This is a genomic window from Candidatus Pelagibacter communis (assembly GCF_001180025.1).
Classification (GTDB): Bacteria; Pseudomonadota; Alphaproteobacteria; order Pelagibacterales; family Pelagibacteraceae; genus Pelagibacter; species Pelagibacter ubique_A.
The window spans coordinates 1-57671 of sequence record NZ_CVSK01000071.1 but is presented as its reverse complement, the minus strand read 5'-3'; the positions used below and the strand labels follow the sequence as shown (position 1 = coordinate 57671).

59 protein-coding genes and 3 tRNA genes (1 of these 62 running past the window's edge) are annotated in these 57671 nt (G+C 28.6%); 22 read left to right on the top strand and 40 right to left on the bottom strand.

The genetic code is table 11. The features are described 5' to 3' along the window. Positions 1-191, top strand: the end of a protein-coding gene (locus AMN83_RS04395) for an acetyl-CoA carboxylase carboxyltransferase subunit beta (protein ID WP_075504455.1). Its footprint begins 739 nt before the window's first position; 191 of the gene's 930 nt are visible here — the last part of the coding sequence; the start codon falls outside the window, past its left edge; the stop codon is at positions 189-191. After that, complete coding sequence (locus AMN83_RS04390; protein WP_075504454.1) at positions 145-1413, top strand: bifunctional folylpolyglutamate synthase/dihydrofolate synthase; 1269 nt, start codon at positions 145-147, stop codon at positions 1411-1413. The genes AMN83_RS04395 and AMN83_RS04390 overlap by 47 nt, the downstream gene beginning before the upstream one ends. On the opposite strand, the gene AMN83_RS04385 is transcribed toward AMN83_RS04390, so the two are convergent. Genes AMN83_RS04385 through AMN83_RS04370 form a run of 4 tightly spaced genes read right to left on the bottom strand, consistent with a single transcriptional unit; the run spans position 1410 to position 5289 of the window. Continuing rightward, positions 1410-1727 carry a thioredoxin family protein gene (locus AMN83_RS04385; RefSeq protein WP_075504453.1) on the bottom strand — a complete coding sequence of 106 codons (318 nt, stop codon included), beginning with the start codon at positions 1725-1727 and terminating at the stop codon, positions 1410-1412. The genes AMN83_RS04390 and AMN83_RS04385 overlap by 4 nt on opposite strands. A 34-nt stretch (positions 1728-1761) precedes the next feature. After that, positions 1762-3204 (bottom strand): hypothetical protein, encoded by a 1443-nt coding sequence (locus AMN83_RS04380; RefSeq protein WP_075504452.1) that lies wholly within the window; start codon positions 3202-3204, stop codon positions 1762-1764. 17 nt (positions 3205-3221) lie between these two features. Further along, a complete protein-coding gene (locus AMN83_RS04375) occupies positions 3222-3908 on the bottom strand; it encodes a hypothetical protein (RefSeq protein WP_075504516.1) in 687 nt (228 codons plus the stop codon). A 1-nt stretch (position 3909) separates the two neighbouring features. After that, positions 3910-5289 (bottom strand): hypothetical protein, encoded by a 1380-nt coding sequence (locus tag AMN83_RS04370; RefSeq protein WP_075504451.1) that lies wholly within the window; start codon positions 5287-5289, stop codon positions 3910-3912. An 89-nt stretch (positions 5290-5378) separates the two neighbouring features. On the opposite strand from AMN83_RS04370, the gene AMN83_RS04365 reads away from it, so the two are divergent. From AMN83_RS04365 to AMN83_RS04350, 4 genes are read left to right on the top strand one after another with little or no spacing between them, the layout of a single operon-like run. Continuing rightward, positions 5379-5648 carry a hypothetical protein gene (locus tag AMN83_RS04365; protein WP_075504450.1) on the top strand — a complete coding sequence of 90 codons (270 nt, stop codon included), beginning with the start codon at positions 5379-5381 and terminating at the stop codon, positions 5646-5648. Between the two features lie 3 nt (positions 5649-5651). Continuing rightward, positions 5652-5927 carry a hypothetical protein gene (locus AMN83_RS04360; protein WP_075504449.1) on the top strand — a complete coding sequence of 92 codons (276 nt, stop codon included), beginning with the start codon at positions 5652-5654 and terminating at the stop codon, positions 5925-5927. Between the two features lie 8 nt (positions 5928-5935). Beyond that, positions 5936-7165, top strand: a complete 1230-nt coding sequence (gene rmuC, locus AMN83_RS04355; RefSeq protein WP_075504448.1) for a DNA recombination protein RmuC — start codon at positions 5936-5938, stop codon at positions 7163-7165. Positions 7166-7169: 4 nt separating this feature from the next. Further along, positions 7170-8351: a hypothetical protein gene (locus tag AMN83_RS04350; protein ID WP_075504447.1), complete on the top strand. Its 1182-nt coding sequence runs from the start codon at positions 7170-7172 to the stop codon at positions 8349-8351. On the opposite strand, the gene AMN83_RS04345 is transcribed toward AMN83_RS04350, so the two are convergent. The 15 genes from AMN83_RS04345 to AMN83_RS04265 form a co-directional block, all read right to left on the bottom strand. Further along, a complete protein-coding gene (locus tag AMN83_RS04345) occupies positions 8344-9390 on the bottom strand; it encodes a DNA cytosine methyltransferase (RefSeq protein ID WP_075504446.1) in 1047 nt (348 codons plus the stop codon). The two genes, AMN83_RS04350 and AMN83_RS04345, sit on opposite strands and share 8 nt — an antisense overlap. Next, entirely contained in the window at positions 9374-10417 is a 1044-nt protein-coding gene (locus AMN83_RS04340) for a DNA cytosine methyltransferase (protein ID WP_075504445.1), read from the bottom strand. The genes AMN83_RS04345 and AMN83_RS04340 overlap by 17 nt, the downstream gene beginning before the upstream one ends. A 201-nt stretch (positions 10418-10618) precedes the next feature. Then, on the bottom strand, positions 10619-11311 hold the full coding sequence (gene hisG, locus AMN83_RS04330) for an ATP phosphoribosyltransferase (RefSeq protein WP_075504443.1): 693 nt from the start codon (positions 11309-11311) through the stop codon (positions 10619-10621). Next, positions 11311-12363 (bottom strand): ATP phosphoribosyltransferase regulatory subunit, encoded by a 1053-nt coding sequence (locus AMN83_RS04325; protein WP_075504442.1) that lies wholly within the window; start codon positions 12361-12363, stop codon positions 11311-11313. Before AMN83_RS04325 ends, hisG begins: the two co-directional genes overlap by 1 nt. After that, the gene (gene hisS, locus AMN83_RS04320; protein ID WP_075504441.1) at positions 12341-13735 is read right to left on the bottom strand and encodes a histidine--tRNA ligase; all 1395 of its coding nucleotides are present in this window, start codon (positions 13733-13735) and stop codon (positions 12341-12343) included. Before hisS ends, AMN83_RS04325 begins: the two co-directional genes overlap by 23 nt. Before the next feature lie 4 nt (positions 13736-13739). Next, positions 13740-13814 (bottom strand) — tRNA-His (locus AMN83_RS04315). Between the two features lie 231 nt (positions 13815-14045). After that, a complete protein-coding gene (locus AMN83_RS04310) occupies positions 14046-14258 on the bottom strand; it encodes a cold-shock protein (protein WP_023854396.1) in 213 nt (70 codons plus the stop codon). Between the two features lie 80 nt (positions 14259-14338). Next, positions 14339-14413: transfer RNA gene (locus AMN83_RS04305), tRNA-Phe, on the bottom strand. Positions 14414-14417: 4 nt separating this feature from the next. Continuing rightward, the gene (infA, locus tag AMN83_RS04300; protein ID WP_023854397.1) at positions 14418-14633 is read right to left on the bottom strand and encodes a translation initiation factor IF-1; all 216 of its coding nucleotides are present in this window, start codon (positions 14631-14633) and stop codon (positions 14418-14420) included. A gap of 2 nt (positions 14634-14635) precedes the next feature. Continuing rightward, positions 14636-15919: a histidinol dehydrogenase gene (gene hisD / locus AMN83_RS04295; protein WP_075504514.1), complete on the bottom strand. Its 1284-nt coding sequence runs from the start codon at positions 15917-15919 to the stop codon at positions 14636-14638. Between the two features lies 1 nt (position 15920). Further along, entirely contained in the window at positions 15921-16310 is a 390-nt protein-coding gene (locus tag AMN83_RS04290) for a DUF2948 family protein (protein WP_256998070.1), read from the bottom strand. After that, positions 16310-17569 (bottom strand): UDP-N-acetylglucosamine 1-carboxyvinyltransferase, encoded by a 1260-nt coding sequence (murA, locus tag AMN83_RS04285; RefSeq protein WP_075504440.1) that lies wholly within the window; start codon positions 17567-17569, stop codon positions 16310-16312. The genes AMN83_RS04290 and murA overlap by 1 nt, the downstream gene beginning before the upstream one ends. A 3-nt stretch (positions 17570-17572) precedes the next feature. Continuing rightward, positions 17573-18133 (bottom strand): dCTP deaminase, encoded by a 561-nt coding sequence (gene dcd / locus AMN83_RS04280; RefSeq protein ID WP_023854401.1) that lies wholly within the window; start codon positions 18131-18133, stop codon positions 17573-17575. 97 nt (positions 18134-18230) lie between these two features. Then, positions 18231-18431, bottom strand: coding sequence for a hypothetical protein (locus AMN83_RS04275; RefSeq protein ID WP_075504439.1), 201 nt, complete (start codon positions 18429-18431; stop codon positions 18231-18233). 174 nt (positions 18432-18605) lie between these two features. Further along, positions 18606-19328, bottom strand: a complete 723-nt coding sequence (locus AMN83_RS04265; protein ID WP_075504438.1) for a TVP38/TMEM64 family protein — start codon at positions 19326-19328, stop codon at positions 18606-18608. Positions 19329-19426: 98 nt separating this feature from the next. Between AMN83_RS04265 and rpmH the strand changes: the two genes are divergently transcribed. The 10 genes from rpmH to AMN83_RS04215 are packed head-to-tail and all read left to right on the top strand — an operon-like array spanning position 19427 to position 26806. Continuing rightward, positions 19427-19567 carry a 50S ribosomal protein L34 gene (rpmH, locus tag AMN83_RS04260; RefSeq protein ID WP_023854404.1) on the top strand — a complete coding sequence of 47 codons (141 nt, stop codon included), beginning with the start codon at positions 19427-19429 and terminating at the stop codon, positions 19565-19567. A 4-nt stretch (positions 19568-19571) separates the two neighbouring features. Further along, positions 19572-19913, top strand: coding sequence for a ribonuclease P protein component (gene rnpA, locus AMN83_RS04255; protein ID WP_075504437.1), 342 nt, complete (start codon positions 19572-19574; stop codon positions 19911-19913). Next, positions 19913-20164 carry a membrane protein insertion efficiency factor YidD gene (gene yidD, locus AMN83_RS04250; RefSeq protein ID WP_102133166.1) on the top strand — a complete coding sequence of 84 codons (252 nt, stop codon included), beginning with the start codon at positions 19913-19915 and terminating at the stop codon, positions 20162-20164. Before rnpA ends, yidD begins: the two co-directional genes overlap by 1 nt. Beyond that, positions 20151-21830: a membrane protein insertase YidC gene (gene yidC, locus AMN83_RS04245; protein ID WP_075504435.1), complete on the top strand. Its 1680-nt coding sequence runs from the start codon at positions 20151-20153 to the stop codon at positions 21828-21830. The genes yidD and yidC overlap by 14 nt, the downstream gene beginning before the upstream one ends. A gap of 16 nt (positions 21831-21846) precedes the next feature. Then, positions 21847-22695 carry an acetylglutamate kinase gene (gene argB / locus AMN83_RS04240; protein ID WP_075504434.1) on the top strand — a complete coding sequence of 283 codons (849 nt, stop codon included), beginning with the start codon at positions 21847-21849 and terminating at the stop codon, positions 22693-22695. Next, a complete protein-coding gene (locus AMN83_RS04235; RefSeq protein ID WP_075504433.1) occupies positions 22692-23363 on the top strand; it encodes a pyrimidine 5'-nucleotidase in 672 nt (223 codons plus the stop codon). The genes argB and AMN83_RS04235 overlap by 4 nt, the downstream gene beginning before the upstream one ends. A 4-nt stretch (positions 23364-23367) precedes the next feature. Continuing rightward, a complete protein-coding gene (gene dapD, locus AMN83_RS04230) occupies positions 23368-24195 on the top strand; it encodes a 2,3,4,5-tetrahydropyridine-2,6-dicarboxylate N-succinyltransferase (protein ID WP_075504432.1) in 828 nt (275 codons plus the stop codon). 2 nt (positions 24196-24197) lie between these two features. Beyond that, a complete protein-coding gene (dapE, locus tag AMN83_RS04225) occupies positions 24198-25355 on the top strand; it encodes a succinyl-diaminopimelate desuccinylase (protein WP_075504431.1) in 1158 nt (385 codons plus the stop codon). After that, positions 25352-26281 (top strand): histone deacetylase family protein, encoded by a 930-nt coding sequence (locus AMN83_RS04220; RefSeq protein WP_075504430.1) that lies wholly within the window; start codon positions 25352-25354, stop codon positions 26279-26281. Before dapE ends, AMN83_RS04220 begins: the two co-directional genes overlap by 4 nt. A 33-nt stretch (positions 26282-26314) precedes the next feature. Next, entirely contained in the window at positions 26315-26806 is a 492-nt protein-coding gene (locus AMN83_RS04215; protein WP_075504429.1) for an SET domain-containing protein, read from the top strand. On the opposite strand, the gene truA is transcribed toward AMN83_RS04215, so the two are convergent. The 5 genes from truA to AMN83_RS04190 are packed head-to-tail and all read right to left on the bottom strand — an operon-like array spanning position 26786 to position 30913. Next, positions 26786-27526 carry a tRNA pseudouridine(38-40) synthase TruA gene (gene truA / locus AMN83_RS04210; RefSeq protein WP_075504428.1) on the bottom strand — a complete coding sequence of 247 codons (741 nt, stop codon included), beginning with the start codon at positions 27524-27526 and terminating at the stop codon, positions 26786-26788. The two genes, AMN83_RS04215 and truA, sit on opposite strands and share 21 nt — an antisense overlap. Beyond that, entirely contained in the window at positions 27526-28449 is a 924-nt protein-coding gene (gene fmt, locus AMN83_RS04205; RefSeq protein ID WP_075504427.1) for a methionyl-tRNA formyltransferase, read from the bottom strand. Before fmt ends, truA begins: the two co-directional genes overlap by 1 nt. Positions 28450-28452: 3 nt before the next feature. Then, a complete protein-coding gene (gene def / locus AMN83_RS04200; protein WP_075504426.1) occupies positions 28453-28971 on the bottom strand; it encodes a peptide deformylase in 519 nt (172 codons plus the stop codon). A gap of 21 nt (positions 28972-28992) precedes the next feature. Continuing rightward, on the bottom strand, positions 28993-30756 hold the full coding sequence (locus AMN83_RS04195) for a hypothetical protein (RefSeq protein ID WP_075504425.1): 1764 nt from the start codon (positions 30754-30756) through the stop codon (positions 28993-28995). After that, positions 30731-30913 carry a hypothetical protein gene (locus AMN83_RS04190; protein WP_075504424.1) on the bottom strand — a complete coding sequence of 61 codons (183 nt, stop codon included), beginning with the start codon at positions 30911-30913 and terminating at the stop codon, positions 30731-30733. Before AMN83_RS04190 ends, AMN83_RS04195 begins: the two co-directional genes overlap by 26 nt. A 57-nt stretch (positions 30914-30970) precedes the next feature. Between AMN83_RS04190 and AMN83_RS04185 the strand changes: the two genes are divergently transcribed. Both AMN83_RS04185 and aroB read left to right on the top strand, forming a co-directional pair. Next, complete coding sequence (locus AMN83_RS04185) at positions 30971-31483, top strand: shikimate kinase (protein WP_075504423.1); 513 nt, start codon at positions 30971-30973, stop codon at positions 31481-31483. Then, positions 31470-32576 (top strand): 3-dehydroquinate synthase, encoded by a 1107-nt coding sequence (gene aroB / locus AMN83_RS04180; RefSeq protein WP_075504422.1) that lies wholly within the window; start codon positions 31470-31472, stop codon positions 32574-32576. Before AMN83_RS04185 ends, aroB begins: the two co-directional genes overlap by 14 nt. Here aroB and AMN83_RS04175 read toward each other — a convergent pair. Then, a complete protein-coding gene (locus AMN83_RS04175) occupies positions 32565-32825 on the bottom strand; it encodes a BolA/IbaG family iron-sulfur metabolism protein (RefSeq protein ID WP_075504421.1) in 261 nt (86 codons plus the stop codon). The two genes, aroB and AMN83_RS04175, sit on opposite strands and share 12 nt — an antisense overlap. 17 nt (positions 32826-32842) lie before the next feature. On the opposite strand from AMN83_RS04175, the gene AMN83_RS04170 reads away from it, so the two are divergent. From AMN83_RS04170 to AMN83_RS04160, 3 genes are read left to right on the top strand one after another with little or no spacing between them, the layout of a single operon-like run. Further along, a complete protein-coding gene (locus tag AMN83_RS04170; protein WP_075504420.1) occupies positions 32843-33376 on the top strand; it encodes a J domain-containing protein in 534 nt (177 codons plus the stop codon). Then, entirely contained in the window at positions 33360-34334 is a 975-nt protein-coding gene (gene cobS, locus AMN83_RS04165; RefSeq protein ID WP_075504419.1) for a cobaltochelatase subunit CobS, read from the top strand. Before AMN83_RS04170 ends, cobS begins: the two co-directional genes overlap by 17 nt. Further along, complete coding sequence (locus tag AMN83_RS04160) at positions 34334-36133, top strand: cobaltochelatase CobT-related protein (protein ID WP_075504418.1); 1800 nt, start codon at positions 34334-34336, stop codon at positions 36131-36133. The genes cobS and AMN83_RS04160 overlap by 1 nt, the downstream gene beginning before the upstream one ends. Here AMN83_RS04160 and AMN83_RS04155 read toward each other — a convergent pair. The 13 genes from AMN83_RS04155 to AMN83_RS04095 form a co-directional block, all read right to left on the bottom strand. Then, the gene (locus tag AMN83_RS04155) at positions 36130-37410 is read right to left on the bottom strand and encodes an ActS/PrrB/RegB family redox-sensitive histidine kinase (RefSeq protein ID WP_075504417.1); all 1281 of its coding nucleotides are present in this window, start codon (positions 37408-37410) and stop codon (positions 36130-36132) included. The genes AMN83_RS04160 and AMN83_RS04155 overlap by 4 nt on opposite strands. A 2-nt stretch (positions 37411-37412) precedes the next feature. Beyond that, positions 37413-39476 (bottom strand): DNA gyrase subunit B, encoded by a 2064-nt coding sequence (locus tag AMN83_RS04150; protein WP_075504416.1) that lies wholly within the window; start codon positions 39474-39476, stop codon positions 37413-37415. Positions 39477-39591: 115 nt separating this feature from the next. Beyond that, positions 39592-39681: transfer RNA gene (locus AMN83_RS04145), tRNA-Ser, on the bottom strand. Positions 39682-39693: 12 nt separating this feature from the next. Continuing rightward, complete coding sequence (locus tag AMN83_RS04140) at positions 39694-40974, bottom strand: hypothetical protein (RefSeq protein ID WP_075504415.1); 1281 nt, start codon at positions 40972-40974, stop codon at positions 39694-39696. Beyond that, the gene (locus AMN83_RS04135; RefSeq protein ID WP_075504414.1) at positions 40971-41756 is read right to left on the bottom strand and encodes a class I SAM-dependent methyltransferase; all 786 of its coding nucleotides are present in this window, start codon (positions 41754-41756) and stop codon (positions 40971-40973) included. Before AMN83_RS04135 ends, AMN83_RS04140 begins: the two co-directional genes overlap by 4 nt. Further along, entirely contained in the window at positions 41753-43561 is a 1809-nt protein-coding gene (gene lepA / locus AMN83_RS04130; protein ID WP_075504413.1) for a translation elongation factor 4, read from the bottom strand. The genes AMN83_RS04135 and lepA overlap by 4 nt, the downstream gene beginning before the upstream one ends. Positions 43562-43569: 8 nt before the next feature. After that, positions 43570-45978 carry a phenylalanine--tRNA ligase subunit beta gene (gene pheT / locus AMN83_RS04125; RefSeq protein ID WP_075504412.1) on the bottom strand — a complete coding sequence of 803 codons (2409 nt, stop codon included), beginning with the start codon at positions 45976-45978 and terminating at the stop codon, positions 43570-43572. Then, complete coding sequence (pheS, locus tag AMN83_RS04120; RefSeq protein WP_075504411.1) at positions 45975-47042, bottom strand: phenylalanine--tRNA ligase subunit alpha; 1068 nt, start codon at positions 47040-47042, stop codon at positions 45975-45977. The genes pheT and pheS overlap by 4 nt, the downstream gene beginning before the upstream one ends. 43 nt (positions 47043-47085) lie before the next feature. Beyond that, complete coding sequence (rplT, locus tag AMN83_RS04115) at positions 47086-47442, bottom strand: 50S ribosomal protein L20 (RefSeq protein ID WP_075504410.1); 357 nt, start codon at positions 47440-47442, stop codon at positions 47086-47088. 2 nt (positions 47443-47444) lie between these two features. Continuing rightward, complete coding sequence (rpmI, locus tag AMN83_RS04110; protein WP_023854436.1) at positions 47445-47651, bottom strand: 50S ribosomal protein L35; 207 nt, start codon at positions 47649-47651, stop codon at positions 47445-47447. A 53-nt stretch (positions 47652-47704) separates the two neighbouring features. Next, entirely contained in the window at positions 47705-48250 is a 546-nt protein-coding gene (gene infC, locus AMN83_RS04105; RefSeq protein WP_075504409.1) for a translation initiation factor IF-3, read from the bottom strand. Then, positions 48251-50167, bottom strand: coding sequence for a threonine--tRNA ligase (gene thrS / locus AMN83_RS04100; protein WP_075504408.1), 1917 nt, complete (start codon positions 50165-50167; stop codon positions 48251-48253). Next, the gene (locus AMN83_RS04095) at positions 50168-51322 is read right to left on the bottom strand and encodes a glycosyltransferase family 4 protein (RefSeq protein ID WP_075504407.1); all 1155 of its coding nucleotides are present in this window, start codon (positions 51320-51322) and stop codon (positions 50168-50170) included. Positions 51323-51364: 42 nt separating this feature from the next. Here AMN83_RS04095 and AMN83_RS04090 point away from each other — a divergent pair, with 42 nt between their 5' ends. Beyond that, positions 51365-52108: an alpha/beta hydrolase gene (locus AMN83_RS04090; protein WP_075504513.1), complete on the top strand. Its 744-nt coding sequence runs from the start codon at positions 51365-51367 to the stop codon at positions 52106-52108. On the opposite strand, the gene gltB is transcribed toward AMN83_RS04090, so the two are convergent. Further along, positions 52105-56610, bottom strand: coding sequence for a glutamate synthase large subunit (gene gltB, locus AMN83_RS04085; RefSeq protein WP_075504406.1), 4506 nt, complete (start codon positions 56608-56610; stop codon positions 52105-52107). The genes AMN83_RS04090 and gltB overlap by 4 nt on opposite strands. After that, a partial coding sequence (locus tag AMN83_RS04080) for an FAD-dependent oxidoreductase (protein ID WP_075504405.1) occupies positions 56610-57671 on the bottom strand: 1062 nt, incomplete at its 5' end. The genes AMN83_RS04080 and gltB, both read right to left, overlap by 1 nt.

The window sequence follows — 57671 nt, the reverse complement described above, 5'->3', positions numbered from 1 at the left end:
TTCCAGAAGGTTTCCAAAAAAGTGAATATGTTGAAAAAACTGGTTTTGTCGATTTAATTGTTGAGCGTAAAGATCTTGCATCTAAAATTGGAACCTTATTATCAATATTGTTAAAGAAAAATTCTGATATAAGTGCTGAACAAAATGAAACTTCAGAAGATAGTCAGTCGCTTACAAGAGCTGCATCCTAAGGAAATAGATTTAAGTCTAGATCGTATTCAAAGTCTTTGCAAAAAATTAGGAAATCCTCAAGATAAAATCAAAGCAATTTCAATTGTTGGTACTAATGGAAAGTACTCAACTATCCAGGCAATGTTTTCTATTTTAAAGGAAGCAAATTTCAATTGTAATATCTACACTAGTCCTCATATCAAAAGTATTAATGAGAGGTTTGTTTTTAATAATGAAGAATTGAATGATGAAGATTTAGTTAATTTACTTGAAGAAATTGAAGAAGCTAACAATGGTGAACCAATTACTTTTTTTGAAATACTGACTGCAGCATATTTTTTAAAAGCATCTCAATATCCAGATAATATCAATTTAATTGAAAGTGGATTGTTCTTTAGATTTGATGCTACTAATATCTTAAAAAATAACCTTGCTAGCATTGTAACTTCTATTGGTCTTGATCATTTAGATTGGTTGCCAGAAAATGAACAAACTGTTGAAAAAATTATTTTTGAAAAAACATCAAGCCTTTTAAACTCAAATATTATAGTTGCAAGACAAAGTACTTATAAAATCAAAGAAAATATTAAAAAAACAATATTAAATAATAGATCAAATAAGTTTTTCCATAATGAAAATTATAGTTTTACAATGCAAGAAAATGACTTCTTTTATTATGAGGATCAATTTGGAGGAATAAAATTACCTATGCCAAATGTTAAGGGTCAATTTCAATTAGAAAATGTCTCAACAGCTATTGCAACCCTAAGAACTTTAAAAGATTTAAATATTAAAGATGATCACATTAAAAAAGGTATTTTAAAAATAAATTGTATTGCAAGATTACAAGAAATTAAGTCTGGTAAACTTAAGGAGCTTGTAAAAGATAATCAACTGTTTGTTGATGGTTCTCATAATCCTTTGGGCGCAAAAGTACTAAATGAATACTTAGAAAGTTTAGATTGTGAAAAACATATCATTCTTGGAATGATGGCAAATAAAGATCACAAAGAATATATGAGTTTCTTTAAGGATATCTCTACATTGACTACAATAGATATACCTAATCAACCTAATTCAATTAAAGGAGGAGAGCTTAAAGATAAGCTAAACGGCTTTTCAAATATAAATTACAAAGAAAGTATAGAGGAAGCTATTAAATCAATCCCGGTAAAAGAAAACGATATAATACTTATTACTGGATCGTTATATCTTGCGGGTGAAGTTTTAAATTTAAATTAGATATTTTTATCTAAAAATTCCTTCATGTGACTTTCGGGAACTCCACCAACTTTTCTATCTACTTCAACGCCTTTTTTATAGATAATAACTGTTGGAACACCTCTGATACCTGCTGCACTTCCAGTGTTTATTCCACCATCTTCAACATCAGCATAATAAAAACCAGCCTTATCTTTATATTCATCAGATAATTTATCCATTACTGGTTTTAGTGCCTTACATGGACCACACCACTCAGCTGAAAACTGGATAACTGAAACATCTTCATTTTTAATTTTAGTATCAAAATCTTCGTCTTTAAAATTTGTAAGCATATTTCCTTTCTATTAATTGGAGCCTTAAAGTCAACTAGGCAATTTCATATTTTTTTTCTATAGACATAATAAATTCATTTATTTCATCTAATTTTTTTAGTTCCTCTTCATCATCTCGATTTGATGCTTGATCTCTTAAGGTATCAATTTCTTGATAGGCCATTCCTATAGTTTGCCACTTTTCTCTATTTTTGCTTAAAATTCGTCTAGCAATTTCACTTTTTATATTTTTATATAAATCTGGTGGCAAAATATGTGGCGCTTCTTGATAAATAATTTTTTGCCCAAACCAACTACATCTTTTATCTTGAAACTTATCCAGCATTCTTAATTTATCTTCCCAAGAAGAACTATGCCAAGTTTTAAATAATTGGGTGTCTTTATTAGGAATGAATTTTTCATATAAAGTTTCCTCTGGTAACAAGTCCTCTTGAGTTTTAGTTTGCTCTTTTTCGTCCTCAATTTCTCTATAAATTGTCTGAATATTTCTGCAAAATTTTTCGCTATTTCTAACCATTTTTGCTCTTTTTTTTATTAATTCATAATCTAAAGTTGAATAAGGTTTTTCCTTTAAAGCGTACTGATAATCTAAAATTATTGGAGCTTTATTAATTTTTAAAACTCTAATGCATTTTGGACTAAAGCTTTTCATTGTGGCTTTTAACTCGTCTATTGATAGATTTAATAGAGGTTCAGGATCTCTTCTCAAATCAAATACAAATTTATCATTTGATTTTTTTGGATGTGAATGTGAATAATATTCTGGATGCATTGTGCAAACAAGATAAGTCATATTCTTACCTTTGACATTTTCAAAAATAGAAAATATTCCTTCTTTATTTAAAATGGTGTCGGTTCCTGTTTTTGTAGATGTTTTTAAAAAATTTTCCCAATTAGTTTTATGCTTACTTTTAATTATTCTTAAAATTTTTAAAGCATTCACCGCATCAACATAAGCTGTATGCGAAGCTGATGTATCAAAGCCTTGCATTCTACTTAAACCTTCTAAAGCAAGTGACTCATTTCCTGCATCTGTTAATTCAGTTTTCAACGTTTCTGGAATTAATGTTTGCGCAGCTCTTGCTACATGAAGACCATCATGTTCGCTGTTAGGAGAAGAATGGGTAATATACGGATACCTATTTCCTTTAAAAAAATTAAAATGAAACATTCTTCGATCAAAGTTTAAATTTGACCATCCCATAAATAATGCTGGAGCTGCTTTAGAAAAAAAGTTTTCTACAGCTCCTAAAAAATCATAATGGGAATAATTACCTTTTGTAAGTAAATCTATACTTGTAGAATTAACTAATAAAGCCTTTGCGCTAGGAACCTCGCCTTCAGGCATTCTGCCTCTAATATTTAGCTTACCAATTTCTTTTAAATTTTTATCAACAACAACAGCACCTACCTCAATTATTGATCCCCAAATAGTACTATTAGTCGTTTCTGTATCGTAAATTACTATTTTATCCATCTCGTCTATATAAGCACTTAAACTAAATTTAAAAGCTCATTAAATTTTTTTAATCTTCCCAAAAATAAATTTTGATAAATCACTAAATCATGATTTTGAATTTTAAATTCTTGAAATAATTTATCTACAGTGCACACTAAAATTACACAAGAAGTGATATTAGAGTTATACACAATGTTATGTGCTAATGAATATGCGCTGGTTTGAAGAAGCCATGAATCAATATATTCAGCTTTTTTTGGTTTATTACTTTGTTTAAAATCAATTATTGTTTCTTTTCCCTCATAAACACCAACACAATCTGCAGTACCTGCATATTTGTCTGGATAATGAAGAGTGCACTCTACCCCCCAAATTTCTTCTAATCTATTTTTTAATCCTTTATCAATTATTTCTTTTGCCATTAATTTATATTTCTCGTTATCTTCAAAGAAACTTAAATTCTCCCTACCTAAAAGATAAGATTCTAAATAATTATGCATCTGAGAACCTCTGCTACTAGCTGCTTTTGTAATAGCCTCAGCCTCTTTTATTCCTGTTCTTTCTCGCCAATTTGCTAATGCAGCCTTATCTTCCTCTGATTTAGTTGCGTCAAGAATTGAAGTAACACTTGGTAATTTTTTTTCTCCTAATAAATATCTCCTAATTCCGTCTACAGTTGCTCTTGAGGATGTTGGATAATCGTATTTTTTATTCCATTTCATGTTATTTTTTATTAAAGTCAATTAATTGTCTTATAGTTTTATCAATAGTTAAATCTGATTGATTTAAATTTTTAGTCTCAGGTAATTTTTTAACCTCATTGCCATAAATTTTTTTTTTAATATCCCATTCAAATAATTTACCATTTTTATTAATTAAAAAGGCATGATTAACTTTATTTATTTTATATAAATCATTTAAATTTTTTGAAATTTTTTTTTTCATATAATTCCACTTCATACTTTTATGATCTATATCTGAAAATGAAAATTCAACCATTGCAAGAACTTTGTCATTTTTTTCATTTACAATTAATGCATCGAAGGTTCTGAGTTTTCCAATACCAGTTACTCTTTCATCAATAATTAATAAATTATCATCTTTAATCAATTTTATTTGTGCTAATTCCCACATTTTTGCATCTCTTGCATAAGCTGCTCGACATTGATTACTGTGAAACTTTGCTCTAGTAAATTTTTGGCTAGAAAAATATTTATTACATCTATTATTTTTACATATATTTATTTTACCTTTTTTTTGTATAAATGAAGCAAAACTAGACCATATAAAGTTTAATAAGTCTTTATTTTCAGTTTTGAAATTTATCCATCTTTGATTTCTATTTTGAAATTTACCTGGTTCTTCTACTTCAGTAACAATTGTATGAGAAGTTTGTCTCAGTCTTTCATTTAAAATTTGGTAAAAAACTCTCACTACTAATTGTTCATATATTTCTTCAAATAGAAAATTTCCTGAGGGGGAGATCATATCATGTAAATCGATATTAAGCTTAATATTTGATTTTAAATTATTTTCTTCAAATTTAGAATAAGTATTATCCAAATAAACAAATTCTAAAAAATTTTTTTTATCTTTTATAAAAATTTTTTTTAACTCTTCTATATTTTCATTTTGATAATTTGAATAAGTTTTAATTAATGAATGCATTAAAGCAATTTCATACCGCCAAAAACTAAGTGTTTCAAAATGATATTTTTCTTTAAATAGCTTAATATTGAATGGTTGATTTACTAGTAATCCATATCTATTTGCAAAAGAATATATATCGAATGATGAAATCTTACCTTTATCATCACTTAAATTTATAAAATTAAAAAAAATATCTTCAGTTAATTCTTTTTCAGGCTCTTTGATAATTATCTCACCTGACGGACCTGTTCCTGTTTTTAGCTTCAACACTTCAAACTCACCTACAATTATTTCTTGCTCTTTTTCATTGAAAGGTAGGTGAACTTTTTGATCTGTTTTTGTATTAATAACAGCATCATAATATTCCGAAAAACCTACTGCAAAATCAGAAGCCCGCTTATTTATCTTAATTAGTCGATATTGTTGATATGTTTTATTGATAAATTTATTCATTGAACCTCTTGAAATAATACGCTATCATAATTATATAAAGAATATTGTATTTATAGAGAATTTTATCGTAAATAGCAATAGTTACAATTATGAAGGATAAACAAAAGGAAATAATGCAAATAAATGAGAAAAATCAACGTTTTTCTGATTGTTACCTACAAACTGTAAATCCATGGGCTATATCTGCGAAGTTGTTAAAGGACAACCCGGATATGCCCATAAGAGTAGCAAAAGCAATGACATTTTCAATAATCTCTAACGAGTACACAAGACTCGTTATAGATGAGGAGCATAAGGAGCAGCAGCAAAACGTGGATGAAGTTTTTGAAATTAAAAAAATTAGCAATGATATTAAGTAAATTATGACCAAAATAGTTAAATTTCCAAAAAATAAAATTGAATATTCAGATCGTTTTTTCAGAAAAATTGATCCAAAAGCAGTTACACACTGTATTCAAATGTCAAATCCTAAATTATCAGCCAAAGTTGCTCATGCTATAGCCCTTGCATTGGTTTATACAACCTATGTAGAATTGGTTCTCGATGAGGAAGAAATTCCACCAGAAATAGTTGATAGAGTAAGAAATAACGATTTTAAGTCGTTTATTGATAATTCTAATGATAAAAGGTTTAATTAAGATTTTTTATGGATGCAATATTAGGAACAATAGTAGGGTTTTTTGCTTTTGGTCTCGTATGGTTTTTTTTACTTAAGCCAAAAAATAATAATGAGATTAATAATGAACTAGCATTAAAAGATGAAGAACTCAAATATAAAGAAGAAGAATTAAAAAATTCACAAATAGATTTAGCTACAAGAGATGCAGAACTTAAAGCAGCTGAGGACGCCAAACAAGAATTAATTAATCAACTTAAAGATAAAAAAGACGAAGTAAAAACTCTTTATACAAAAGTTGATGAAATTACTAAAGGAGTTGGAGAATATAAATCAATTTCTGAACAAGCAATAAATAAACATGATGCATTTGGTACAAGAATAAAAAATTGGTTTGAGAAGCTTACAACGAATGTCACTTATCAAGGAAATTTTAATCAACAAATATTAGAAAATCTTTTAGTAGATGCAAATCTTGTTAAGGGTAGAGATTTTTTTGCACAAAAGAGACAGACAACATATAATATTGATACTGATGAAGATAAAAATGTAGTACCAGATATTCTTTTAAAATTTCCTGAGAGGAATTACATTATAGATGCAAAAGTCTCTTTAGCAGATTGGACAAAATATGTAGAAGCAGTAAAATCAAATACTGAAGAGGATAAAAAATTAGCTGATAAATATTTAAAAGATCACATTGATTCCGTTAGAAAACATCTTTTTGGTCCAAAAGGACTAGATAAAAAAAATTACAATAAGCTGTATGGAATAAATTCTTTAAAGCATGTGATTGTTTTTTTTCCTGCGGACGAACTTTACACTATTACACTTAAAGGAGATATTACTTTACAAAATGATGCATTTAAAAAAGGTTTTATATTTTCATCTCCAAATAATCTGAATAATTTAATTGCAGTTTTTGAACAAATAAAAAGTGAAAAAAAACAGATAGAAAATATTAGTAAGATTATTTTATCAGCTAGTAAAATTTTTGATAAATATTCAGATGTAAAAACAGCAATAAAAGGCGCTTTAGAATCTTATAGAACACATGGAAATAAGTTACAGAATATAGTCACAAAATCTTGGGGCTCTCAGGGGTTAGAAAAACAAATTAAAAAACTTGAAAATGAACACGGGGTTATTGCGGGCAAGCAAATACCAGAATTACCACCTGAGCAATCAACAATCATCAATGTAGCTGATCCAGAGGAAGAGGAAAAAATTATAACAATCGGAAAAGAAAATAAATCCTAAAAAAATGTCTGACACACATGATCAAGGTGCAATCAACGCCTCTTCAGTAATACTTAATAAAGTTAGATCTGAAGATGGTGAATTTAAACAAATTTTTACAAACAGATTTCATAGAAGTGGATTTACAGGTTGGCCAAAAGCTGATGCAATCTTCAAAGATTATTTTGGAGAAGAGGAAGTCACTATTGGATTTGAATACAAACCTCCACTTCAAGAAAAAAGAGAATATATGACAGGTGTTGGACAAGCAGTTTCTTATTTGCATCATAATGATTATGCAGGATTAATACTTCCTAAAATTTCTAAAGATAACTATCCAATCTCTGATTTTATAGTTGAACTTTTTAATTCAAGAGATGAACTAAAAAATTTACCTATATGTATATTTGATTATGATACTAGATCTCAAATCACTCAAGAAAATTTATTTTTGAGAAAAAAAATTGAAAAAAAGAACGATTACAAAATTGAAAAAAAAGAGGATAAAGGAAAAGTCAAAGTATTTTGGGCATGGTGGAGAGATTTAAGTAACTACGAGATATATGATATATTATCATTGTGCAGACAATATAAGGATAAAAATACAGACATTTATACTGATTATGTTTGGCCTACGTTTAAAAATAAATTAGAGAGTGGTCAAGCTCTTACTTGGGAGGGTGAACCAAGAAACAAAACATCTATTCCACCAGGTGAAAAACAAAATTATAAAATTCCTTTTTTTCAACTTGGTTTAATTGATCAAGATACAGGACACCTTACTCAATTTGGATTTAGATTATTAAATCTCTGCGATCAAAATGGTCCTGATAGTAAAGTATTTATGCAAGCTTTAGGAAACCACATATTGAAAGTAGGTAAACATATGCAATTAATCGATCTTTTATATTTTTTTCAAGAGGACATAATTAAAAAAGGAGAAAAATTTAAATCTGAAAAACATAAAGAATTATTTGATAATTATTTAGTTGATATTGGACAAGTTCCCCCTTGGGAGGATAGAAAACCTGGAAGAAAAACTACTGGTGGAAAACAGTATTACATTAGAGATGAATTCAAGTTATGGAATAAATTAGGTTTTATATTAGGAAATGAAAGAACTTATTTTAGAGAAGATTATGGACTTCAATTTAATTGGCCTAACATAAGAGAAATTTATAACTTTGATATAAATAAATTTACTTAGTATTTAATCTAGCAAATTTATTTAAATTTAAATTTAAACTTTCTTTAATACTCTTGCCTAAAATTTTAGCTAACTGAACTGGAACTGCATTACCAACCAAAATACATTGCTCTTGTCTGGTTCCTTCGAAAATTATTTTGTCTGGAAATGTTTGCAATCTTGCAGCTTCCCTAACTGTCAAAGCCCTATCCAGAGTTGGATGTAGTGGGAAAGCATTATGACCAGGCACCATTGTTCCTGAAGGTAATTTTCTATGAAGTCGCTTATATATATGGCTGAAATTCTTTAGCTTATTATTCTTGTAATCACTTCTACTACCCAATAATAAATTTTTTGGAATATTTTTTGTAATCCCACCACCCTCATTTATAAAAGAGATTCTTTTTCTAACAATATCATTATGTTTCATGGGTACATGATTTTGTATTTTTTTGTTATTCACTAAATCCATAATTGTGTCACCAACTGTTCTATAATCTTTTTTTAAAATAATTGGTTTTGGAAAACTATATTCAAACATGTTCTTGTGACCCACTAGAAATACCCTTTTTCTTAATTGTGGCACACCATAATCTGCAGCATTTAAAAGTTTGTAGCCAATTTTATAACCACTTGAAATAAAAAACTTTTTTAATCTATTGAAATAAAAAACATTTTTATCATGTATCAATCCACTAACATTTTCCATAATAAAAAAGCTTGGTTTTATTAACTTGACAATTCTTCCAAACTCAAAAATTAAATCATTTCTTTTGTCATTAACGTTTTTTTTTCCAATTGACGAAAAACCTTGGCAAGGAGGTCCACCTATAATCAAATCAACTTTTGTATTATTAAATATCTCTTTAATATCTGAATTCGAGTAGTCATCAATTGATTTTGAGTAAATTTTTGTGTTTTTAAAATTTTTTTTATGGGTTTTTATAGCTGGATCCCAATTATCAAAAGCTCCTACACAGTTAAAACCTGCTGCTTTAAATCCTAAAGAAAATCCTCCTGCTCCACAAAATAGATCAATAAAATTATGCTGCTTTTTCATTTTTTTTAATAATTTTTTTTAATATAATTTTCTTAAGATGTTTGGCCCAACTTTGAGCTAATTTTACAGGAACTGAATTTCCAACTTGAATACATTGCTCATGTCTTGGACCAATAAAAATAAAATTGTCTGGATATGTTTGAATCCTTGCTGCTTCTCTAACCGTAAGCGATCTATCTAACCAAGGGTGAATTGGAAATGCATTGTGCCCAGGAACCATTGTTAATGAGGGCTTATTTCTATGTAATCTTTTAAAAGTATTTCCAAAATTTTTTCTAAATAATTCTTTTGAAAGTTTATTTTCAGGCAATCTACCACCCTCAGGTATTAAACTGTACCTTTTTAAATTTTTTGGTTTATGTTTCAAGGGAACATGATTCATTGTCACATCAATTTTTATTTTTGCTAAATCTTTAATTACAGAATTTACAGTGTTCTCTTTTTCTAAAAATAAACTGTCTCCATGAGTAATATTTGGTTTGGAGATCTCATATTTATCAAATTTTGTACCAATAATAAAAACTCTTTTTCTATATTGTGGAACACCATAATTTACAGCATCTAAATTAAAAACTTCAAATCTATAACCATAATTTTTTATTTTTTTTTTTAATTCGCTAAATATATTTCCATTTTCTCTTGTTAAAATGCCACTCACATTTTCCATTAAAAATATCTTTGGATTCAAATAGTTTACATGCTCAATAAAAGAAAATACTAAATTATTTCTAATATCTTTTTTTTTCCTTTTTTTCTCTACAGATGAAATCCTAGCTCCTATAGTTGAAAATCCTTGGCAAGGCGGTCCTCCAACTACAATATCAGGTTTAAGACCTTCAAAAATATTTTTATTTAATTTTGAAAGATCACTTAAAACAAATTTAATTTTTGGTAAATTTTTTTGGTATACTTTCTCACAATATGGATCTATATCAGCTGCTAACTCTACATTGTACTTTTCGTTTAAAAAACCTAATGTAAATCCACCTGATCCGCAAAATAAATCGACTATTCTTAGTTTATCCATATGATTCCAGTAACACTTATATCATATATCAAACAAAAAATTATATTGTGTGTTGATAAGTCACTAAATTTAATTAATAATTTAGTAATGGAAATTAGCTTAGTTCTAAAATTTATAATTTTTCTTATAGTAATTGTAACTTTCTACGCAATTATTAGAAATCTTGATATTATCAAAATTATACTAATTTATTGGAAAGATTTAATTTTTAGAAAGTAATTTTACTATTTTTTTAAGACCCATTTTATTATTGGATGACTTAGAAATCATCATACAAGCTTCTGATCTAAGTATCTCTCCATCCTTTAAAATACGTAGATTATTTGCTTTTAAAGTTTCTCCAGTAGACGTGATATCCGTAATTATCTCCGAAGAGCCTGTGAAAGGATAAGCTTCAGTTGCACCCAAACTATCAATTAATTTGAATTGGGTAACACCCTTTGAAAATAAAAATTCCCTTGTTAAGTTTGGATATTTTGTTGCTACTCTTAATCTTTTCTTTTTCTTATCTTTAAATTCAAATGCAATTTCTTCTAAATCTGCAACTGTTTGTACATCTATCCATGGATCAGGAATTGCGACTACTAATGTAGCCTTACCAAAATCATATCTTTTTAAAACATTAATTTTCTTTTGAGTGTTAATTTCACTTTCCTTTAATAAATCAAAGCCAGAAAAACCTATATCCAAAGATCCGTCTCCAAGTCTTTCTATGATCTCTCTTGCATGAAGATATAAAATCTTAATATTTTTAAATTGTTTTATAGATCCTAAAAGATCTCTTTCTCCTCTTTCAGAAATGAGATTTAATTTATTTTTTTTAAAAATATTTAAAACATCTTTTCTAAGTCTACCTTTGCTTGGAATTCCAATATTTAAAATATTTTTTGTCATTAGTAATTTAAATTTAAAGCAGCACCTACTGCTGGAGTTTGTTTTTTTGATCCTAAGTCTGAAATTAGACCATCATAACGACCACCATTAATAATATTTTTTAATGAGTTTTTAGATTTAATATCAATTTTAAAAACCATTCCGGTGTAATATTCTAATTGTCTTCCAAAGGATGCTGAAAATACTACATTTAATTTTGAAACCTTATTATTAGAGATTGGAAAATATTTTTGATCTACAGCTAGATTTATTTTGTTTTTTTTAAAAAATTTATTTAACTCAATTGCTGCTTTATTTATGGGACATTTAATTTTTAAGAAATCTTTAATTATTTTTGAAACATTCTTTCCTTTACTAGCTCTTCTAGGATCTTTTATTTTCTGATCAAACCTTTTTAATATTTCATTAATTGTTCTTCCTGCAACAATATTTGATAAATCCTCTTTAAGCATTTTCACGTAGCGCTTTTTATCTATTTCTACAATTGTTGGATCAACATCTGAATTAGTTTCTAATCTTTTTAATAAATCATTAAAATATTCTTCTCTCCAGAAGTGTCTGGCCAATCTTAGCTTCCATCTCTTTGGAATATCCAATTTTGAAATTAACAAATTAAATATTTCAACATTTCCAATAGTTAGTGTTCCTGAAGAATATTTGATATTTTGAAGTGATTTAAGAGATGTATTTATAATTTCTTTGTCGTCATTTTTCTCATCCTTAGATCCTAAAATTTCAAATCCAATTTGATTTCTAATGATTGAGTCTTTTTTGTTTTGCGATTTTCGATAAGCTTGACCACTGTAAAAAATTTTTTCCTTACCTTTTAAATTATTCTCCAAATACCTTAAACAAGATGCAATTGTTAAATCTGGTCTTAAACACAACTCGCTTCCATTCTGATCAGTAAAGGAGAAGATAAACTTTCTAAAATTTTCTCCTGATCTTTGAACAATGTGATTAGCCTCAATTACTGAAGGTAAATCAATATATTTAAAACCCTTAGATTTTACTGATCTAAGGATGTTTTCAGATAAGTTTTTTGACTTCATCGATTAAATTTTCTTTTGGAAATGTTTTATTGTTTTCACCCTTAACGCCTTTGAGACTTTTTATAGTGACCGTATTTTCATTAAATTCATTTTCACCACATATTATTGCAACATCCAGCTCACGTTTATTTGCTAGGGTTAGTTGCTTACCTAAATTTTTTTTTGTATCTAAAAAAATTTCAGCATTGATATTATTATTTCTTAATAAATCTAAAATTTCATAATAACTTTTAAGATATTTTTCATCCATTACACAAACTAAAACTGGTTTTTGACTATCTACTTTTACTTGATCCAATTGCATTAAAGCAAATAACAATCGATCAACTCCAAAACTAATTCCGGTGCCTGGAATATCCACACCTTTAAATCTCGAAATTAATTTTGCATAGGCTCCTCCAGAACAAATACTACCTATATCGACCTCTTTGCCCTTGTTATTTGTAACTTTAAAATTTAGATTTGTTTCAACAATGAAATCTGAATAATAAGCCAATCCCCTAACAATTGTAAAATTTGTTTTGACTTGATTTAAATTTGAACTGTAACCCAATACTTCAAATACTTGTTCTAATTCCTTTATACCTTCTTGAGACAATGGATTTTTTAAAGTTTCTTTTAATTCTTTTAAATCTTTAATTTTTAAAAAATTAAGTATTTCAGACGCTTGTTCATCGTTTAAATCTGCACCCTTAGTGATTGCACCACTTATATCTTTTCTCTCTTTTTTAAGCAGATCTTCAACACCTTTTAAACCAAAACCTGGTTTATCTAATTTATCAATTGCCCTAATTACTTTTACTTGCTTTTCTTCTGATATTTTTAAATCATCAATTAATCCTTGAACTATTTTTCTGTTACTAACGTTGATTGTAAATTGATCTTTTTTTAGACCACAATCTAACAGAGTACTTGATATTAAATTGCAAAGCTCTGCATTTGCTTGCGCAGGATTAACATTTCCCACGATATCAAAATCTGCTTGCATAAATTCTCTGTATCTTCCATTACCAGCCTTTTCATTTCTAAAGACATTTTGAATAGCATACCTTTTAAAGATTGATGGAAGCTCTTGATTATTTTGTGCAACAAATCTAGCTAGTGGGCTTGAAAGATCATACCTAAGAGTAATGCTCTTTTCTCCATCCTCAAATGAGAATACATCAGACATAGGATTAGCTTCATCTTCTGCCAAAAAAGATCCTATATTTTCACTTATCTCAAACGAAGGGGTTTCCAGAGCCTCTGCTCCAAATTTAATAAAATTATTCTCAATAGCTTTTAAAAGCTTTTTTTTGAGAAGAAGTTTTTTATCCCAACGATCTTCAAATCCTGAAGGCAATCCAGGAATTAATTTTTTTTCTTTATTCATTTTTTGGTACCCGGGCTGAGAGTCGAACTCAAACTTAAAGTTCCACAAACTTCCGTGCTAACCATTACACCACCCGGGCTTATCCTCTTTGTTTTTATCTTATTTTATGTGGATTTAAAATTATAATATAAATAAATAGCCTACTGGCTATGGAAACAGTTTCTGTGAGTACTTCTAAAAGTCTTTCTGTATGTAATATTTATATTCATGAGCAGTCTTTTAGACAAAAAAAATTAATATTCAAGGTCTAAATAGAAAAAGGACGTTTATCTATTTGATAGATAAAACGCCCTTTTAAATAATTTCTAAATTAGTCTATTTTTTTTAAATTAACTGCAGAAGGACCTTTGGGACCATCTTCTAATGTGAATTCAAGTTTATCACCTTCATTGAGATATCTCATACCAGCAGCTTTTACCGCTGAAGCATGAACAAAGGCATCTTTTTCTTTATCATCTCTTTCAATGAAGCCATATCCCTTTTTACCATTATACCATTTAATTTTTCCTTGTAGTGTACTCATCTTATTTCTTAGTCCTTTTGTTATTTATTAACTCTTAAAGTTAATTTCTTTTACGATTATTTCAAGATGAAACTTTATGGTGGTGGCTGAGGAAGGATTCGCACCTCCGACACAAGCCTTTTCAGGGCTCTGCTCTACTCCTGAGCTACTCAGCCTTATTTATCCCCTAAAGATAATTCTTCCTTTAGTAAGATCGTAAGGTGTCATTTCAACTGTCACATTATCACCTTGGAGAACTCTAATTCTGTTTTTTCTTAACTTACCTGCAGTATGCGCGGTGACAGTATGCCCGTTCTCAAGCTTAACCCGAAACATTGCATTAGGAAGTAGGTCTATCACTGTACCTTTAAATTCCAGTAAGTCTTGTTTTGACAAATTTATTTTCTCCTTATTCGTTTTACTACAGATTGGGCGTGTCCAACCAACCCTTCGTAATTTGCAAGTGTTATAACTGATGGTCCAAGACTTTCAATACCCTTTTTTGATAAGTTTATGTATGAAATCCTTTTATAAAATTCATTTACACTTATACCGCTTGAGTATTTTGCAGAACCATTAGTTGGCAACACATGGTTTGATCCAACATTATAATCAGTCATTGCCATCACTGCATATCTTCCTAAACATATTGATCCTGAATTTTTTATTTTTGGAACTAACGATTTGTAATTTTTAATATTTAATTCCAAATGTTCTGGTGCAATTTTATTTACAACACTTGTTATTCTAGCGTCTGAAGAAATATACATAAGAATTCCATTATTTATTAAACTTCTTCTTGCAACAGAAGCTCTTGGAATTTCTTTTAATTGTTTTGTAATTTCAATTTTTACTTTATCTAGCAAATTTTTATCTTTTGAAATCAAAATACATTGTGCAAGAATATCATGTTCAGCTTGTCCAATTAAATCACTTGCAACCCACTCAGGATTTGAGAATTTGTCACAAACGATAGTCACTTCTGAAGGACCTGCGGTCATACCTTCAATTCCAACAACACCAAAAACTTCTTTTTTTGCTGCCGCAACATATGCGTTTCCTGGACCAACTATTTTATGAACTTTTTTAATTTTTTTAGTCCCATAAGATACTGCTGCAATAGCAGAAGGGCCCCCTATAGAATAAATTTCTTTTATTTTGCATTTTTTTGCTGCGTATAATACGGCTGGATTTTGTTTTCCTTTATAGCCTGGATTAATCATAACAATTCTCTTAACACCCGCTACAATTGCTGGAATAGCATTCATCAATACACTCGATGGGTATGAAGCGGTAGAACCAGGAACATAAATTGCAACAGACTCTAAAGGTACATATTTATATTCAAGTTTGTTTTTTAATTTATCTGTATAAGAAATATTTTTAAACTTTTGAAGTGAATGAAATTTATAAATTCTATTATAAGCCGTATCGATTGCTTTCTTTACTTTTTTATCAAGCGAATTTATAGATTTTTTAATTTGTTTTGAGCTTGGAATAATTATGTTGTTTTGATTAAATCTTTTCTCGTATTTTAATAATGCTTTATCACCATTTTTTTTAACATCTTTAATTATATTTGTTACAGAAACAGAGTCTGATTGAATTTTTTTTTTTCTCTGTAAAAGCAAATTCTCTAATAATTTATCAAAATTTTTACTTTTACTATTTAGTATCTTCATATTATTTAATTTCACTTTGATCCTCTAATCTTGCTTCAATAGTTTCTGTAGTTAAAGCAATATGAGCATTGTTATTAAAAATAAGATTTATTTCATAAACATCATTATTTTTCAAATAATCTATACCTATTAGCTCTAAAACTATTTCTTGATTTGATTGATCAATGTTCTTTGATCTTACTTTATCAACAAAATCAAACCTACAAATGCTATTGATTTTTTTATCTTCCTGATCACTTTCAACCTTGGTTCTTTCAATTGATAATAAAAAAACCTTATTGGATGCGAGATATTTTATATCTGCAATTTTAACTTTGGCCCCTGAACTACAAGCTGAAATCATTTGTAAACCTTCTTGGTCGCTTGCAATAATTTTAGCCAAATATTTCACTATTTTAATCTTTTAATTTTAACACCAATTTTTTTTAGTTTATTTTCTATTTTTTCATAACCTCTATCTAAGTGATAAATTCTGTTAATATATGATTTACCAGTAGAAACTACAGCTGCTAGAACCAAAGCAACAGAAGCTCTTAAATCACTAGACATTAATTCGGCACCAATGAATTTAGTATTTCCTTCTATTGTAGCGGTATTATTTTTAATATTTATTTTTGCTCCTAATCTTTGCAATTCCGCAACATGCATAAATCTATTTTCAAAAATACTTTCAGTTATTGAGCTTTTACCAACTGCTTTACACATCAAAACCATCAATTGTGCTTGTAGGTCTGTTGGAATGCCTGGAAACTCTTTGGTTTTAATACTTTTTATTGCTTTTATTTTTTCAGGTCCTTTAATTAAGATTTTATTTTCACTAGATTTAATTTTAGCACCAACTTTTTTTAGTAATTTTATTTCTGTACCAATAATTTTAGGATTAAAATTATTTATTTGTAAATTGCCTTTTGCAAGTGTTGCAGCTACACAAAATGTGCCTGCTTCTATTCTATCAGCCATTACAGAATATTCAGTTTCATTTAAAGAATTTACACCTATGATTTTACAAACTCTTCCTTTCCATTTTATTTTCGCTCCAGATTTATTTAAAAAATTTGTAAGATCTTTAATCTCAGGTTCTATTGCACAATTTTTTAAAACTGTTTTTCCTTTTGCTAAACATGCCGCTATTATAGAATTTTCAGTTGCCCCAACACTTATCTTTGGAAAATTTATAGTTGTTCCGACAAGTTTTCCTTTTGATTTAGCAAGAATATATCCATCTTTTAATTCATATTTCATACCAAGTTTTTTTAATGCAGTTAGATGATAATTAACTGGTCTAGCGCCAATTAAGCATCCGCCAGGTAAAGAGATTTTAGATTTATGGTATTTTGAAATAAGTGGACCTAAAACCAAAATAGAACCACGCATTGTTTTGACTAAAGAATAACTAGCAAAAGTTTTCATATTTTTTTTATTTATAATTTTTGCTGTTTTTTTATCTCTTGATAAAATTATTTTAGAACCAAGAGACTTTAATAAATTTAACATTGTATTAATGTCTCTAACTCTTGGTAAATTTTTGATAACTACAGGTTTATCAAATAATAATGTTGCAGCTAATATTGGTAGGGACGCATTCTTCGAACCTGAAATTGAAACATTACCCTTGATTTTACAAGGGCCGTTGATCAGAAATTTGTCCATAAATTACTTTTTAATCTTAGCAACTTGAATTGTGGTTTGACCCTGATATTTACCGTTCTTTGATTTATAAGTTGTTTCTGGCTGAGTATCTGATTTGAAAAATAAAAATTGTGCTATTCCCTCGTTTGAATAAATTTTTGCAGGATTAGGTGTTGTATTGCTTAGCTCGATTACAATATTGCCCTCAAATTCATTTTCAATTGGAGTAACATTACAGATAATTCCTGTCCTTGCATAAGTACTTTTTCCAACGCAAATACATAAAACATCTTTTGGTATTCTAAAATATTCGACTGTTTTGGCTAAAACGAATGAATTTGGTGGGATAATACAGTGTGGTCCTTTTCGTTCTATAAAATTATCATCAGAAAAATTCTTTGGATCAACTAAAGAACTATTAACATTAGTAAATATTCTATATTCATCGGAGATTCTTACATCATATCCCATACTACTTAATCCATAAGAAATTTTACCCTCAGAAACTTGATGATCCAAAAATGGCTCTATCATATTGTGCTCCTTGCACATTTTTTTAATCCAAGAATCAGGTTGAATTGACATTATTTATTTTTCTTTTTATTTTTTTTTTGGAAAATTTTTCTTTTCTTCAAATTTTTTCTAAGCGCCAAGCTTAAACGCTCATTTTTATCTTTTGAACTCATTCTTTATTTGGGTTAGTCAGGAAATCTAAAGAAATTGGTTTATTAGGATCTAATGCAGTTCTTTTTTCCTCTTCTTTTTTTGGGCCTTCTTTAGCTAAACGTTTAGCTTTTTTTTCAGCAAGCTTTCTTTCTCTTTTAGCTTGCTTTTCCATAAGCTTATTACCTTTAGTAGATTTGTAATCGTAATGAATTCCCATAACATTTTCCTAAAATAGATATAAATCATATTAATCAAAAAATTAAGGCAATAATTTGAAAAAAATGCTTTATTATCAATAAAATACAATTTGTCTCTAAGCTCCTGTAGTTAAATGGTATAACAAGTCATTGGTAATGACTAGTTCCCTGGTCAGTACAGGGTGGGAGCACCACTAATTTCTATAAAAAAACTTTCTCAAAAATATAGTAATCAAAATTAAAATAAAGAAAGATGTTAAAGGAACATATATATCAGGTGAAAGAATTATATCAGTTATACTGGGAGCTACTAAGTTTTGGTCAATAACTTTTTCTAACCCGCTTCCTATTGAAGAAACAATAAAAACACTTGGCACAATACCAAAAAGTGTTGAAAAAAAATAATTTTTTAATTTAACATTAAATAAAATTGGTAACAAGCATTGTACCTGCCAAGGAATTCCTCCAACACAACGATAAATTAATAAATAGATAAATTCAGATTTTTTAAATTTTATTTCTAAATTTTGAAACTTATTTAAAAATTTTTCTCTAATTAAATCTTTTAAGAAATAGTTTCCAAATAAATATAAAAATGTTGCACCAATACTTAAACCAAGAACACATAAAATTGTTCCAATCCATTTTCCAAATATAAATCCACCAACTAAAACTACTGGACTCCCAAAACCTAATAGTGGGAATGTCCAAAAAACAATTAATATCAAAAAACTTATAGCTATGAAAAATAAATTAGAATTTTTAAGATCAATAAAATAAGACCGATTATTTCTTATAAAATCATAAGAGGTAATTTCTGAAAGACTAAATTTTGAAAAAAAGAAATACAAAAATACACAAATAATTAATAGATAAGATAACCCAATAAATAATTTAATTTTTTTTGTATTTTCCATGATTCTTCTTATTTTAATGCTTAATCTTCTATTTGCTATTTTAATTATTACTAATATAAAGGGGCAAAAAATTATAAAAAACTATATCAAATCTAATTATGAAAAGAACTTATCAACCCTCAAATAAAAAAAGAGCTCGAAAACATGGCTTTCGTTCAAAAATGAAAACTAAAGGTGGTAAAAAACTTTTGGCTAGAAGAAGAGCAAGAGGAAGAAAATCACTAACAGTTTCTGTATAGAATAATGAAAAGCAAAATACTTGCTCTTTCAAAAAACGAAGAATTTAAAAATCTACTTAAACAAAAAAAGATTACAAATAAATATGTAAGTATTTTTTTTGGAAAATTACTGAATAAAGATAAAAAAAGACTAAATATCAGTTTTGTGACTAAAAAAAAAATCGGTAATGCAGTAAAGAGAAATAAAATTAAAAGAAGATTAAGAAGCATCATGAATGAGGCTGTAAAAAAAATAAAGATAAACTTTGACTATTCATTTCTTGTTATCGCTAAGTCTTCTATGCTAAATAATGAATACAAAATTATAAAAGAAACTCTTTTTCAGGATTTTGCAAAAATAAAATAATGAATATATTTACTTTAATTTTAATTAAATTTATCAAGGCCTATAAATATTTGATTAGTCCATTATTGGGTCATTCTTGTAGATATTTACCAACATGTTCTGAATACAGCATAGATGCTTTAAAAGAATATGGTTTTTTTAAAGGTTTATACATGAGTATAAAAAGAATTTTATCTTGCCATCCTTGGGGAAGTGGTGGGTTTGATCCAGTTAAAAAAGATGTAAAGGAGAAAAAAATTGGAAACTCGTAATATTATAGCAGCTATAAGTTTATCAGCTGCAGTGATTATATTATATTCACTTTTTTTCGCACCGCCACCGGTAACGAAAGAAAATTTAGCTGAACAAAATAAAACTGAACAAAACTCAGATGCTCCTAGTTTAGATCAAAAAGAAAATGTAACTGAAATTTCTAGAGAAGATGCTTTGAAAGAAAGTGAAAGAGTTTTATTTGAAAACCAAAGTATTGTTGGATCTATTTCTTTAAAAGGAGCTGCAATTGATGATCTTACTTTCAAAGAATACAATGTCAGTTTAGAAAGTGATGAAAAAGTAAAATTTCTTGCGCCACGAAGTTCTAAAGAAGGATATGTAATAGAAAGTGGTTTTATTACCACTGATAAAAATATTGATATTCCAAATGCAGACTCAATTTGGTCGGTTTCTGGAAATAATAAATTAACTAATCAATCTCCTATAAAACTTAGCTGGACAAATGATCAAGGGATCACCTTTGAAAAAGAAATTGCTTTAGATGATAAGTTTTTATTCACGATAAAACAAAGAGTTATAAATTCTACTGATAAAAACTACGACTTCTATTCATATGGACAAATTATACGAAATCAGATCCCTGAAGGTTTAACTGATTTTTACATTCTTCATGAAGGACCTATCGCTACGTTAGATGAAGAGTTAATTGAGGAAGATTATGATGATATTGAAGAGAAAAAGTTCTCCAGAACTGCACAAAAAGGATGGTTGGGAATAGGAGATAAATATTACATATCAACTCTAATTCCACCAAGAGAAAAAGAATTTAAAACTACAATGGATTATAAGAACAAGTACAGAATAAACTTTGTTACAACAGACCCATTGGAGTTAACTGGCAATTCTTCTATAGAAGAAAATTTACAAGTAATCGTGGCTGCAAAACGAGTTGATGTGATTGATGGATACGCAGAAACTTTAAAAATTGATAAATTTGATTTAACAATTGACTGGGGCTTTCTGTACTTTTTAACTCGACCTTTGTTCACTGCTTTAGAGTATTTCTTTAAAATATTTGGTAATTACGGATTAGCAATTATTGCTGTTACTGTTTGTATTCGTTTAGCATTTTTTCCACTTGCTAATTTTTCATTCAGAAGCATGGCAAAAATGAAAGCTCTTCAGCCTGAGATGGCAAGACTTAAGGAATTACACAAAGATGACAAGATGAAATTGCAACAAGCAATGATGGCTCTTTATAAGAAGGAAAAAGTTAATCCCATGTCTGGATGTTTGCCAATTCTAATTCAAATACCTGTATTTTTTGCTTTGTATAAAGTTTTATTTGTAACTATAGAAATGCGTCATATGCCCTTTTATGGTTGGATCCAAGATTTAAGTGCTAAGGATCCTACTTCTATATTTAATTTATTTGGATTGTTTCCATATGACGTACCTTCTTTCCTTGTAATTGGAGCATGGCCAGTTGCTATGGGGGTATCAATGTGGGTTCAACAAAAGTTAAATCCAGCTCCAACAGATCCAATGCAAGCAAAAATATTTATGTTCTTCCCTTTATTTTTAACAGTAATTCTTGCACCGTTCCCAAGTGGGTTAGTGATTTATTGGACAGTTAATAACATTTTAACAATGGCTCAGCAGGTTGTAATAATGAAACGTACAACAGTGAAAACTGTAACCTAATAAATTAAAATATTAAATGGACCTTGAAAAGATACTACCTAAAGATGGGCCACCAATAAATGAAGTAAATAAATATATTGAAAAATACAAAAACGATTTAATAGTAATTAAATATGGTGGAAACGTTTTAATTGATAGAAACATATTTAATAACTTTATAACTGATCTTAATATTTTAAATAAATTAGGACTGGCAACTATAGTAATTCATGGTGGTGGACCTAGAATTAAAAGAGAACTAGAAAAATCGAACATTCAATCAAAATTTATAAGAGGACTAAGAGTAACTGATAAACATATAATTAATATTGTTGAATCTGTTTTGATTGATTTTAATGATGACATTGTTAGTTCTTTAAAAGACAAAGGTACAGAAGCAATCTCTATTCATACAAAAAATAATAATGTTATAAAAACTATACCGGAAGCAGAAGAGCTAGGATTTGTAGGAATACCAAATGAGATTAATAATGAACAAATATTAGATATAATTAATCAAAATAAAATTCCTATAATTTCACCATTAGGATTAGGTAAAGAAAATCAAACGTATAATATTAATGGAGATACTGCCGCAATGGCCATAGCAAAATCTTTAAAATCAAGAAGACTTTTGTTGATGACAAATGTAGATGGTGTTTTAGATAAAAATAAAAAATTGATAGAGGAGATTTCTTCATCTGAGATTATGGAAATGATTAAAGATGAAACTATTACAGAGGGCATGATACCTAAAATAAATGCGTGCTTAGATGCAGTGAATAACGGTGTAACAGCAGTTGGTATAATCAATGGTACAAAGCCACATTCATGTTTGTGGGAAATATTCTCTGACAAGGGCTCTGGGACCCTAATAAGACAATGAAAGAATTAAAGAATATCAAAAACATATTATTTGATTGTGATGGGGTACTCTATAGTGATCTTGAAGGCGTATTTGGTCAAGTAAGTAAAAAAATGACTCAATATATTTCAAATAAATTAAATGTAGATTTAAAAGAGGCAAAAGAATTACAAACAAATTATTTTCATAAATATAACACTAGCCTTAATGGTTTAATGATACATCACGATATACCTCCAAGAGAATTTTTAGACTACGTGCATGATATTAATTTAGATTTTTTAGAAAAAGATACCGCTTTAAGGAATGAGCTAGAAAATATTAATCTGAACAAATTTGTGTTTACAAATGGAAGTAAAGAACATGTTAAAAATATCACTACTCACTTAGGAATTGAAGATCAATTTGATGGAGTATTTGATATTGTTGATGCTGAATACAGTCCAAAACCTGAAGCAAAAGCATTTGATCTTATGGTTAAAAAATTTCAAATCGATCCAACTGAGACAATTTACATTGAAGATATTGCAAAAAACTTATCAATTGGAAAAGAAAGAGGAGCAAAAACAGTTTGGTTAGTCAATGATGAATACTGGGGGAAAAAAGAGTCTGATAAAGAATATATTGATTACAAAATAGAAAATCTTTCTTTATTTTTAAAAGAAATAAGGTTATTAAAAAACTCATAAAATTATGAGTATTGAAAAAATTATAAATGAAGCTTGGGAAAATAAAGACCAAATAAACCAAAATTCAGATAAATCTTTAAAGGATGCTGTTAATCAAATTATTGATGATTTAGACAGTGGAAAAGCAAGAGTAGCTGAAAAGATCAATGGTGAATGGGTTACTCATCAGCATCTAAAAAAAGCTATAATGTTAAGTTTTAGAATGTATCCAATGGAAAATTTAAATGGTCCATACAGTAGCTGGTATGACAAAGCTCATTTACTTAAAGGAAAAACAGCTGGATGGACAAAAGAAGATCATGAAAAAGCTGGTTTTAGAATGGTGCCTAATTCACCAGTTAGAAAAGGATCATTTGTAGGAAAGAATGCAGTTTTAATGCCATGCTATGTAAATATTGGTGCATATATTGATGAAGGAACAATGATGGATACATTTAGTCGTGCAGGAAGTTGTTGTCAGATTGGAAAAAATTGTCATATCTCAGCTGGTACAGGAGTTGGAGGTGTATTAGAACCTGCCCAAGCATTACCAACAATTATTGAAGATAATGTTTTCTTAGGAGCAATGTCCGAAGTAGTAGAAGGTGTAATAGTTGGAGAAGGGTCTGTTCTGAGTATGGGAATGTATATTGGACAATCAACAAAAATTGTTAATAGAAAAACTGGTGAAATAACTTATGGAAAAATTCCACCCTATTCAGTGGTAGTTCCAGGATCCTTACCAGATAAAAACAATCCACAAGCACCATCTTTGTATTGTGCGGTAATAATTAAACAAGTTGATGAAAAGACGAGATCAAAAACATCAGTTAACGACCTTTTAAGAGAATAAAAATGCAAAAAATTAATGAACTTCAATTAGCTAAAGAGCTAATTAGGTTTCCATCTGTTACAAAAACTGATGCTGGAGTAATTAAATTTTTAGAAAAAAGATTAAAAAAAATCGGCTTTAAAACCAAAATTCTTGAGTTCAAAGATAAAAATAGTTATCCTGTAAAAAATCTTTATGCAAGACTTGGTACCGCAAGTCCAAATTTTTGTTATGCAGGTCATTTAGATGTAGTGCCACCTGGTAATTTAAATGATTGGACTGTTAATCCCTTTAAACCAGCTGTTAAAAAAGGATACTTAATTGGCAGAGGTGCAAATGATATGAAAAGCTCAATAGCTGCATTTGTTACTGCAGTTAGTAGTTTTTCTAAAATAAATAAAAAATTTGGTGGGTCTATTAGTCTTCTGATTACTGGAGACGAAGAAGGAATTGCAATTAATGGGACGAAAAAAGTTGTTGAGTATTTGAGAAAAAGAAAGGAAAAAATAGATTTTTGCTTAGTAGGAGAACCTACAAATCCAAATAAATTAGGAGAAATGATTAAAATTGGTCGTAGAGGTAGTATGACTGGAAAATTGTCTGTCATTGGTATTCAAGGTCATGTAGCTTACCCAAATAGAGCCAACAATCCGTCAACAGCTTTAGTTCAAATTCTAAAAGAATTAAAAGAAATTAAATTTGATGAAGGTACAAAAGATTTTCAACCTACAAATTTGGAAATAACAAAAATTAACATTGATAATTCAGCTGATAATGTAATTCCAGGATTAGCTAATGCTTCTTTTAATATTAGATTTAATAACAAACATACATCTTACAAATTAAAAAATAAAATAAACAAAATAATTAAAAAAATTTGTAATAAAAATAAATCAAAATTTAAAATTGAATATAGTGTTTCTGGTGAGGCTTTTTTAACTAAACCAAATAAAACTACATTTATGATTCAAAATACAATTAAAAAAGTTACTAAAATTAAACCAAAATTATCAACAACTGGTGGCACGTCAGATGCTAGATTTATTAGAAAAATAGCTCCGTGTTTAGAATTTGGGTTAGTAGGAAAAACTATGCATAAGGTAGGGGAATGTGTGTCCTTATCTGATTTAAAAAGATTAACTTTAATTTATACTAAAATCTTAGATAACTACTTTAAGTGAAAACTGGTTTAATTACATCAGATACATCTCAAAATCATGATACAGGTCCTGGGCATCCAGAACAAATAGCAAGGGTATCCGTCATAGTAGAAAATTTTAAAAAACTTAATAATAAAAATCTTATATGGAAGAAACCATCTAAAGTTTCAGATGATATTCTATTAACCACACATGAAAATAATTATTTAAATTTAGTAAAAAGTTCTTTTCCAAAAAAAGGTTTTTCCTCACTTGATGGTGATACAATCATTTCGCCTGGAAGCAAAGACGCAACCTTCGATGCAGTTGGATCAATAATTGCTGCAATTGATGGGGTGGAAAAAAAAGAATTTAGAAATGCATTTTGTGGTGTTCGACCTCCTGGACATCATAGCTCACAAAATAAGGCTGCTGGTTTTTGCATTTTAAATTCAGTGAGTATTGGTGCAAATTATTTGTTGAAAAAATATAAATATAAGAAAGTTGCAATAATAGATTTTGATGTACATCACGGTAATGGAACACAGGATATTTTTTATGAAAATGAAAATGTTCTTTTTATATCAACTCACCAATATCCATACTATCCAGGAACTGGTTCAGAACAAGAAAGAGGTAAATTTAACAATATTTTTAATATACCTTTGCCAGCTGGCATAAGTTCAGAAGAATATTTAAACGTATTTGACCGTGTATTAAAAAAATTAGAAGAGTTTAGACCAGAGTTTATATTGATTAGCGCTGGTTTTGATGCCCATGAAGATGACCCTCTCGCTCAATTTAATTTAAAAACAGAGGATTATTTTACTATTACCAAAAGAATATTAGAGACTTCTAAAAAATTTTGTAATGGAAAAGTTGTTTCAATTTTAGAGGGTGGTTACGACCTAAATGCCCTTCGAGATAGTGCTAAAAGACACGTTGATGCTCTTTTAGAATTTAATTGATAATTTTTTAGAAAACTCTAAATAAAAATCTTCATGAAATTATATAAAATAAAAAGATCTGGGATTGATAATAAAGGTAGAGGACTTTATGCAACTCGTGACATTAAAGAGGGAACCAGGATAATTGACTATGTCGGAAAACTTATAACAAAAAAACAAACACAAGATTCTGATAAGTACGATAATAATAAACCAATATATTTATTCACAATAAATAAAAGATACGATCTAGATGGAGATTTTCCATGGAATACTGCAGGTTTAATTAATCATTCTTGTGATAATAATTGTGATTACGATGGAAAAGGATTGAAAATTTGGGTCAAAGCAATCAAAGATATTAAAAAAGGTGAGGAGTTTACCTGTGATTATGGATTTGGTTATGATGAAAACTACAAACAATTTCCTTGTAAATGTAAATCAAAAAACTGTTGTGGGTATATTTTAAGAGCTGAGTCTAGATGGCGAATAAATAAAAAGTTTGCTATGAGCAATAAAAATAAATTAATAAAGAACTCTAAATAAAAATAAACCACTTGGTGGTGCTGGGGGAGCACACAGTGTTCTTTTTTTTGACTTAAATCTCTTTTCAAAAGTTTTCAAATCCCATTTAGTTTCTCCCAAGTATTTTAAACAACCAACCATAGATCTAACCTGATGTTGTAAAAATGATTGAGAACTAAATTGAAATTCAATTTTATTTTTTGATGATTTAATTTTAATTGATTTAATAGTTTTAATTGGACTTTTAGCGTGACAGCTTGAAGATCTAAAAGTTGAATAATCATTAGTTCCTAACAACTTTTTTGCACCCTTTTTCATTAATTCTAAATTCAAAGGCCTACGAACATGCCATGCTCTATTTTTTTCGATTATTGGTTGGCTTATTTGATTAAAAATAAAGTATTTATAAATTCTTTGTTTTGCTGAAAATCTAGCATGAAATTTATTATTTCTTTTTTTAATATTTTTAATCGCAATGTCTTTTAAATTTAAAAAATGATTAATGGATTTTAAAAATTTAATTTTATCGGTTATTTTATTTTTGCAATCAAAGTGTGCAGATTGCTCAAATGCATGAACCCCTGCATCAGTTCTTCCTTGACCATATAAAACAATTTTTTCTTTTAATAATTTTGATAATTTTTCTTGAATTAATCCTTGAATTGTTGGGCCCTTTTTTTGAATTTGCCATCCTCTAAAATTTGTCCCTACATACTCAATAAGTATTTGGTATCTATTCATTATAAAAATGAACCCTTTTTAATTTGTGTTCCTAAAACAAATTCTCCAATACTTTGAGGCTTTTTTCCTTGTCTTTGTATTTCTTTAATTTTTATTGATTTTTTATCTCCACACGAAATTTCTAAATGATCAGATAAAACCTCACCTGGTTTTCCTCGTGCTTGTCCAATTTCTGCTTTTAATATTTTATATCTCTCACCGTTAAACATGAAATAAGCACCTGGAACTGGATAAAGTCCATTTATTTTACCAATTATAATTTTAGCATCTTCTTTCCAATTAATCTGCCCCTCTAATTTTTGAATTTTTGATGCGTATGTAGCTGATGAGTGATCTTGTTCTATAAAGTTTGCTTTATCCTCATATATATCATCTATATTATCTAAAATTTTCTCTGCAGCCAAACTTGATAGCTTTTCATTAATATCTACAGCATTTAAATTATTTTCTATATTAATTTTATAAACATTACATACCGGTCCTGTATCTAGTTCCTCCCCTATTTTCATAATACTAATTCCTGTCTCTTTATCTAAATTCATAATTGATCTTTGAATCGGAGCAGCACCTCTCCATTTTGGAAGAATAGATGCATGTATATTAATAAATCCTTTTTTAGTTAAATTTAAATATGACTTTGGTATAATTTGACCATAAGCAACAACTATCGCTAAATCTGCCTCTAAAGATTTCAAATATTCTAATTCATCTAAATTTCCTTTTAATGAATTTGGTGTTCTAAATTCTATATTTAAAGTCTCTGAAATTAATTGAATTGGTGACTTGTTAATTTTTTGACCTCTTTTAGATTTTTGAGGTGGTTGTGTATAAACACAAGAAATAGGATATCCATTTTGATAAAGTGATTTTAAAATTGGAACAGCAAACATGGGAGTACCCATAAAAACTATTTTTTTTAGCATTGATTAAGCTTCTACAGAAGTAGATTTTAATTTTGATAATTTTTTAATTATCATTGACCTTTTTAATTTTGAAAGATAATCAATAAATAGGATTCCCTCTAAATGGTCCATCTCGTGCTGAATACATGTTGCCAATAGACCATCAGCCTTTAGCAATTTCTTTTCTCCATCGTAATCAAGATATTCTACTTCACACTTACTAGGTCTATCAATTTCTGCAAACTGATTTGGCACAGAAAGACATCCTTCCTCATAAGTTGCTTTTTCTGGATCTTTATTTTTGATAACCGGATTTACGAAATATCTTGGCTCTTTTTTACTCTCATCTTTACTTATATCCATAACAATTATTCTCTTTGGTACACCAATTTGTATCGCCGCGAGACCAATTCCGTTTGCTTCATACATTGTCTCTAGCATATCATCCATCAATTTTTGCTCTTCTTTACCAACACTATTGACTGGTTTAGATATTTGCCTGAGTAATTTATTAGGTTCTGTTATTATAGTTCTGATAGCCATAACTTGATTTTATTATAATTTTTATACTTTTAAAGGAAGAACTTTTAGCAATAGTTTGTTTCTAATTAAATCAACATTTAATTGATTTAAGGTATTGATAATAAAATAAACTGTATCTTCATCAATATTTTCAATTTTGTCAGGTCCAATTACCTCAATTATTCTCAACAATGCGGCACCAATCTCATTATTATCTATCATTGTTTGAATATCGGCAGGCATTTCTGATTGCTTCACCTCATAAAGACTGTCATATTTTTTTGAGATTTCAACTCCATCAGACTTAAGCGCCTCTAGAAAAATTATATCTTTTTTTGATAAAAAATATTTTTTATCTTTTTTAATTTTCTTTAAAAATTTATCTACATCCTCTTCAATTTTAGATTTTGCATAGTCCCCATTGAAATAATTTATAAGTTTTGATTGATGTAAAATTTTACTATTATATTTAATCTTTTTATTTGCTGTCTCTTTCTTGTTTAGGTTGCTATTATAAAATGTTGTAAAATTCGATGGAACATCCTCAACATTAATTACAGCTAAAAATTTTTTTAATTCTAAATCAAAAGCATTGCCTATATCATCGGATATAAATAAATCCTTTAAAATCTTTAGAAATTCTAATTTGATTTTTGGTTCTTCTGTTAAAAGAGTTCTTTGATATAAAAGTGCACGTCCCTCGATTGAAGATAAAGATTTATACGCCTCTTTTGCGTTTAAAAATTGATTAATATTAAATTGGAATTTTTTATAAAATTCGAATAACTCCTCTTCAGAATAATTTTTATCATTAACAGCTTTTTCTATTGTAGAAATTTTTTCTACATCAGTAATTTCTATGTCTTGAATTTTAAAAAGTAAATTAGCAGCCGAAAGATATTTCCAAATTATTTTAGGTGTATCTTCTGTTGGTTCATAAGAAAACTCAGGGTTAGTTCTATGAGCTAAATGAAAATCTAAAATTGTATTTATTGATATTTCTTTATCTGCCTCATCTAGATATCCAAATAAATAATTTATTTTATTTTCGTAATAACTGTCTTCGAAACCTAACTCTTTTTTTAAATCTAAAATTAGTTGTGCCTCTTCATTTTTTCCATAATTGATTAAACAATATAAATTAAACTTTGATAGATATTCATCTTGAACGGGTTCTGTATTTTTAGAAAAAATCTCACATGATTTTTTTACGTTTGATTCTGATAAATAAGTATCTACCAAATATCTTGCCAAATTTGGATGTAAATTTATTATTTGATTTTTAATTAAATATTCTTCTATTAATTCTAAGTTTGCATCCTTTATTAACCAATCAGATTTGAAGCTCATAAATTCTTGCTCAGTAATGTTTTGAGTTGGAGAATAGGCATTAGTTAATAAAGATATGTGCATTATATCAGATGCATCCTCAGAAAGATTAAACTTATTAATATTCTGAAATAAATTTTTCAATTTAGTACCATCTGAGTTTGACCACATATCCATACTTAATCCGTATTCACTTGGATCATATAACCCAACAATTTTAATTTTTTTTGATGAAAATTCTTTATCTAGTTTAATTGTATCTGTTTGTTTATTTGTTTGTAATTCGTAAACACTATTTTGAGTAGTACCACTAGAATTTTCACTTGAAATATTTGTTTCTGAAATAACCTGATTATCTTTTTTTTCTATATTCCAAATATCAATCGGTTTCTCTTCTGCAAATACAGGTGTAAAAAAAATAAGACAAATTAATGTAGTTGAAAGAATTTTCTTATTTAACAATTTTAAAATTTTCATTTGGAATAATTTTTTCAATTTCTTTTTTAGGTGCAGGAAAATCAATTGTACTTAGAAAAAAAATAATACCTAAAATAACCCCTAATCCAATTATAGTTTTAATCACAAGTCCTATGATACTTGATTTGCCTGAACTTGTGTTTTTAATGAATTGCATATACTTTTAGATAATTTCAAATTAAGACATATTTATGTTTTTTCAATAAAGAAACTTATGAAATCAAAAGAAAATCTAGTTTTTTTGGGGATGATGGGTTCTGGTAAGAGCTCTATTGGATCTTTAGTAGCTAAGAAATTAAAATTAAATTTTGTCGATATCGATAAAGAAATTGAAAAAAATTTAAATGTTACAATAAAAAAAATCTTTGAAGTTAAGGGTGAGAATTATTTTAGAAAAATTGAAGAACAAACAACTTTAAAAAAACTTAAATTAAGCTCTACTGTGATTTCACTTGGTGGGGGAGCTTTTACAAATAACAATATTAGGAAAGAAATTTTAAAAAATCATTTATCTTTTTGGCTAAATTGGGATGATAAAACATTGTTAAATAGAATTAAAAACAGTAAAAAAAGACCATTAGCGATTAATGCAACAGATACTGAGTTAATTGATTTAATTAAGAGACGATCTAACATTTATTCTAAAGCTTTATATGAGATAAAGTGTGATAATCTTACTAAAATTGAAATAGTAAAAAAAATTATAGAAATTTATGAAAGAAACTAAATTAAATATACTAACTAAGACTAAAAAATATCCAATAATTATTGGATCAAATTTGACCTCAAGTGTATCAAAAATTTTTAAATCAAATTCAATTGATTTTGATAAATGTTTAATTGTTGTTGATAAAAATGTTCCAAAAAAATTTGTCTCAAATATTAAAAAGTCTTTAAAAAATAAAAGTATTTTTGTGTTGTTTTTTAAAGCTAGTGAAAAAAATAAAAACATTAACAGCGTTAATAAAATTCTAGAAGTTTTATTAAATAAAAACTTTTCAAGAAATGATGTTTTAATTTCTTTAGGAGGAGGAATTACAGGCGATGTAAGTGGTTTTGCGGCTAGTCTTTTCAAAAGGGGCCTAAAGTTTGCAAATATTCCAACAACTCTTTTAGCTCAAGTTGATTCATCAGTAGGTGGAAAAACTGGAGTTAATTCTAAGTATGGTAAAAATTTAATAGGAAGTTTTTATCAACCATCATTGGTTCTCTCAGATATTCAATTTCTTAAATCTTTATCAAAAAGAGAGATAATTTGTGGATATGGAGAAATATTGAAGCATTCATTAATTGAAAATAAAAATTTTTTTATTTTCTTAAATAAAAATCTTAAAAAAATTTTAACTCTTTCATCTCCATTTATTGAAAAAGCTATCTATGAAAGTTGTAAAATTAAAAAAAAGATAGTCGAAAAAGATGAAAAAGAAAAAGCATTAAGAAAAGTATTAAATTTTGGTCATACATTTGGCCATGCTTATGAGGCAAGCTTAGGGTACAGTCATCAACTAAATCATGGTGAAGCTGTGATACTTGGAATGAAGACAGCACTTAATTTTAGTTTAAGGGAAAATATGCTCAGTAAAAATGAATATAACTTAATTATAAATCATATTGATAATTCTGGCCTACCTTCTTCAATAAAAAAACATTTTTCTATAAAAGATTTAAATAAGATTTTATCTTTTATGATTAAAGATAAAAAAAATAATTCTAAAAAAATCAATTTAGTTTTATTAAAAAACATTGGTAAACCAATTTTCAACAAACAATACTCGAAAAAAAAGGTAAATTTATTTTTAAAAAAATTTTTAACTAATTAAAATTTGGATTGAGTGAATAAATTCTTTTAATTCTTGATCTAAAATCTTATAAATTTTTTTATTACTTTCAATTTTATTCATTTTTTTTAGTTCTTCAGAAACAATAATTAATTTTAAATGATATTTTCCCTCTTGATTTCCTTTGTGATTTTTATGAAGAAAAGATTTATCTTCAATATTTATACTTTCAATATTGATTTGATTTAATAATTTATTTTTTACAATTGTAATTAACTGATTTATATCCATATATATTATTATATATCATGAAAAATATTTGTGACTGGAATAATTGTAATGAAATAGGTGAATATAAGGCACCAGTTGAAAAAGATAATAGCAGAAAATTTAGAATGCTTTGCCTTGAACATGTAAAAGAATTTAATAAAAATTGGAACTATTTTTCAGGAATGAATGATGACCAGGTAATGGATTTTTTAAAATCTGACATGACTTGGCACAAACCCACACAAAGCTTTAGCTCTTCAGATAATTTTTTCAAAGTGTTATGGAATACAACTTTGAGAGATGAGTTCGATAAAGAAAAAATAAATGGAGATTATGATCATATGCGTCAATTTAAATTCGATCATAAAGATATAAAAGCTTTTGGAATATTGGGGGTTTCTGTGGGTTTAAAGTGGAAGAAAATACAAGATAAATTCAAATTACTTGTGAAAAAATTTCACCCTGATATGAATTCTGGAAATAAAAAATACGAGGAAAAACTTAAACTTATAACATTAGCTTATACCCAATTAAAGAATACCTATAGAGAAAAAATTGACACCAAATCTTAACACAGAACCAGATATTAAAGTTTCACTAAAACAAACTTTTGGAATTGATTCAGATATGGAAGTTGACGCATTTTCAAAAAAAAATGAATACGTTCCTGAAATTGATAAAAACTACAAGTTCGATAGAGATACTACTTTAGCCATTATTTCAGGATTTGCGTTTAATAAGAGAGTTTTAGTTCAAGGGTATCATGGCACTGGAAAATCTACTCACATTGAGCAAATTGCTGCAAGATTAAATTGGCCTTGTATCCGAGTAAATTTAGATAGTCATGTAAGTAGAATTGATTTGATTGGAAAAGATGCGATCGTTCTTAAAGATGGTAAACAAGTAACTCAATTTAACGAGGGAATTTTACCATGGTCTATTCAAAACCCAGTTGCACTTGTTTTTGATGAATATGATGCTGGTAGACCTGATGTAATGTTTGTAATCCAAAGAGTTTTGGAAGCAGAAGGTAATTTTACTTTACTAGATAAAAACAAAGTAATTAAACAAAATAAATTTTTTAGACTATTTGCTACTTCAAATACTGTTGGACTTGGTGATACGACAGGTCTTTATCATGGTACGCAGCAAATTAACCAAGGTCAGATGGATAGATGGAATATCGTTACAACATTAAACTATCTTAGCCTAGATAGAGAAATGGACATTGTTTTGTCTAAAAATAAAAACTTAAATAACGCAAAGGGAAAAGAGAAGGTTGCTAACATGATAAAAGTAGCATCTTTAACACGTAAAGGATTTATTGCAGGAGATATTTCAACAGTGATGAGCCCAAGAACAGTGTTACATTGGGCAGAAAATGCAGAGATATTTAAAGACACTGGTTACGCTTTTAGAGTAACTTTTCTTAATAAATGTGATGATATTGAAAAAAATACTATCGCAGAATATTATCAAAGATGTTTTGGTGAAGAGTTGCCAGAATCTTTGATTAATATTCAAATCTAATGAGCACTAAAGAAAATAATTTAAAAGAAAAATTCAAAATTGCTTTAACTTCTACCGCAAAAGTAATTGCTGATGATTTTGATGTAAAAAAAACAAATTCTGTAGAAAAAAAAATAAAAGAATTTAATTTTCTAGAGATTGATAACTTAACTAGTCCAGCTGATTTTATAAGATTACGTGCAGAAACGGACTCCTCTGCCTTGAAAAAAAAATTTTGTAATGAAACTATTTACAAAAAAAACCTTCCCTCAAACACATCTTCTAGATCTCTTTATAATATCGCTGAAAAAATACGTTATGAGACTCTAGGAGGAAAAATGTTAAAAGGAATTGAGAAAAATTTTCAAGAAAATTATCATCAAATAATAAATCGTAAACGCAAAGATCAATTAAAAACTAAAGAGGATGTATCTGTATCAGAGGCATTCGAGTTATATATGCTTAAGAATTTTCATAAAATTAAGCTAAATCCTCTAACAACAAAAATGCTTAATTTTTGGGAAAAAGACTTTGAGGACGCTATAGAAAAACATAAAGAATTTTTACTTAAAAATCTTGAAGATCAAAACATTTATAGCTCAAAGTTTTCAGAAATATTGGAAGAAATGGATATTTTTCAAAGTGAAGATGAGGACGAAAGAAAAGAAGAAAATCAAGATCAAGGACAAGATAATCCATCAAATGAAGATGAAAATAATGACAAAGAAGATAATAAAGATGAAAAAGATGAAAATGTATCAGAAGCTTCACTAGATGCTGACTATAGTGTTGATGAATTTAACTTTGACGAACAGCTGTCAGACACAGAGTCAGATGAACAAAGCTCTGAGCAAGTAGCTCAAAAAAAAATAGATAATATCAATTTAGAATATAAAATATTTACAACCCAGTTTGATGAAGTTGTAAAAGCTGAAAATTTAGAAAATGCAGATGAAGCTACAAAACTAAGAAAAAATTTAGATCAACAATTAATTGGCTTTCAAGATATTATAACGAAACTTGCAAATAAACTTCAAAGACAATTACTTGCAAAACAAAATAGAGCATGGGAATTTGATTTAGAGGAAGGATTATTAGACAGTTCAAAACTTCCAAGAATTATTATGGATCCATATAATTCCTTATCATTCAAAAAAGAAAAAGATTTAGACTTTAAAGATACAGTAGTGACTCTACTCATAGACAACTCTGGATCTATGAGAGGAAGACCAATTACTATTGCGGCTATTTGTGCAGACATCTTATCCAGGACGTTAGAAAGGTGCTCTGTTAAGGTTGAAATTTTAGGTTTCACGACTAAAAATTGGAAGGGTGGACAGAGTAGAGAATTATGGACTAAAAATTCCAAACCGAAAACACCAGGAAGATTGAACGACCTAAGACATATAATTTACAAAGGAGCAGATACCCATTGGAGACAGGCAAAAAATAATTTAGGACTAATGCTAAAAGAAGGATTGCTCAAAGAGAACATTGATGGAGAAGCTATATCGTGGGCCTATAATAGAATTAAAAAGAGAAAAGAAGAAAGAAAAATATTAATGGTAATTTCTGATGGAGCCCCTGTAGATGACTCAACTCTTTCTGTAAATTCAGGTGACTTTTTAGAAAAACATTTAAAAAAGATTGTGAAATTTATTGAAAATAAATCAGATATTGAAGTTTTAGCTATAGGAATTGGTCATGATGTTTCAAGATATTATAATAAAGCTATCAAAATTACTGACGTAAATGAATTGGGAGATGTTATGATATCTCAATTAAGCTCATTATTTGAAACAAAGAACAAATACCACTAAATATTAAATAATTCCTTATTGTTCCATCTAATAACAACTTCAGCACCTTTACGTGTTTTTGAATTTCTACAATTAACTGATGCAAAATTTTTTTCTAATAAAGTTTTTCCAATAAACAAGCCTAGACCTAAACCCTCTTTAGATTTGTCTTTAGAGTAATTTGATTTCAAATATGGCTCTCCAATTTTTGAAATTATATCTCTAGGATAACCACCACCATCATCCTCAACTGTTATTTCTGTTATTTCACTATCACTTTTCAAATTAATAAAAATTGTATTTTTGGCAAATTTATTAGCGTTTCCAATAAAATTTCTTAACCCATAAACCAATTCTATAGATTTGGTTATCTTTCTTGGGTTTGAGTCCTGGTCATAATTAAAGACAAATTGCTTTTTACTTATTTCCTTAAATGAAGAAATAATTTCATGCAAATAAGCTCGAATATTAATATCTTTATCAATAAATTCATCTTCTTCTACAGGATTTAAAGTTAATCGCTTTAAAATTTCATTGCATCTCTCAACTTGACTATTCAATAACTCTATATCTTTTTCTAAATCTTTTTGCCCCTTAAATTGTTTCATTAAATCATGCGTAATTATTGTTATCGTGGAAAGTGGTGTACCTAAAGAATGTGCCGCTGCAGCAGCTTGACCACCTAAGGATAATAGTTCATGTTCTTTAGCCATAACCTCTTCCATTTTTCCTAATGCTTCTTTTCTTAATCTAGATTGTGTACCAAATGTCATTGCAAAATAATTTAAAAAGACCAAGGCAACAATTAAGGATGTTGGTATAGAATAATAGAAATAATGATTGTTATGAAAATCACTGTTTAAATTAATTGGCAAATCTTCATAGTTAAAAGTTAGAAAAATAATTATAATTATTGTTAAAATTACTAATAATATATTAGTTCTTAAGCTCAAATTTGATGAAGAAAAAACACTTGGTATTAATATAAAAATTACAAATGGGTTGGTTATTCCTCCTGATAAATAAAGAAGGATACCTAATTGCAAAATATCTATGAGTAGGAAGATAAAAGCAGATCTATCTGATAATTGAGTTTTTTTATAAATAAAAATTAAATATAAATTGCTTAATATTCCTAAAAATATAACTAAATTTGAGGTAATAAAATCAAAACTCGAATTTAGAAATATATATACAAAATTTACTGCAATTAATTGTCCAAAAATTCCGATCCATCTAAGAGTTATATATGTTGATTTTTTAAAAGAATGATATTTTGAAGTTTCAAAGAACTTCATTTTTAAATATCAAGATTTCTAACATTTATAGCATTGGAAACTATAAAATCTTTTCTTAATGCCACATCATTACCCATTAAAGTATGGATTAAACTTTGATCTTTTTTCAAATCTTTTGAGTATTGTACTTGAAGTAGATTTCTTGTTTCTGGATCTAATGTAGTACTCCATAATTCTTCTGGGTTCATTTCTCCAAGACCTTTAAATCTTTGGATATTCATTTTTGATTTTTCCTCATCAATTTTTTTTGAATAATCTTTAGATCCTTTTTTAATTTTTTTTAACTCCTTACTATTATTTATTATGTAATCTTCTAACTCCTTCTCATCCTTAATATAAATACCTTTAGAACCTTTATTAATTTTAAATAAAGGAGGTTGCGCTAAATAAACATGGCCATTTTCAATTAATTTATTAAATGGTCTATTATTGAAAAAAGTTAAAAGAAGAGCTCTTATATGAGAGCCATCTACATCAGCATCTGTCATAATAATAATTTTTCCATATCTTAAATCTTTTAAATCAATCTCTTGTGCTTTTGGGTCCAAACCTAGAGCATTAATCAAAGTAACGATTTCATTTGAAGAAATCATTTTAGACAAAGCCTTTGTTCTTTGATCAGAACCATTTCCATTGCTGTTACCATTTTTTTTCATATTAAATTCTTCAACATAGGTATTAAGTATTTTACCTCTAAGTGGTAAAACTGCTTGATTTGCTCTATTTCTTCCTTGTTTAGCAGATCCACCGGCTGAGTCCCCCTCAACAATAAACAACTCGGTTCCTTCTTGTTTACCAATTTGACAATCAGCTAATTTTCCAGGAAGACCGCTCAATTCAAGAGCTCCTTTTCTTCTTACATTTTCTCTTGCTTTTCTGGCAACATCTCTAGCCATTGCAGCTTGAATAACTTTGGCTAAAATAATTTTTGCAACAGAAGGATTTTGATCAAACCAAATAGATAACTTTTCATTTACTAATGTCTCTACAATCATCCTTACTTCTGACGAAACTAGCTTATCTTTTGTCTGAGATGAAAATTTTGGATCAGGAATTTTAGTTGAAAGCACGCAAGTTAGACCTTCCTTGATATCATCACCTGAAATTGCTAGTTTATTTTTCTTTAGTAAATTATTTTCATTGGCATATTTATTAATTACCCTAGTTAAAGCACTTCTAAATCCCAACATGTGGGTTCCACCATCTTTTTGAAAGATGTTATTTGTGTATGGAAATATTTCTTCCGTATATCCTGCATTCCATTTTAATGAACACTCTAATTCAATATTATTTTTTTTTCCTTCAATATATATTGGTTTTCTAAATAAATCATTTCCATTTTTGTTTTGTAACTTTTCTCTTTTTTCATCTAAAAAGTCTACAAATTCTAGAACACCGCCATCAAATTTAAACTCAGATGTTTTCTCTTTTTTTTGACTAGCATCAGCAAATATTATTTTAATACCTTTATTTAAAAATGCTAATTCTCGCATTCTCTTTATAAGAATATTTGCACTAAATTTTATTGACGAAAAAATTTCTTTTGAAGGTAAAAAAGTAATTTGTGTACCAGTTTGTTTTGCTTTTCCTGTTACTTTTAATGGAGCTTTGGCTTCACCATTTTGAAATTCTATGTAATGTTTTTTTCCATCTCTAAATATCTCTAACTGTAATTTTTCTGAAAGTGCATTGACAACTGAAACACCGACACCATGCAAACCACCTGAAACTTTATATGAATCATGATCAAACTTACCACCAGCATGAAGTTGAGTCATAATTACTTCTGCTGCTGATTTTTTTTCTCCTTTATGGATATCAACAGGAATACCTCTTCCATCATCGTTTACTGTAATTGTTCCGTCAGAGTTAATTTTTACATTAATATTTTTACAATATCCTGCTAATGCCTCATCGATAGAGTTATCAACAACTTCATAGACCATATGATGCAGACCAGTTCCGTCATCTGTATCACCAATATACATGCCTGGTCTTTTTCTAACTGCTTCAAGACCTTTTAAAACTTTGATGGAGTCTGCCTGATATGTGTTTTTATTTGTCATTTTTTTAATTTTTGGAAAAAGAAAATTATAACATTTTTTATAAAAATTGCTGATTTATCTTAATAAAAAAAGTCTAAAATGACTAAATTACCCTTGAAAAATAAAGCTTATTTGATGGTGGAGAGAATGGGATTCGAACCCATGAAAGAATTGCTCCTTTACACGCTTTCCAAGCGTGCGCCTTCAACCACTCGGCCACCTCTCCAAATAAAAAATTTCATTTTAAATATTCTTCATAAATAATATTCGCAAGTTTTGAATATCCTAAATCAGAATAATGAAGTCCATTTAGTTCCAAGGCAAATATTTTCCTAAAGTTTTTATCATCTATATAATTTTTAAAATTAATAGTTTTTATATTTAAATCACCTGAAATTTTATTTAGTAAATCGTACTCCATTTTACATAACAAAGTTTCATTTTCGAAACAATTATAGCTTGGTAGATAAACAATAGTTTTTTTAATTTTTGGAAATTTTATACTAAATACTTTTAAGATCTGCTTAATATATTTATCATTCAGCTCTAACTCATTTTTTTCTATAAAAATTTTTTTAATTACATCATTTAAAAATTTTAATTCAAAAAAGGACTCTTTGTAAGAAAAATTTTTTTTTTGATTTTTGTTTTCAGATATAAATTTTTCTTGATAAGAATTTTTTAACTCAAGATTATCAAAATAATTAAATCCGTTAAAACTACTATTTAGATATTTTTTTAAGTATTTATTTTCTAACTCCCAATTTAAATCAAAAAAATCGTTTCTATAAATTAACCAATAAATTTCATCAAAATTTATTTTTTTATTTATTTCAATCATTGATGATAATGAAATAAGAGGACCATTTCCAGCAATACCAACCGAATAAGTATCAATTCCCTTTGAAATAAGTATTTTATGTATTTCTTTATTTTCATCTACACAAAAACCATGTGCAAATGAATCTCCTGATAAAAGAATTTTGTAACCTTTTTTTAAATTACTATTATTGAAACCATACTTATCAGTTGAAATCAATTTCCAATGACCATATTCATTGCATTGAACATATTTTGAATTTGAAATATTTGATAAAATTAAAAAGCTCTCTTTTTGCATTATCTCTCTTGGTGTTATCATGGGAAATAATTTGTCAGAATAATCTTTTATATATTCCAATTGTGTTCTCGAATCATAATTTATGCCTAATTTTTTTAACTCTTGTTTTTGACGATTATCAATAGAATACTTTAAAAAATAAAATCCAAAAAGAAAGTTTAATGAATAGATAATTATAATAAAATTAAAAAAAATTATTTTTAGATACTTGCTATATTTTTCATACAAAAAAAAACAAGTTATGAAAAAGAAAGCCAAAAAAGATAATACAAAAATCTTAACTAGTTTATCTTGATATAAATACTTTTCTATTTTTAGAGCTAAAACAATACAGATAGAAACAAAAAATATAAAAAAAAATAATTTTTTAAATTTCATTTGATCTGGTGATTTAATCAACCTTCCTCTTTATAAAAACAAAGAGAAGTATTTTTTATTTTTTTTATTTTTCTATTTTCGGACACTTTATTAATGTATTTTACTACATCTTTAGATGATGTTTTGCCAACGTTATAGTCGTGCCAAAGAATTATTCCATTTTTTCTAATCATTTTAAATGCTTTTTCACTATCATTTTTAACAATACTGTATGTGTGACCTCCATCAATAAATATCAGGTCAAAAGCTTTTTCATAATTTTTTTCATCAAATTTTAAAGAGTTTTTAAAAATTACCTCAATTTTATTTTCTTCCTCCGAACCTGAGAAGAGAAATTTTTTGTATATACTTTCGTTGATAATATTCCTATATGAGACTTTATTGTCAGCATTATCAATTCTAAGATCTTCAACATCGCTTGGACCTAGTGTTAAAGTGATAATTTTACTATCAATTGATGAGTTCAAAGCCATTATATATGTCGTCTTGCCACTACATGTGCCGAATTCAAAAATATTTTTACTTACTTTACTTATACATCCGATTATCCATGCTTCATAATCAGAAGTCATTCCTACTATTTTGTTTTCAGCAGAAATTGAAAAAGTTTTAATAATTGCTTTCTTTTTAGGTGCTTGAATTATTTCATCAATTTTTACTGTTTCAAATATATTATGTATTTCATTTACATCAGTTTCTATTATTTTTTTTTTATAAAAAATATTTTTAATTTTTTTTTTGAAGTGAATAAAAATAAAAATAAAATTTGATATAATTAATATTAGTAAAAAAAAATTTTTCATTTTTCTTTTGATATTTTTAATACTCCTATAAAAGCTTCTTGGGGGATTTCGACTCTTCCAAATTGTTTGGATCTTGCTTTACCTTTTTTCTGTTTCTCTAAAAGTTTTCTTTTTCTATCCGTTGCTCCACCACCGTGAATTTTGGTTAAAACATCTTTTTTAAACCCTTTAATTGTTTCTCTAGCAATGATTTTACCCCCTATTGCAGCTTGAACTGGAATCATAAAGTTATGTCGAGGTATTAAATCTTTTAATTTTTCACAAACCTCTCTCCCAGTTTTTTGTGCAAAGTCTCTATGTATCATCATCGCTAAAGCATCAACTGGTTCTCCATTTACCAGAATACCAAGTTTTACCAAATCTCCCTCTCTATGCTCAATAATCTCATAGTCAAAACTAGCATAGCCACTAGTCATAGATTTTAGTCTATCATTAAAATCAAAAACAACTTCATTCAATGGTAATTCATAATTAACTACAGCTCTATTACCTGAATAACTTAAATTAGTCTGAATTCCTCTTTTATCCTGACACATTTTTATAATTGAGCCTAAATATTGGTCAGGAGTAATGATTGTTGCTTTTATCCATGGCTCTTCTATATATTTTATTAAAGTTGGATCAGGTAAACTTGATGGATTTTGAAGATCAATTATTTTTTCATTATTGAGATAAACTTTATAAACAACACCAGGTGTAGTTGTTAATAAATTAACATCAAATTCTCTTTCTAATCTTTCTGTCACTATTTCCAAATGAAGCAATCCTAAAAATCCACATCTAAAACCCAAACCTAAAGCAGATGATGACTCTGGCTCAAATGAGAAACTTGCATCATTCAATTGTAATTTAGCTAAACCATCTTTAAGTTTTTGAAACTCAGAACTATCTACTGGAAATAACCCACAGAACACTACCGGCTTACTTGGTTTAAATCCTGGCAAAGCATCTTTTAAAGGTTTTGAAGCATCACAAATCGTATCTCCAACTTTTGTTTCAGATAAAACTTTAATTCCTGTTGTAATAAATCCAATTTCACCTGTTTTTAGTTCATTTATGTCTACTGGCTTTGGTGTAAAAACCCCAACTTTTTCAACAATATACTCTTGATTGGTAGACATCATTTTTATTTTCATGTGTTTTGAAAGTTTTCCATCTATCACTCTCACTAAAATCACAACACCTAGATATGTATCATACCAACTATCAACCAATAAACATTTTAAATCTGCCGAACTTTCTCCTTTTGGAGCTGGTAATGTTGTAATAATTTGCTCTAAAATATCTTCTATTCCTTCGCCAGTTTTACCTGAACAAGGAATTGCATTTTCGGTATCAATTCCTATTACTTCCTCAATTTGTTTTTTTGTTCTATCTAAATCTGATGCAGGCAAATCAACCTTATTTAAAACTGGTACTATCTCATGGTTAGTATCTAAAGCTTGGTAAACATTTGCTAAAGTTTGAGCTTCCACCCCTTGTGTACTATCTACGATCAAAATTGAACCTTCACATGCATATAAAGATCTACTTACTTCATAACTGAAATCTACATGACCTGGGGTATCAATAATATTTAAAATATAATTTTTTCCATTTTTAGCTTTATAATTTAATTTTACAGTTTGAGCTTTAATTGTGATTCCTCTTTCACGTTCAATGTCCATAGAATCTAAAACTTGAGCTTTCATTTCTCTTTCAGTTAATCCACCACAACTATGAATAATTCTATCGGCTATAGTAGATTTTCCATGATCAATATGCGCAATTATTGCAAAATTTCTTATATTATCAATTAGACTCATTAATTATTTTAGGAACGAATTTTAGCGCCAGTTTTATTTTCAACTGTTTCTATTATCAAATTATTAGTTTTTTCTAAATCATTATCCGTTAATGTTTTTTCCAATGATTGAATGGTAACGCTTATAGCAACTGATTTTTGATTTTCAGGAATATTGTCTCCTTCATAAACGTCAAATACTTTAATGTTTGAAATTAAATTTTTATCAATATTTGATATGACACTTACTAAATCTTGCACACTTATTTTTTTATCAACAATAAATGCAAAATCTCTTTCAGATTTTTGAAAGTCTGATACTGAATATTTTGTTTTTTGATCTTTTAAAGATTTTTTTGGCAGTTTTAAATTATCTAAAAATATTTCGAAGCCTACTAAAGATTCTGTTTTAATATCCAGGTTTTTGATAATGTTAGGATGAATTTCACCAAAATAAGCGGCTACCTTATCTTTTCCCTTATTTAAAAATACTCTGCCTGATTTTCCTGGATGATAATAATTAGGGCTTTCATCATCAATATAAAATTTTTCTGAATCATAACCAGCTTCTACTAATGTTTGTATAACATCTCTTTTAATATCAAAAACATCTACATTTCTATCTTTTTCAATCCATGAAAGTCTAGATTTTTTTCCAGCTGACAAACCACAAACAATAGTATTCTGTTCTCCAGGTTGTGAACCATAAAAAATTGGCCCTATTTCAAATATTGATAAATCTTTAATTCCTCTATCTAAGTTTTTGCTCATGTACATCACTAAATTTGAAAAAATAGAATTTCTTAATACTCCCAATTCAGAGCTAATTGGATTTACAATTTTTATTTCTTTACTGGCTTGTTTAAAATGATTGTTATATTTTGAATCTGTAAAAGACCAAGTAATAGCCTCCAAATACCCTTTGGATGCAACTGCCCTTTGAAGAAAATGAAATAACTTTTGAGTTGGATTTAATGTATTTTTTGATCTTTCTTTAATAGGATTTTCTATTTTTATTTTTTCATATCCACTAATTCTTACAAGCTCTTCAACTATATCAATTTCTTGTACAATATCTGGTCTCCAAGATGGAACTGATAATTTAAAGAATTTTTTTTCTTTTTTTAATTTAAAACCAAGTTTTTCTAAAATGTTTATCATTTCCTTGGTTGAAATTTTTAAACCAGTAACTTTTTCGAACATTTTTGGTTCAAATTTTATTACTTTGTTTTTATAAGTTTCAATTTTTTGAACATCTATTTTACTAATTTCACCACCACAAATTTCCTTGATTAAAAAAGCTGCTTTATTTAATCCATCTTCAATAGATAACCGATCGATACCTCTTTCAAATCTAAATTTAGCATCTGTATCGATATTCAATTTTTTTGCTGTTTTTCTAATTGATCTTGGATCAAAATAAGCCGACTCTAATAAAACATTTTTTGTAACTAGCTCTGTACCAGATCTTGTTCCTCCAATAATTCCTCCTAGGCCTAAAACACCTTTGTTATCACTTATTACACACATTCCATCATCTAGTTTATAATTTTTGTTATCTAGTGCAGTAAATTCTTCTCCTGAATTTGAATTTCTAACAATTATTCCCTTATCAATTTTGTCAGCATCGTATGCATGTAAAGGTCGATTAATATCAATCATGACATAATTTGTAATATCTACAATCGCAGATATTGGTTTTTGTCCTATAGAAATTAATTTATCTTTCAGCCATTGAGGGCTTTCTGTATTTTTGACGTTAGTTATCAAACAACTACCAAAAGATAAACAACCTTGATTTTTTTCTTTTGTTATTTTTACTTTTAAGGTCTGTTTTTTATTAGATTTAATTTTTTTATCTTTTTGTGGTTTTAAGTTTCCAAAACCTGCGGCTGATAAATCTCTTGCTATCCCCCGAACACCAAGACAGTCTGGTCTATTTGGTGTAATTGATAAATCAATAAGATTAGAACTTGGTTTAGAAAAATAACTTTTTCCAACATTTTTTGCATATTTTGATGACGACAGCTCAGTAATCCCATCACTTTCATCTGATAAATTCAATTCAGATTCGGAACATAGCATTCCGTAAGATGTAATATCTCTTATTTTAGCAACAACAAGTTTAGTTTTGTTTTTTGGAATTATTGCGCCTGGTGGTGCATATACAGTAAGAAGGCCCTTTCTTGCATTTGCAGCACCACAAACAACTTTTTTGATTTCTTTATTACCAACATCAACATCACAAACTTTAAGTCTATCTGCATTAGGATGTTTTTCTGTTTTTATAATTTTTGCTACCTTAAATAAATCTAGTCCCTCAGATAAGTTTTCTATACTCTCAACCTCAAGACCTATGTCTGTTAGTTTCCCAAGAAGTTTATCTTCTTTAGCACTTACTTTTAAATGATCTTTTAACCAATCATATGTAATCTTCATCTGCTTAAACCTCTGTAATTTGAAGGAACATCAAGTGGATCAAAACCAAAATGATTTAACCATCTGTAGTCACAATCAAAAAACGCTCTTAAATCATTAATGCCGTATTTAAGCATCGCTAATCGGTCTATACCTATGCCAAAGGCATATCCTTGATATTTATAAGGGTCTACTTTTACGTTTCTTAAAACATTAGGATGCACCATGCCACAGCCTAAAATTTCAAGCCACTTATCTCCTTCTCCGATAATTATTTTGCCATCTTTTATTTCATAACCAATATCGACTTCTGCAGATGGTTCTGTGAATGGAAAATGACTAGGTCTAAATCTCATTTTAATTTTTTCGACTTCAAAAAATTCTTTAATAAAATAATTCAAGCATCCTTTCAAATGCCCCATATTAATATTTGTGTCAATATGCAAACCTTCTACTTGATGAAACATTGGTGCGTGTGTTTGATCACTATCAGATCTATAAGTTCTCCCAGGAGCAATGATCTTAAATGGAGGTTTATTTTTTAGCATAGTTCTAATTTGAACTGGTGAAGTATGAGTTCGTAACAAAACCTGTTTGTTTTCATCTAAGTAAAATGTATCATGCATATCTCTTGCTGGATGATTGTCAGGTGTGTTTAAAGCAGTAAAGTTGTTATATTCATTTTCAACATCAGGGCCTTCCTCAACACTAAATCCTATTTCAGAGAAAATAGATGAAATTTCATCAATAGTTTGTGATACCGGATGAACTTTTCCTCTAACAAATGGTCTTTCAGGTAAAGTTATATCAACTTTTTCTTTTTCTAATTTTTCGTTTATTTTTTTTCCTTCTATCTCACTAATTTTAGAAGTTATCAAATTCTGAAGTTCGTCTTTAACTTGATTTAAATCTGATGCAAATTTTTTTCTATCAGTCTCTGGAATCGAACCTATTGTTTTAAATTTTGAAGAAATTAAACCACTTTTACCGAAGAGTTCGGTTTTGATTTCATTAATTTGATCAGTGCTCAGATCATTTTCAAGCTTTGATATAAACTGATCTCTAATATTTTTTATCTCTGACATATTAGTAGATTATTTCCTTAAGAAATAAAAACAATAGCGAAGATTAATTTAAAGCTGATTGAGCTTTTTGTACAATTGTTTTGAATGCTTCTGGGCTATCGTAAGCAATTTCAGCAAGAATTTTTCTATCTATTGCAATACCACATTTAGTTAATCCATTGATAAATTTTGAATAAGTTAAGCCTTCAGCTCTTACTCCAGCATTGATTCTCTGTATCCACAATGATTTAAAATCTCTTTTTTTATTTCTTCTGTCTCTGTAAGCGTATTGCATGGATTTTTCCATAGCTTGCTTAGCAACTCTAATGGTATTTTTTCTTCTACCCCATTGACCCTTTACAGCTTTTAAAACTTTTTTATGTTTAGCTTTACTAGTTACACCTCTTTTAACTCTTGCCATGATTAACCTCGTAAACTGTAAGGCATGTATGACTTAACAATTTTTCCATCTTGTTTAGACAATGTTGTAGTGCCTCTAAGTTTTCTTATTTGTGAATTCGTTCTTTTGATCATGCCATGTCTTTTACCTGCTTGAGCAGAAATAACTTTACCCTTTGCGGATATTTTAAATCTTTTTTTTGCTGAGCTTTTTGTTTTTAGTTTTGGCATAATTCTGCGGACTTATACAAAGAAAGATATAATTTTACAACCTCTATTAAAGCTTATAAAGGCTGAATTACCATGATCATTTGCTTTCCATCAAACTTGGGATGCAATTCTACCTTGCCAATATCCTTCATATCTTCTTTAATTTTACCCATTAGTTCATTTCCTAGATGGGAATGCTGAAGCTCTCTACCTTTGAATCTTATAGTAAATTTGACCTTATCTCCTTTAGCTATAAATTTTTTAGCATTTTTGACTTTAAACTCATAATCATGAGTTTCAGTAACAGGTCTCATTTTAATTTCTTTTAAAGAAACAATTTTTTGTTTTTTCTTTGCAAGATTAGCTTTTTTCTGAACATCATACTTATATTTACCCATATCCATTATTTTACATACAGGAGGATTCGCGTTAGGTGCTATTTCAATTAAATCTAAACCTTGATTTTTTGCCATGGAAATAGCTTCATTAGTATTCATCACTCCAAGATTTTCTCCATCACTTGCTATAACCTGAACATCAGGAGAAGAAATTCTATTATTAGATCTTGGACCTCTGTCCTTAGTTCTTCTTTGAAAATAATTTTGTTTGAAGTCTGCCACTTAGTTTGATGATGCTTTATTTAAAGCAGAGAATGTTTTTAAGAATTGATCTATACCCATATTTTCTTGTTTATTAGAGTCTAATCTTCTAATCGTTACTGAATTGGAGTCAACTTCTTTTTTACCACAAATTAATAAAAGCGGTATTTTTGCTAAAGAATGATCTCTAATTTTATAATTTAAATTATGATTTTTTAAATCTACTGCAGAACTTATGCCCGAATTTTTAATTTTATTTGATACTTCGACTGCATAGTCATTAAATTCTTCTGAAATAGGTATTACCATAGTCTGTAAAGGAGATATCCAAAATGGAAACTTGCCTGCATAGTTTTCAATTAAAATTCCAATAAATCTCTCTAGAGAACCAAATAATGCTCGGTGCAACATAACAGGAACTTTTTTAGTACCATCTTTATCAACATAAGAAGCATCTAATCTTCCAGGTAAATTTAAATCTACTTGTAAAGTTCCACATTGCCAATCTCTGCCAATAGCATCTCGTAAAACAAATTCAATTTTAGGACCATAAAATGCTCCCTCACCTTTATTAATAGTATATTCTAATTTAGAAGCTTTAACGGCTTCAAGCAAAGAGGCTTCTGCTTTATCCCAAACTGAATCATCACCAACTCTTACTTCTGGCCTATCTGCATATTTTAGAATCACATTTTCAAAACCAAGGTCCTTATAAATATCTAGTATTAGATTTGTAACAATTAAACATTCGCTAGTAATTTGATCTTCGGTGCAAAAAATATGGGCATCATCTTGAGTAAAGGCTCTTACTCTTAATAACCCATGTAAAGCGCCTGATGGCTCATAACGATGAACTTTACCAAATTCAGCAAAACGTAACGGAAGATCCCTGTAACTTTTTAAGCCTTGATTAAATACCTGGATATGACCAGGGCAATTCATTGGTTTAATTGCAAAAACTTTCTCATCTGGTGTTTCAGAAGTATACATGTTTTCTCCATATTTTTCCCAATGCCCAGATTTTTCCCATAGTTGTCTATCTAGTACCTCTGGAGTATTGACCTCTTTATAACCAGCTGCATCTTGTCTGCTTCTCATGTAGTTAATGAGCTTTTGAAACAAACTCCATCCTCTTTCATGCCAAAATACTGAGCCAGGGCTTTCTTCTCTAAAATGAAATAAATCCATTTCTCTACCTAATTTTCTGTGATCTCTTTTTTCGGCTTCTTCTATTCTTTTTAAATATTCATCTAGGTCTTTTTGAGTTGCCCAACTCGTACCATATATTCGTTGCAACATTTCATTATTAGAGTCTCCTCTCCAATATGCTCCTGATACTTTTGTAAGTTTAAAATATTTCCCTATTTTACCTGTAGAGGATAAATGTGGACCTCTACATAAATCATGCCATTCTCCGTGAAAATAAATTGATACATCTTCATTTTCAGGTATTGCTTCAATTAGCTCTGCTTTATAAATTTCTCCTTTTTTTTTAAAATGGCTAATTGCTTTGTTTCTATCCCAAACTTCTCTTTTTGTTGTTTCATTCCTATCGACAATCTCTTTCATTTTATTTTCAATTTTAACAAGATCATCCTCTGTAAATGGTTCTTTTCTAGCAAAGTCATAATAAAATCCATTTTCAATCACGGGTCCAATTGTAACTTGTGTACCAGGAAATAATTCTTGAACAGCCATAGCTAAAATATGAGCTGTGTCATGCCTTATAGTTTCCAAGCCCTCAGGATTTTTTGAGGTAAAAATTTTTACAGAACAATCATTTTTAATTAGAAAATCAAGATCTTTAAGTTCACCATCAACACTTATGACCATGGCCTCTTTAGCTAACGATTTGCTAATTTTTTCAGCTACTTCTAGTCCAGTAACTTTATTAGGAAAGTCAATATTGTTTCCGTCGGGTAATGTTATTATCGGCATTTAATTTAATAATCTCTTATACTCTGAATAAGTAGAAAAGCACATTTTTTCAACATTAAATTTTTGAACTATGTTTTTTCTTCCCTCATTACCAATTGATTTTAATAGAGTTTCATCCATGTTAAGAGTTCTTAATATTTTATTACTTAATGATTTAGCATTTCCTGCTTCATATAAAAAACCAGTTTTTTCATCAATTATTGTTTCATTAGAACCTCCAATGTTGCTCGCTATAATTGGTTTTTCCATCGATTGTGCTTCAACAGCAACTCTTCCAAAAGCCTCTGGTTCTGTTGAGGCTGAAACAATAATATCAGAAACTTTATAAGCTAATGCCATATCCTTACAATGATCTATGAATCTTATTTGTTTAGACAATCTGTATTGCTCCGAAAGTCTTATTAATTTTTTCTTATATAAATCTCTACCTTGATCACTGCCTAGAATGACAGCATAAAAAGATTCATAACCGAGTTCTATATTCACTAAATTAATTGCCTCTATAAAAACTTCCTGTCCTTTCCAGGAAGTTAATCTACCAGGTAAAAGTATAATTTTTTTATCTTTTTCAATGTCCCATTTTTTTAATAATTTTTTTTCGTCAATTTCAATTTTAGTTGTTGGGTCAAAGTAGTCGACGTTTATTCCTCTAAAAATAACCATTAATTTTTTTTTCTCATTTAAATATTTTGAATAATTTTTTTTAATATGAGAAAAAATAAAATTAGATCCTGCAATTATTAAATCTGCTCTAGTCATTACTGAATTATAAATTTTTTTTATATTACTCTTAAAATTGTATGTTCCATGAAATGTAGTTACAAATTTTCGTCCTGTGATTTTTGTTGCTAACAAACATGACCAAGCAGGTGCTCTACTTCTCGCGTGAACAAGAGAAATATTATAAACTAAAATTATTCCAATTAAGATAAAAGCATTAATTAAAATTAGTAGAGGATTTTTACTTTGCACTGGAAGTCTAAATATTTTAACTTTTTTTCTATCTACAAATTTAAGTAATTCACCACCGCTTGTTACAATAAATGATTTACAATTATTTTCTGGTAAATAATGTGCAATATCATAACAACCTGTTTCAGCTCCTCCATAACCTAATTTTGGAATTACTTGTAAAACTTTTAAATTAGATGACATTTGATATGATTATATATTAATAGACAAAACTTATAAATGATTATGGCAAATTTCAGATTTCACCAAATATCAAATACAAAGAAAATTAGATATATTTCCAAAATTTTTAAAAATAGTTCTTTTATAGTTTTTTTGCATGGTTTTATGTCAGATCTTGAAGGAAAAAAACCAAATGCTTTTTTGAAATTTGCTAAAAAAAATAAAGTAAGTTTTTTAGCACTAGAATACTCTGGTCATGGAAAATCTTCTGGAAAATTTGTAAATGGAAATATTTCAAAATGGAGTAAAGAAACGTCAATTTTAATTAGAAAATACGTTAAAAAAAAAGAATTTGTGCTAATTGGTTCAAGTATGGGCGCATGGATTTCGCTCAATCAATTCAAAATTTTCAAAAAACAGATTAAAGGATTTTTAGGAATAGGGGCTGCTCCTGAATTTTTAGAAAATTTAATGTGGAAAAAATTTACTAAAAAAATGAAAGAGGAAACAATAAGTAAGGGTATTTATCAATTAAAACATGGCAATTATGAATATCCAATTACTCTACAATTAATAAAAGATGGAAGAAAAAACAAAGTCTTAAATAAAAAAATTAATTCAAATATTAAAGTAACAATGGTTCATGGTGAAAAAGATGAGGCAGTTCCTGTCTCATATTCAAGAAAAGTTTTAAGATTATTTCCAAAAGCTAAGAAAAAATTAAATATTTTAAAAAAAGGTGATCACAGTTTATCAAATAAAAAATGGTTAAATATAATTTTAAAAGAGCTTAAATTATTAATTTAGCTAACTTTTTTTATATCTTTTTTTAAAGTAATTGGATTTTTTAATTTATCCAACATTTCTTTAGGACACACCTGAACAAAATTATTTACTTCATCATCAAAGTTTTCAATTATTTTTTTCGATAATTGAGACTCAGTTTCTTTGAAGTGCTCACTGACTAAATTTTTTAAATATTCTTTCCAATAATCTGTCTCTACATTTTGCCAAACTACTGATTCTGGATTTACTTTCTTTTCAAATTGTTGAGATTTATCATATATAAAGGCCATTCCACCTGTCATACCAGCTGCAAAATTATCACCAACATCTCCTAAAATTACTACAGTTCCACCAGTCATATATTCACATCCATTTGAATCGCATCCCTCAATTACTGTAACTGCACCAGAATTTCTAACTGAAAATCTTTCACCAGCTTGGCCAGCAGCAAAAAGTTTTCCTGAAGTAGCTCCGTAAAGAACAGTATTTCCTAAAATTGTATTCTCATTTGAAACTAAATTGCTCTCTTCAGGTAATTTTATTGAAATAGTAGCTCCTGACAAACCTTTACCAACATAATCATTTGCATCTCCCTTTAATACAAGTTTTAAACCTTTAGAAGAAAATGCACCAAATGATTGACCTGCTGATCCTTTAAAATTTAAAACTAAAAAGTTTTCATCAAGTTTTTCATAACCATATTTTTTATACAAATGATGAGAAATTCTAGTGCCTACTGCCCTATGAGTATTTTTTATTTGATATTCTTTCTCAATTTTTTCAGAATTATCCAAAGCTTGTTCAATTTCTGGCCAAATTTGTTGGTCAAGTGTGTCTGGTACACTATTTATTTCTTGATCCTCACAATACCTTGGATTATTTCCAGTATCAGCTTGAACAAATAAAGGATTTAAATCTAAATCGTCTAAATTTGGAGAACCTTTACTAACCTGTTTTAACAAGTCTGTCCTACCAATCACTTCATTTAATGATTTAAAACCTAAATTTGCTAATATTTCTCTTACTTCACTGGCTATAAATGTAAACAAATTAACTACTTTTTCTGGAGTCCCAGTAAATTTTTCTCTGAGCTTTTCATCTTGAGTGCAAACGCCTACAGGACATGTATTAGAATGACACTGCCTTACCATTATACAACCCATTGCAACTAAAGCTGTAGTAGCAACACCATATTCTTCAGCACCCATCATTGCAGCTATCACCACATCTCTTCCGGTTTTAATTCCACCGTCTGTTCTTAAAGTAACTTTATGTCTAAGATTATTTAAAGTTAATACCTGGTTTGCTTCCGTCAAACCCATTTCCCATGGTATTCCAACATACTTAACACTAGTCTGTGGTGTTGCTCCTGTTCCGCCATTATGTCCAGAAATTAATATTATATCTGCTTTTGCTTTAGCTACACCAGCTGCAATTGTTCCTACTCCAGAGGAAGCAACAAGCTTAACTCCAATTCTTGCTTTAGGATTTATCTGTTTTAAATCATAAATTAATTGTGCAAGATCTTCGATTGAATAAATATCATGATGTGGTGGTGGTGATATTAAAGTAACTCCAGGAGTTGAATGTCTAAGTTTAGCAATTTCCTCTGTAACTTTAAATCCTGGTAGCTGACCTCCCTCACCAGGCTTAGCGCCTTGTGCAATTTTAATTTCTATCTCATTACAATTATTAAGATAATTAACTGTAACTCCGAATCTTGCAGAAGCTATTTGTTTTACTCTTGAGTTTGCGCTGTCACCATTATCTAAAACTTTAAATCTACTTGCATCTTCACCGCCCTCTCCACTACATGAAGCACCTTTAATCCTATTCATACCAGTTGCCAAAGTTTCATGTGCCTCTTTTGATAAAGCTCCATGAGACATGCTCCCACTTCCAAATCTTTTTAAAATATTTTCTATTGGCTCAACCTCAGAAATATCTATTGGCCCACTTAATTTTTTTTCTCTGAAATCAATTAAGTCTCTAAGATTAATAGGTGGTATGCTGTATATTCCATCCGCATATCTTTTATAGGCATCATAAGAATTAGATCCTACTGCACTTTGAAGTAAATGAATTAATTTTCCTTGATATTGATGAGTTTCACCATTTTTACGATATCTATATATACCGCCTATCGGCAATATAGTTTCAGAACTTTCAAATGCCTCTTTATGAATTTCTCTAATTTTTTTCTCTATGCCCGTAAGTCCAATACCTGAAATTTTAGAGACAACTCCTGGAAAATAATCTGCAACAATTGTTCTACTTAAACCTACGGTTTCAAAGTTACATCCACCTCTATAAGAACTTAGAACTGAAATACCCATCTTAGACATGATCTTTAATAAACCTGCGTTTACTGATTTTATGTATCTCTCTACACATTCATCAAAGCTAAATTTACCAAATAATTTCTTTTCATGACGCTGAAATAAACTATCAAATGCTAAGTATGGATTTACAGTAGTTGCTCCAACTCCTATTAAGGTTGCAAAAGAGTGTGTATCTAAAGCCTCTCCAGATTGAACATTTATTGATACATATCCTCTTAGTTTTTTTTCAATAAGGAATGAATTAATTGATCCAACTGCTAAAAGCATTGGTATTGGTAGTTTTAAGCTAGAAAGCTCTTTGTCACTTAAAATTAATTGAGTAACTCCCTGTCTTACTGCAATTTCAGCTTCTTTTTGAATTTTTTTAATTGAATCAAATAAAGTTTCTTCCTCAGAAAAAGTACAATCAATTATAGATGAATTGTTACCAAAAAAATTTATAAATTTTTCAAACTGAGAATTTGATAATATTGGACTATTTAAAACATAAATATTTTGCTTTGTTAAATTATCAAAATTTAAAATATTTCCAAGATTTCCAAATCTTGTTTTCAAACTCATAACTTTGTTTTCTCTTAAAGAGTCTATTGGTGGGTTTGTGACTTGACTAAAATTTTGTCTAAAAAAATGGTACAACGGTCTATACCTATCTGACAAAACAGCCAATGGTGTATCGTCCCCCATAGATCCAGTTGCTTCTTTAGCATCTTCTGCCATAGGATGCAGTATGAGCTCAAGATCTTCTAGACTAATTCCAAAAGTATATTGTCTTCTTCTTAAATCATCTCCCGAAAAAGAATTTTTTTCATCTGAAATAGTTAACTTATCATCTAGGTCGATAATTTGTGAATTAAAGTGTTTATACTCTTTGGCTAAATAATCTTTTATTTGCTTGTTTGTAAATACTTTACCTTTTTCTATTCTAACTCCAATTATTTCCCCAGGACCCAATCTTCCCTTTGACAAAATTCTTTTTTCATTTAATTCAATCATTCCTGTTTCAGAACCTGCAAATAATAATTTGTCTTTTGTAATTGCATATCTTAAAGGTCTTAATCCATTTCTATCATTTGCAGCTATAACCCACTCATTATCAGTTCCAGCAATAGCAGCTGGTCCATCCCATGGCTCCATAGTGCTGTTCAAAAAATTAAATAATTGTTGGTGATCTTTTGGTAGAGTTTTATTTTTTTTAGACCATGCGTCTGGAACCAACATAAGCTTCGCCAAAGGCGCAGGCTGACCAGATATATTTAATAATTCAAAAACATTGTCTAATGCAGCGGAGTCTGATGCTCCTTGTTGTATAACAGGTTTTAAGTTTTCAACATCGTCAAAAAGGGGACTGTTCATTTCTTGTTCATGAACTTTCATCCAATTTTTATTTCCTCTATAAGTATTAATTTCTCCATTATGCGCTATAGCTCTAAAGGGTTGAGCTAAATTCCAGCTAGGTGCTGTGTTTGTTGAAAATCTTTGATGAAAAATAACAAACCTTGAAACAAATCTCTCATCTTTTAGATCAAGGTAGAAATCTGAGATAGCTTCAGCTAAAAACATCCCCTTGTAAATGATAGATTTAGAACTCAATGAACAAATATAAAAATTGTTTAAAGACTTTTTAAAAGCTTCATTTTCTATCTTTCTTCTAGTTTCATAAATTTTTCTTTCTAAATCTTTATTTGTTAATTCTGGATTATAAGGCTTAAACAATACTTGAATAATTTCAGGCATTGTTTGGAATGCCTTTTCTCCTAAAACTTTTGGATTAACTGGAACTTGTCTCCAACCGTAAATACTAAAATCATTTTTTGTTAATTCACTTTCAACAATAGTTTTGCAACTTTCTTGTGCTGCGTAATCATTCCGAGGCAGAAATATCATGCCCACACATATTTCAGAATTGTCATGTGTGTGTCCTGTCACTTCTATCTTTTCAATGAAGAAATCTTTTGGTATTTCAACATGAATTCCAGCTCCATCACCAGTTTTTCCATCAGCATCCACAGCGCCTCTATGCCAAACTGCTTTTAATGCTTCAATACCATACTCTACAACTTTACGAGATTTTTTACCTTCAGTAGATGCAATTATGCCAACACCACAAGCATCATGCTCCATGTCTTCTGAATAAACATTATTTTCTTTTAAAAGGTGAAGGTTTTTTTTATAATTTTCCATCAAGCCACTCTTTTTTCCACTTTAGATTTACTCTCTAGATAAGTTTTAATTGAAGCTGCTGCATCCCTTCCATCTTTTATCGCCCAAACAACTAATGAAGCTCCTCTAACTATATCACCAGCAGCAAACACCCCTTTTAAATTTGTTTCCATAGTATCAAAATCTGTTTTAATAGTTCCCCACTTTGTTACTTGTAATTCACTACTATCAAATAAATTTGGTAAATCTTCAGGATCAAAACCTAGTGCTTTGATAACCATATCAGCTTTTGTTTCGTAACTTGAGCCTTCTTGTACTTGTGGCTTTCTTCTTCCTGTCTCGTCTGGATCACCTAGTTTAATTTGATCTACAATTATTTTTTCTACTTTATTTGTACCTTTAAATTCTTTAGGACTTGATAACCAAACAAACTCAACACCTTCTTCTTCTGCATTTGCAACTTCTCTAGCAGATCCTGGCATATTTTCTTTATCTCTTCTATACAAACATTTAACAGATTTTGCATTCTGTCTTATAGAAGTTCTTACACAATCCATTGCTGTGTCACCTCCACCGATTACAACAATATCTTTACCTTCTGCATTTAAAATTCCTTTGTCAAACAACTCAACATCATCTCCTAGACCTTTTTTATTGGATGCTGTTAAAAAATCCATTGCAGGAAAAATATTATCAAGATCATTTCCAGGTAAGTTTACTTCTCTTGCTTTATAAACTCCTGTTGCAATTAAAATTGCATCATGTTTTTTTCTCAATTGATCTAGGCTTGCATCCTTACCAACTTCAAAATTTTGAACAAATTCAATTCCCCCATCCTTTAAGAGTTTTGTTCTTCGCTCTACAACTTCTTTTTCTAATTTAAAATTTGGAATTCCATAAATTAATAATCCTCCTGCTCTATCATATCTATCGTAGACAGTAATTTTGTATCCATTTTTTCTTAATTGTTCTGCGGCAGCTAAACCAGCAGGACCTGCTCCTATAATTCCTACGCTTTGATTTTTTTCATTTGTTATCTTAATTGGTTTTACCCAGCCCTCAGCCCAAGCATTATCTGTAAT

Excerpts from the sequence above, each read along its gene's own strand:
- AMN83_RS04390 (WP_075504454.1), top strand. The coding sequence starts at position 145 with ATGAAACTTCAGAAGATAGTCAGTCGCTTACAAGAGCTGCATCCTAAG.
- AMN83_RS04385 (WP_075504453.1), bottom strand. The coding sequence starts at position 1,727 with ATGCTTACAAATTTTAAAGACGAAGATTTTGATACTAAAATTAAAAAT.
- AMN83_RS04380 (WP_075504452.1), bottom strand. The coding sequence starts at position 3,204 with ATGGATAAAATAGTAATTTACGATACAGAAACGACTAATAGTACTATT.
- AMN83_RS04375 (WP_075504516.1), bottom strand. The coding sequence starts at position 3,908 with ATGAAATGGAATAAAAAATACGATTATCCAACATCCTCAAGAGCAACT.
- AMN83_RS04370 (WP_075504451.1), bottom strand. The coding sequence starts at position 5,289 with ATGAATAAATTTATCAATAAAACATATCAACAATATCGACTAATTAAG.
- AMN83_RS04365 (WP_075504450.1), top strand. The coding sequence starts at position 5,379 with ATGAAGGATAAACAAAAGGAAATAATGCAAATAAATGAGAAAAATCAA.
- AMN83_RS04360 (WP_075504449.1), top strand. The coding sequence starts at position 5,652 with ATGACCAAAATAGTTAAATTTCCAAAAAATAAAATTGAATATTCAGAT.
- rmuC (WP_075504448.1), top strand. The coding sequence starts at position 5,936 with ATGGATGCAATATTAGGAACAATAGTAGGGTTTTTTGCTTTTGGTCTC.
- AMN83_RS04350 (WP_075504447.1), top strand. The coding sequence starts at position 7,170 with ATGTCTGACACACATGATCAAGGTGCAATCAACGCCTCTTCAGTAATA.
- AMN83_RS04345 (WP_075504446.1), bottom strand. The coding sequence starts at position 9,390 with ATGAAAAAGCAGCATAATTTTATTGATCTATTTTGTGGAGCAGGAGGA.
- AMN83_RS04340 (WP_075504445.1), bottom strand. The coding sequence starts at position 10,417 with ATGGATAAACTAAGAATAGTCGATTTATTTTGCGGATCAGGTGGATTT.
- hisG (WP_075504443.1), bottom strand. The coding sequence starts at position 11,311 with ATGACAAAAAATATTTTAAATATTGGAATTCCAAGCAAAGGTAGACTT.
- AMN83_RS04325 (WP_075504442.1), bottom strand. The coding sequence starts at position 12,363 with ATGAAGTCAAAAAACTTATCTGAAAACATCCTTAGATCAGTAAAATCT.
- hisS (WP_075504441.1), bottom strand. The coding sequence starts at position 13,735 with ATGAATAAAGAAAAAAAATTAATTCCTGGATTGCCTTCAGGATTTGAA.
- AMN83_RS04310 (WP_023854396.1), bottom strand. The coding sequence starts at position 14,258 with ATGAGTACACTACAAGGAAAAATTAAATGGTATAATGGTAAAAAGGGA.
- hisD (WP_075504514.1), bottom strand. The coding sequence starts at position 15,919 with ATGAAGATACTAAATAGTAAAAGTAAAAATTTTGATAAATTATTAGAG.
- murA (WP_075504440.1), bottom strand. The coding sequence starts at position 17,569 with ATGGACAAATTTCTGATCAACGGCCCTTGTAAAATCAAGGGTAATGTT.
- dcd (WP_023854401.1), bottom strand. The coding sequence starts at position 18,133 with ATGTCAATTCAACCTGATTCTTGGATTAAAAAAATGTGCAAGGAGCAC.
- AMN83_RS04275 (WP_075504439.1), bottom strand. The coding sequence starts at position 18,431 with ATGGGAATTCATTACGATTACAAATCTACTAAAGGTAATAAGCTTATG.
- AMN83_RS04265 (WP_075504438.1), bottom strand. The coding sequence starts at position 19,328 with ATGGAAAATACAAAAAAAATTAAATTATTTATTGGGTTATCTTATCTA.
- rpmH (WP_023854404.1), top strand. The coding sequence starts at position 19,427 with ATGAAAAGAACTTATCAACCCTCAAATAAAAAAAGAGCTCGAAAACAT.
- rnpA (WP_075504437.1), top strand. The coding sequence starts at position 19,572 with ATGAAAAGCAAAATACTTGCTCTTTCAAAAAACGAAGAATTTAAAAAT.
- yidD (WP_102133166.1), top strand. The coding sequence starts at position 19,913 with ATGAATATATTTACTTTAATTTTAATTAAATTTATCAAGGCCTATAAA.
- argB (WP_075504434.1), top strand. The coding sequence starts at position 21,847 with ATGGACCTTGAAAAGATACTACCTAAAGATGGGCCACCAATAAATGAA.
- AMN83_RS04235 (WP_075504433.1), top strand. The coding sequence starts at position 22,692 with ATGAAAGAATTAAAGAATATCAAAAACATATTATTTGATTGTGATGGG.
- dapD (WP_075504432.1), top strand. The coding sequence starts at position 23,368 with ATGAGTATTGAAAAAATTATAAATGAAGCTTGGGAAAATAAAGACCAA.
- dapE (WP_075504431.1), top strand. The coding sequence starts at position 24,198 with ATGCAAAAAATTAATGAACTTCAATTAGCTAAAGAGCTAATTAGGTTT.
- AMN83_RS04215 (WP_075504429.1), top strand. The coding sequence starts at position 26,315 with ATGAAATTATATAAAATAAAAAGATCTGGGATTGATAATAAAGGTAGA.
- truA (WP_075504428.1), bottom strand. The coding sequence starts at position 27,526 with ATGAATAGATACCAAATACTTATTGAGTATGTAGGGACAAATTTTAGA.
- fmt (WP_075504427.1), bottom strand. The coding sequence starts at position 28,449 with ATGCTAAAAAAAATAGTTTTTATGGGTACTCCCATGTTTGCTGTTCCA.
- def (WP_075504426.1), bottom strand. The coding sequence starts at position 28,971 with ATGGCTATCAGAACTATAATAACAGAACCTAATAAATTACTCAGGCAA.
- AMN83_RS04195 (WP_075504425.1), bottom strand. The coding sequence starts at position 30,756 with ATGAAAATTTTAAAATTGTTAAATAAGAAAATTCTTTCAACTACATTA.
- AMN83_RS04190 (WP_075504424.1), bottom strand. The coding sequence starts at position 30,913 with ATGCAATTCATTAAAAACACAAGTTCAGGCAAATCAAGTATCATAGGA.
- AMN83_RS04185 (WP_075504423.1), top strand. The coding sequence starts at position 30,971 with ATGAAATCAAAAGAAAATCTAGTTTTTTTGGGGATGATGGGTTCTGGT.
- aroB (WP_075504422.1), top strand. The coding sequence starts at position 31,470 with ATGAAAGAAACTAAATTAAATATACTAACTAAGACTAAAAAATATCCA.
- AMN83_RS04175 (WP_075504421.1), bottom strand. The coding sequence starts at position 32,825 with ATGGATATAAATCAGTTAATTACAATTGTAAAAAATAAATTATTAAAT.
- AMN83_RS04170 (WP_075504420.1), top strand. The coding sequence starts at position 32,843 with ATGAAAAATATTTGTGACTGGAATAATTGTAATGAAATAGGTGAATAT.
- AMN83_RS04160 (WP_075504418.1), top strand. The coding sequence starts at position 34,334 with ATGAGCACTAAAGAAAATAATTTAAAAGAAAAATTCAAAATTGCTTTA.
- AMN83_RS04155 (WP_075504417.1), bottom strand. The coding sequence starts at position 37,410 with ATGAAGTTCTTTGAAACTTCAAAATATCATTCTTTTAAAAAATCAACA.
- AMN83_RS04150 (WP_075504416.1), bottom strand. The coding sequence starts at position 39,476 with ATGACAAATAAAAACACATATCAGGCAGACTCCATCAAAGTTTTAAAA.
- AMN83_RS04135 (WP_075504414.1), bottom strand. The coding sequence starts at position 41,756 with ATGAAAAATTTTTTTTTACTAATATTAATTATATCAAATTTTATTTTT.
- lepA (WP_075504413.1), bottom strand. The coding sequence starts at position 43,561 with ATGAGTCTAATTGATAATATAAGAAATTTTGCAATAATTGCGCATATT.
- pheT (WP_075504412.1), bottom strand. The coding sequence starts at position 45,978 with ATGAAGATTACATATGATTGGTTAAAAGATCATTTAAAAGTAAGTGCT.
- pheS (WP_075504411.1), bottom strand. The coding sequence starts at position 47,042 with ATGTCAGAGATAAAAAATATTAGAGATCAGTTTATATCAAAGCTTGAA.
- rplT (WP_075504410.1), bottom strand. The coding sequence starts at position 47,442 with ATGGCAAGAGTTAAAAGAGGTGTAACTAGTAAAGCTAAACATAAAAAA.
- rpmI (WP_023854436.1), bottom strand. The coding sequence starts at position 47,651 with ATGCCAAAACTAAAAACAAAAAGCTCAGCAAAAAAAAGATTTAAAATA.
- thrS (WP_075504408.1), bottom strand. The coding sequence starts at position 50,167 with ATGCCGATAATAACATTACCCGACGGAAACAATATTGACTTTCCTAAT.
- AMN83_RS04095 (WP_075504407.1), bottom strand. The coding sequence starts at position 51,322 with ATGTCATCTAATTTAAAAGTTTTACAAGTAATTCCAAAATTAGGTTAT.
- AMN83_RS04090 (WP_075504513.1), top strand. The coding sequence starts at position 51,365 with ATGGCAAATTTCAGATTTCACCAAATATCAAATACAAAGAAAATTAGA.
- gltB (WP_075504406.1), bottom strand. The coding sequence starts at position 56,610 with ATGGAAAATTATAAAAAAAACCTTCACCTTTTAAAAGAAAATAATGTT.